This is a genomic window from Thermodesulfobacteriota bacterium (genome assembly GCA_040757775.1).
Taxonomy (GTDB): domain Bacteria; phylum Desulfobacterota; class UBA8473; order UBA8473; family UBA8473; genus UBA8473.
This window is the reverse complement of the sequence record JBFLWQ010000017.1, coordinates 1-57671: the sequence shown is the minus strand read 5'-3', so window position 1 is coordinate 57671 and position 57671 is coordinate 1. Positions and strand designations below refer to the sequence as shown.

Here is a 57671-nt window from a genome sequence, read left to right as displayed (position 1 = left end):
AGAAGCTCTGATAAGTGCCCTTGAGGGCATCAAAAACTATGATACTGGTGGACTCTGTGGTCCTATCACCTATAGTTCTACCAGCCATAAAGGTGGAAACTCATGGAAGATATACAAGGCCGACCCCATCAGCCGAAAATGGACCGCTCTGACCGGCTGGAAGGCTGTTGATTAATGGTTGTCCAGTAGAACGAGAGGATGAGGCTTAAAGATGTTAAGAAAATAACCACTTACGGGATGAATCAAGAGTACCTGGAGGTAGTAAGCTTTATTAAAACTGACCAGAGAGATGAAAAGGATAGGAGAAAGGGATGAATGCCAAGAATTTTTTTATAATCGGATTTGTTTTAAGTTTAACGGTTTTATTGTCTTCAGGCAAATTTACTTATGCTAAAGAAGCAAGAGGGGTAACAGACGACACTATTGAACTTGGGGTAATAGTTGATCTTACAGGCCCTATTGCTGTAAACACTATACCCTACCTTGAAGCGGCAAGAAATTACTTCCGGTACGTAAATGAGCAGGGTGGAATTAATGGAAGAAAAGTAAAATTAATTGTTGAAGATGACCGCTATTCTATTCCCGTAGCTATGGCAGCCTTCAAAAAACTCCTGTACAGGGATAGGGTACTGGCTCTTCTCGGGCCCGCAGGAACCCCGCAAACAGTAGCCTTATCAGCACAGATTGATAAATTGAAAGTTCCGGTTATAACCCTGAGCATATCCAGAATGTGGAAGGAGAAGAAATATATCTTCGTTATGGCGCTCCCTTATGAGGATGGGATTAGAACAACCGTCGACTACATAGCCAATGACTTAAAGGGAAAGGGATCGAGGATCGGTTTTACTACCTTTGACAATGACTACGGCAGAAATGGCCTTTCCGCAGCCAGAGAACAGGCCAAGTTGTATGACATCCAAATATATAATGAGGTACTAAACCCGGGTGCCCTCGATGCTACCTCTCAGATTCTTAAGTTAAAGAAAAATAAACTCAAGAATGTAATAGCCCATCAGGAGATCGGAACTACCGTGGTGTTGTTGAGGGAGGCAAGGAAGTATTCATTTGACCCTGCTTTTCTCGGGGGATATGCTGCTTCTTTCGAGGAAATCGTGAAATTGGCGGGTAAGGCAGCGGAGAAATTCATAGGGGTTCATTATATTAATTCCTGGTATGATGAAGGTCGTGGGATGACCACGTTAAGGGAGATTGCTGAAAAATACCAGCCGGGTAAAGGGATGCGAAATAAATTTTATACTGAGGGCTGGATTAATGCAATGATCTATACAGAGGCTATGAAAAGGGCAGGGAAAGAACTGAATTACGATACGATGGTGGAGTCTCTGGAGGGCTTCAGGGATTTTGATACAAAAGGTCTTTGTCCTCCAATCACCTTTAAGAAAGGTGACCATATAGGTGGAAAACAATGCAGATTTTTCAAATCTGATGTGGAGAAAGGGTTGCTGGTTCCTCTTACAGGATGGAGGGAGCCTAAAGAGAAAGATTAAGGCCGAAAATGGACCGCTCTGACCGGCTGGAAGACTATTGATTAATGGTTGTCCAGTAGAGCGAGAGAGTGCAGCTTTAAAGAGATTAAGATTTCCTGGAACCTGTGGGGGGATTTGAACCCCCCGACCTGCTGATTACGAATCTATATGGATTGCCGAACAAGAGATAACAGGATAAAAAGCTAAAGTCTTTGAGTAAAAGTGGGGGTTTTTCCCCATTCCTTGAAGGTGACAACAAAGAAAGGAGATTTAGTATGAAGTTGAGAAAGGATGTATTGTTGGTAGCTGGATTGTTGGTGAGTATTTTTTTGATTTACGGCACTTTGAGCCACGCAAAAGAAGTCAGGGGAGTAACGGATAAGTCGATAACAATAGGGGTGTGTTTTCCTATAACAGGTCCTGCAGCAAGTCTTGGTACTGTGGGGCTCGAGGCAATGAGGATATATATCAGGCATATTAACGATAGTGGCGGTGTCAATGGAAGACGGTTGAATTTAATTGTAGAAGACGACCGTTACTCGATCCCACCTGCTATTGCCGCTCTTAAGAAGCTGGTTTACAGAGACGAGATATTTGCCCTGCTTGGGCCAGGGTCTGCAAACCAGGTCAATGCCATGTGGAAGAATATTGAAAAGGATAAGTTACCTAATATCCCCTTTGCAATACCTGAAGTCGCCGTTAACCCTTATAAGAAGTATATATTTATCATCACTGACACCTATCCTGGCCAGGTGAATGCCATTACCGATTATATGCTCAAGGACTTCAAACTGAAGGAACAAAAGGTTGCTCTGGTTTATCCTGACAGTGAAGTTGGTAAGATAGACTCCGTGGCTGCAGCAGAGAGGTTTAAAAAATACAATATAACACCTGTAACAAAGGAGATACTAAATCCTACCGCAGTGGATGCCAGCACTCAAGTAATGAGCATCAGGAGGTACAATGCTAATTGCGTGCTTCATATTGGAACTATTACCCCAACAACAATCACATTACTCAGGGAATTAAAGAAGTTCGGATTGAATATACCAGTATTTGCCAGTTTTGGGGCAATGCTTGGAGAGGAACTAAACGCAATCGGTGAAGCAGCAAACCAATTCTACTCTGTTCATGCCACGTCTCCCTGGTATGGTAAAGGTACTGGCGTTGAAGAGATGAGAAAAATCACGCTTAAATATCACCCTGGAACAGAAAAACCATATCGTGGAACAGTACACACCCACGCATGGGTCATGACGACTGTTATGGTAGAGGGGATGAAGAGGGCCGGCAAGAATCTCGACGCAGAAACTCTAGTAGATTCCCTTGAGAGTATGAAGAATTATAATACCGGTGGGCTCTGTGCTCCTATCACTTATAGTTCACAAAGCCATAAAGGTGGGGATTCATGGAGGATATACAAGGCAGACCCTGCAGCTGGGAAGTTCATCCCTATGACAGACTGGAGAAAGCCAGAGTAATTGTTAGTTGAAACTAAACTCAGTAAATAAATCGCTTGAATTCGACTATCCCCGACTACAAGGCAGGGCATTGCGCCGAATTCATGGCTGTCGCTACCGCGATTTCCTGATATATTTTACAGGACCATTCATCCCCGTCCTGTGGACGGGGATGAATGGTTAGCTTTCGTAAAAAGATTCGATAAAAAAGATACCCGCCCAAACATATTCATACCACCAATAGTTTCTACAAGCACCTGCTTAGTTCAAGGTTTTTGCCATGTCTAAATGCCCCTTAATGTTAAAACCTATTTCGCCAGGTTCCAGAAAAGGTCCTCAATATTTACTTAAAAACCATGGGCCTAATACTGAAATTTATTGCCTCCCTAGTCCCTTAACCAACTTCAAACCAATAACATAAAAAAAATTTAAATATACTCTTCATAATGGATAGAATAGTTATTGATTTTCCTGGAGCCGGTGGGGGGAGTTGAACCCTCGACCTACTGATTACGAATCAGTTGCTCTACCACTGAGCTACACCGGCATTGGATAATAGCTATAGCAAACGAATGGACTTCTCAAACTGATATGTTTTGCCACATTCCAAATGTTCTCCATCTGCCCATTTTACATCCCCTGTCGCCTCAAGTAACTCCAGATGGCTGTGAATCTCATTCCTTGCCATCCCCATACCTGCACCCTTTAACATGGAAGGCTCGAAATGGCCCCTGGCGATCTGATCCACCGTATTGCTCCCCTCATTAATCAGAGAGAGGATATGCTTGCACCGTTCGATATGGTGGTCTATAATCTCTGTTACCCGCTCTCTGAGGTTTATCCAGTTCCAGCAGCCCATATAGTACAATCTATGAGCGGGAAGAGTTGTAACTTCATAGTCTATCCATTTACAAAGCTTCTTGATGGAACGGATATAGGCTTTAAGCCCATACAGAGCGTTTTCCCTGCTATACTGTTCGGGAAGGACATGCCTGGTGAGACAATAGGAAGCCTCTCTGCTTGGATGAGGAGTAATTTCAGGTAGGACGGTATCTCCGCAAAGGAGAACCTCACCATCAACGAGTAATGCGACAGAGTCTGGAGCATGGCCCGGGATATGGCAGAACTGCAATGCTCCTCCATCTAAAGAGGAGCCATCTTCAATGGGTATACTGACCTCCAGAGAGCTCCTTTCGCTATGATATTCCATACAATGAAGCGAGGAAAAAGAATCAGGCATAATACAGTGCCAGCATGAGGCAGGGAAGTGAGTTTTTACTCCTTCAGGAAGGTATGCCCCGGAATAATAAGATATCAGTCGTCCATAAATCCCATGAGCTGCAAGATTGGCACCAGTTCCGGCAACGATTTCTGAAAGCCCCCCATCATGATCTTCATGCCCGTGGCTGACTATGACCCTGTGCAGTTCTTTAGGATCATAACCCACCTTAGCTATCATCTCCATGAGTGCTTTTCCTTCTCCTCGTCTGCCCGTATCAAAGAGGGTCAGGTTCCCGGATACGATTAGATAATTCCAGGTCGGCCCAAGGTCCCAATCACCCCCATAAAAATTTAGGGTAGGCAGACCAAAGATTTTGGTTCCCCGGGATGTCTCGAGAGCGAAGAGTGTCCCGACTCCGTTTTCTTCTCCCTTGCGAATAACATCAAATTTGTACACTCAGTCCTCCTCATATTACCCTGTGATTAATTAGCATATCTCCGAAATCAACCATTACTCTGCATCAGGCACTTTCGAACATCGGAGTGTGATTTCTCTAGACAACTTTCTCAGGTTACATCTTCGCTAACTCTACATTGTGAAAGCAATATTTGTCAATCATAAAAAATAGGCTGCCCAAACAAAACTTCCTTTGAGCGGTCATCAAAAAACGTTTTGAACAGGCGAAAAGAGATTTGGGCAAAACTCCGTGAAGGTTTTTGTAAAATTAATATTGACTTTTTAATATTGTATATTTTAGTATCTGTGAAGTGGAGTTGAGAAAAACCCGGGACGAATTAAATCCTTTTGAAACCCTTATGCCCGCCTGAGGCGGGCACCACGAATGATGAAAACTACCCCCTCCCTCACCCTCCCCCCTTGAAGGGGAGGGGTGGGTGGGGATTTTCGTGTTAAACAATGTCAAGCACTTAAAAAGGAGCATTATTATGGCGGATGAGATGATACCAAGCGAGCGGATTTGCAGTCTCAGAGAAAAGATGAAAAGGAATATTGGCTGGACAGATGAAGAACTTAACAGGCTGACACCAAAACAATGGTCATTTATAGATAGGATGCATAAATTCAGGTCATATAAAATGATAGCAGAGGTTGTTCAAATAAATGACCGTTGTGAACTCATGCCAAAAATTGGGGATAAGTATGTTTTCTATGGAGCGTGCATGCTGAGTGCCAAAGAATCAACTTTCCCCGGTGTATGCCTCTGGGCTTTGGCTGGAATAGCTCCTCTGACTTATATGGTTATGGATCGTATCCTTTCGGACCTGGATCCCAACGAAATGTGGCGAAATCAAGCCTGTTGTATGGACAGCAGCGTGAGAAATGGCGGGCTGGGGAATGTGGTATTTAAGGTATACTGCGAAAAAGTATAAAAATAGGTTCCTCTTAAGAATCCTTTCCATACATGAAAATTGACAACTGTTGGGGGCTATTCTTTCTTAATCTTCTCACATACAATTTCTTTTACGTAAAGCGCAATACTTATTAGTATACAAGTATCAGCAAACCGCAGAAATCCACCAGGTCCTAATCCTGCCCAGCTAAAACCTTCAGGAGCAAAAACCTTCACACCTAGACCAACTAATAGACTAACAATACCGATTATTATGAGAATATTTGCGAGCCAATAAATAAATCGCATTTATATTCACCTCCTTTCTGCTATTAATAAAGAAAGGATTCAAAAGAGGAATAGTTAGCATTAATTGCTTTGTAAAAAGGTACATTGATGTTAAAAGTTTTCATTTTATCAGGAGCCCGGATTCAGAGGGAATCAGAGAAAACAAGGAATTTACTAAACTGGAGCAGATATTAAGGTCAGATTAATCGAAATATGTCATAAGATAACATAGAATAAAATGTATTTCAAGAAAAATGTTCAAATTTTCAGTCTGAGAATTTACTCTAACCCTCTACTGGCAGTCTTAATAGCACAAAACTCGCCGCACATGGTACAGACATCGCTGTCCTCTGGCTTTCTACTGTTCCTTATTCTTCTAGCTTTTTCCGGATCCAGAGCCAGGTTGATTTGACTTTCCCAGTCCAGTTTCTTCCGGCTCATAGCCATCCTGTTGTCTTCTTCTATAGCACCTTTTATCCCTTTTGCTATATCCGCAGCATGAGCAGCAATTTTTGAGGCAATTACCCCTTCTCTTACATCATCGATGGATGGTAAGCCCAGATGTTCTGAAGGGGTAACATAGCAAAGAAAATCTGCACCGGCTGACGCTGCAATTGCCCCTCCAATAGCAGAGGTTATATGGTCATACCCCGGGGCTAAATCGGTAACCAATGGCCCTAAAACATAAAAGGGTGCCCCATGACATAGCCTTTTCTCTAAAAGGACATTGGCTTCAATCTGATTCATAGGTACATGCCCAGGTCCTTCGATCATAACCTGTACGTCCACTGCCCACGCCCTTTCTGTAAGTTCCCCAAGGAGGATCAGCTCCTGAATCTGCCCTCTGTCTGTTGCATCAGCTAGGGAACCAGGCCGGAGGCCATCTCCCAGACTAAGAGCAACATCGTACTCCCTGGCTATATCCAGTAAGCTATCAAAGTATTCAAAAAGGGGGTTCTCTTTGTTATTGTATGCCATCCACTCGACTAAAAATGCCCCTCCCCGACTGACAATATCCATTAACCTGCCTTCCTTCTTGAGTCTGCCAACGGATTCGCGGGTTACACCGCAGTGGACTGTAATAAAATCAATACCGTCTTCAACGTGTTTCTCTATTACTTTAAAGATATCCTCTACCGTCATGTGTACTATGGACTCCTTTTTCTTCTGTACAGTCTCAACAGCCGCTTGATAGATAGGGACGGTCCCAACAGGGACAGAGGACTCTTTTATAACCTCTTTTCTTATCTCATCTACTTCTCCCCATGTGCTCAAGTCCATAATTGTATCAGCGCCTGCTTTTATGGCTACCCTCATCTTTTCGAGCTCTTCACTTACATCGACATGGTCTTTGGATGTCCCGATATTAGCATTTATCTTGGTTCTTAAACCCTTGCCAATAGCGAGAGGTCTTATGGATTTATGCTTAATATTACGGGCAATAATCGTATTACCCTCTGAAATACCCCTGCGCATAAATTCTTCCTCCACCCCTTCATCCAGGGCGCATCTCTTCATCTCATCAGTGATTATTCCCCTTTTAGCGTCTGATAATTTAGTCACTTTTTCCCCCTATATGGCAAGCTGGTTGCTTTGCAATCTTCAAAACCTTCCCAACAACCTCCATCGCATCTTTGCCTAGTATTCTGACCATTGGTTCTTTGCCAACATCTCCTGTATCATAGATAACATCAGGAATTCCTTTTTCCTGCTTCAGGGAATTCTCCACTACCCATTCTAGAGAAGACCCTTCCACTTCCTTAACATGGTCTGGCTCTCTTCTCCTGTCAAAATATCTAACCCTTAACCCTATATTGCTGCATTTTTCAATAATATCCACTGTGTATTTTATATTCATAGCAGATCTCATATCGCCTTGGTACCTCATCACAGCCAGGATGATTTGGGCTATATGCTGGGATGCTCCAAATTCAGGGTCTGATACAGTTTTAACAGTATCCCCGAAACGGATAATACGGCCTGGTAAAGCGGCGATATCTTCAATTTTCTCGGCATAGGGAAGAGCCATACCAAGATTTGATTGAACTTCCGGGATAAGATGTCCTATTTTGTCTTCTTTTAATAATCCGATTGCCTCTTTAACCTGAGAGATAACATGGTAACGTTGAATATCTTTTGAGAAGAGAGCATAAGGGTTGACAGGGCCATGTCCTCCACCCAAAGAGAAAGAGTTTCTAATGGCACTGGTTACAAACTCTTTAGCGTTCTTCACAGCCTGGTAAATATGTTTACCCTTTGCAATCTCAAATGCCAGGGCTGCCGAATATACACACCCGGTTCCATGGGTGTTCTCACTATCTATCCTTTCAGAATCATATTCATGGAAATTTCTCCCATCAAAGAGAATGTCTACTGGCATTCCCGGCAAATGGCCTCCCTTGATAAGGACATTCTTTGCTCCCTTTTGGTAGATATTTTTGGCAGCTTCCCTCATTTCGTCCAGATTTTCGACCGGCTTTCTACAGACAACTGATGCCTCATGAAGGTTCGGGGTAATGAGAAAAGCCAGGGGTATCAGCTTTTCAACAAGAGCATCAAGCGCATCTTTGGACAGTAAAGTCTCTCCTCCCTTGGCAATTATAACCGGGTCTACGATGAGCTTTTCTATCCTGTACTCTTCGATCTTCCTGGCAACGACATTGACTATTTGGGAATTAACCAACATCCCGGTTTTAACTGCATCCACCCCTATATCTGCAATGACGGAATCTATCTGTTTTCCTATAAATTCAGGGGGTATGGGATAGATATCCTGAACTCCCAGCGTATTTTGAGCAGTCAGGGCAGTAATTACACTCATCCCGAAACCACCCAGAAGGGCGATGGTCCTCAAATCTGCCTGAATACCTGCCCCTCCTCCGGAATCAGAACCTGCTATTGTTAATATTCTCTTCACGATGATAATTCTCTTTTCTGTCAAAAAGTTTATGCACTTTCACCTTTTTGTGTCAAGAACAATGTATACTTCTTACTACTATTTCTCTTCCAGGTCGAATAGTTTCCTCACAGCATCAACAAAGTAATTTCCCTCACGGGTATTATCCAGCATCTTTAATTTAGTTACAGGATAGTGAAGAATCTTATTAATAATTGAAATCGTCAGAGCATCCAGCACTTTTGCATCAATCTCTGAACTTCCATTCAAACTGGAGATAGCCTTTTCCACTTCCTTCTTTCTGATTTCCTCGAATCTTTCCCTGAGAGAAATAACCGTAGGAACAGCATTTAACGTCCCCAACCATTTATTGAACTGCTCTATTTCCTTTTCTATAATCCTTTCAGCCTTTTTTGCCTCTTCCTCCCGCATTTTTATATTGGTATCAACTACCCCTTTCAGGTCGTCTATATCGTAAAGGTAGACATTGCTAATATCGTTTATCCTGGGGTCAATATCCCGGGGCACGGCAATATCAATAAAGAACATAGGTTTGTACTTTCGTATCTTAAGGACTCTCACCACATCATCAGACCTTATGATATAATGGGCAGAAGCGGTAGAACTTATCACAATATCTACCTGGGACAGAAACAGGGTAAGATCTTCGAAAACAACAGGTCTGCCACCTAGCTCTTCTGCTAACTTTACTGCCCTACTATGCGTTCTGTTGGCAATCAGGATTTCCCTTACTCCATGGCTCAGTAGATGTCTGGCTGCCAGTTCAGACATCTCTCCCGCACCAATGAGCATAACGACCTTATCCTTTAAACTATCAAAAATCTTTTTGGCCAATTCAACAGCAGCATAGCTTATAGAGACCGCAGACGTAGCGATTTTGGTCTCTGTTCTTACTTTTTTGGCAACTGAAAAAGCCCTGTGAAGAAACCTATGGAGTATTACATCAGAGGTTTTATGCTTGTTAGCCAAACTATAGGCATCTTTCAACTGGCCTAATATCTGAGGTTCTCCAACAACCATAGAATCTAAGCCGGAAGCAACATGGAATATATGTTTAATAGCATCGTAAGAGTCATAAGAGTACAGGCAGGAGACTAACTGGTTCATTGATATACCATGATAGGAAGACAGGAAATTCCTGATTTCCTCTGTTCCTTCTCGAATATTTTTGGTGACTGCTACAATCTCTACCCTATTACAGGTAGATAGTATCAATGCCTCGCTGAGATGGGGGAGGCTTGCTACCCTTTTCAGAGGGTCTTCAATGTGTTCTGATGGAAAGTAGAGCTTCTCCCTCAATTCAATAGGAGCCGTCTTATGATTTAAACCTACAACGATTATGTTGTGCATTCTATATCCGTACTCAAAGATTCAAGCAAAGGGTTAAAGGCTAACAACCATACAATCACCTTTAACCTTTCACTTTTTACTTTTATCATCTATCATACGTATGTAACCCTGAAAGCAGAGTATTTACACCAAGGAAAGAAAACATAACCGCAAAAAAACCAAGAATTGCAAAAACGGCAGCCACCCTGCCTCTCCAACCTATATTTATCCTTCCATGGAGCAAGGCTGCGTAAAAGACCCATGTAAGCAATGACCAGACCTGTTTGGCATCCCAGCTCCAGAAGGCTCCCCATGCATGCCTTGCCCATATTGAACCGGTAACCATTGCCATGGTAAGCAAAAGGAACCCTATAGTCAGAGAATAATGATTTATATCATCCAGTAGCTTTAAAGAAGGCAGCCTATGGTAAAAGGAGCCGATCTTCTTTGACTTTATCTGGTGTTCCTGTATCAGATACATAACTCCAGCACAGAAAGCTAGGGCAAAAATAGCATCCCCAAGAAATGCCAGAATTACATGAATAGGCAGCCAGAAACTCCTCAATACAGGTGAGAGGGGGACGATCTCTTTGGAAAAGGCAGAAGAGACAAGGGTTAAGATAGATGCAACAGGTGAAATAAAAGAGCCAAGAGAAGTTATCCTGTATTTAAATTGAATAAACAGATAGACACCAACTATTGTCCATGCTAAGAATGATGGTGCTTCATAAAGGCTGGTGATTGGTGTATACCCAGCTTCAAAGTACCTAACGATTAGACTTATGGTATGAAAAACAAAACCACTGGTCAGGATAATAGTAGCAGCCTTAGAAATATGGGGTTTTTGCTTAAAAAGATACAATAGATAGCTAAATGTTCCGGCTAGATAAAAGACCACTACGATCTTGAAAAACAGTGTATTCATCTTCGAACCCTTTATAACCCCGAGATGCCGATCTTCAATTCGTCCAACGAGTACCCCTCACCCAGAATCTCTGCAAGGATATTATTTATCTGCTCCCTTTTCCCTTCCTTTATAAGAACAAGCATGTTTGAGTCTACCAGTCTATAAAATATTGTTCTGTTTTTTTCTGAATTATTACTAGTTTTTAACAGCCTTTCGCGCACAGCACCCATTATGGTCAGAAAGATACTATACTCCTCTCCGTAGCTGGCTTCCAGGTCTTCCCTTATTTTTTTAGCAAGGGCAGGACTTTTCCCAGAGGTAGAGACGGTTATAACCAAATCATCTCGATCTACCACAGAAGGGACGATAAAATTACATCTCTTTGGTTTGTCCACTGTATTAACCAGGATCCCTTTTCCCAGAGCCTCCTGGCTGGCTTCGGCATTTACCCTGGAATCATTAGTGGCAACAAAAACCAGGAAGGCATCCTCAAAATCTCCCCGCTTGTATTCTCTGCATATGTGCTGAATTTTGCTATGGGATAGGAGCTCTTTTAACCGGGGAGTCAAATCAGGACTTATTACGGTGACTCTCCCCATGCATCTTAAAAGTGATTCTACCTTCCTTTCAGCAACCCCTCCACCACCGAGTACAACGCATCTCTTGTCGGTTATGTCTACATTTATAGGGTAGTATTTCAAGCTCTTCTCCTATTTATCCCGTTCAGAAACAAATCTCTAACGGGATTTAGTTGCAAAAAAGGATTCAAGTGGTCAAGGGTTCAAGTTTTCAGAGCATACTTTAATGACACGAACTGCAGTTGTGTGATGAACATGTTCCACAACTGCTGTTCCCGGCAGAGCTTGAAAAATTACCGCCGCTTTTGAAGCTACAGGCAGACATCAACTTCGTAACCTTTGCCTTTTTACATTTTGGACAATTCACCTCTGGAGAACTTCCAAAAACCAGTTCCTCAAATTCTTCCCCGCAAAGGTCACATCTATATTCATATATCGGCATCCTTCAACCTCCTATCTTTAAAAAACTTGCCTGTTTTATATCCACCTGCCTGTGCGTGTACGCACCTGTCTGCCGTGCCTGTTTCCATCTCAACGGAAAAGTTCATTCCGTCCAGTCTATCCGACACGGCAAGTTCGTTTCTTTCTTGAATCACTTTTACATTTTCAAGGATCTGTTCCTCGCCGAGCGTCAGGCGGTTTCCTATGCCGCCTTCCTGTAAAAAGTAACTCTCATAGGCGATGGAAAAATCAAAATCGCCACGGTTTAACGGCTGTCCTTCAAAGATTCCGACTATGGAATCTATTGCGTCAAGCTGGAATTGCTGGTGCGGGTCAAAGTGGAGTTTCATAATACCCCTTCAAGAATCATTATCTTGTATCGTGAATATTTGATTTCCTTCATTCCTCTTCATGTTTGCCGGTCAATCCCTTTGCGTCTTTTCCTTCCAGTTCCAGTTTAGGAGCGGCGCTTTTTACACGCTTTTCGACCTGTTTGATATGCTCTGCAGGGGAAAGCTGTTCAGGTGGTGTCCCGCCGATTCGTTTAATTGCTTCTCTAACTTCTTTACCGACATTTTCGTGTGTTCTTATTGCTGTCTGTTGATCCTTTATCCGTTCCCTAGTTAGTTTGTCCCGCGTCTGGGTCATACGAAACTGGTTTGCCGCCAATTCTGTTGTATCCATGCGGTCTATGAGATTTTCTTTTTCAGGTATCCTCTTCCGTTTCTTTATCGCATCCCTGCCAAGCCCTCAATACATGCCTTTATATCCGGCATCATGGAAGACTCCGAACATCCTGTCATGCACTCCTGCATCACGTGCTGCGCCTGACAATGCCTTAAATTCTTCAGATGTCTGCTTGCGAAGTTCCAACCGCTCAATATCAGCAACAATTACGTCCGTGATTTCCTGCCTGCGGGTTTGAATTGCAAAATACTTCTGAGCATTGGCGATTTCGGGTTTTCTGGGATCGCTATTTTGCGCGATTAAATAACAAGCAAAACGGGATAAATGATAGTCATTAACCAATTGTACCGCGCCTTTTCCGCCTTCTATCGGTTTGCCGGCGCCGGCAAAGTGATATGAGGGTTCATTACTTGAATTTTTACAAGAGGTTATCGCTCTTTTAATGGCGTCTTCAAATCTCCTCCATTGTGTATATCCCAAAAGAGGCTGAATTTCCCTTGCGCTCCAATACTCTGCTCCATAATCATTTATTTTCTTCAGGTCTTCAAAAGAATTGCTTCCTAGTGATACTAAATTTTTATCCGGCATGCCCTCTCCTGAAATAAAACGATAATATTAGACGCTCACTGGTCACACCGCCTTAAACTCTATCCCAGAATCTTTCATCTGCAATGCGGTATTGGTTTTTAACTGGTCGTTGTTTTTAAAAAGCCTATCGAGGGTAATGACTTTCCCCGGATTTTCCGCAATAACCTTTTTGATAATGCCTTCATTCACTTTTCCCAGCATCAAAGCTATTTCTTTATCATTTACTAGTACATAGCCGTTCTTTTTTTCAATCCTTGCCGTAAGCGGAACGCCGGATTTCAGAAACAGTTCATAAAGCACATCTTCTGTCTTTGCGCGCGCATCGAGAGGCTCAAGGTGTTGCTGTAGCTGCTCGACCAGCTCTTCTTCAGTCTCTATTCCCGAACGCCAGATTTTGAAGTTAGACTCCCGAAGCTTGAAAACCTTAAATCCCAGGTCTTGTTTTTCCGCGTTGCCGTACAGGTCGAGGTTACCTTCCTGCTCTCCTTTGATTTTATTGATTACCCTGCGGATGCGCTCTTTTCCGATTTCCGCGATGGTTTTATAACCGGCTTTATAAGCCTCCGAGTTTTCATCGCATTTTTCGGGAAGCTGAACCATGATGAATTTGCGGTTGTCGTTATCTTCTTTGTTAAGGGCTAAGAAAGCGTGGGCGTTAGTGGCTGGACTGGAGAAGAAATCGAGGATGATATCGTTATCATTAAACCCACCACCTTGTTCTATAAGTATTTTGATTACATCAGAAGGTTTCGGAAATTTTAATGTTTCTGTATTCCTGCCAAGTTTTTCTTCGGTTATATCCAAAGATTTTCCATCCATTTGAAGTTATGGCCGCCTACTTTATACTATTTAAAGGTTTTGTGCCATAACTGATAGCAACAATTTCGATAAGTTCGTCTTTGATACGATAGATAATCCTGTAGTTTCCGTAAATCTTTTCTCTTATGTTCTCATCTCCATATTCCGGAACTATCCTGCCTGATTTGGGAAATTGAGGGATAGCTTTAACTATTTTGATTACTTTTTTGGCAAAAAGGATGGCGTAATATCCAGAATCTTTAGCGATATAACTGCAGATTTCTTCCAGGTTAGAAACTGCCCTTGGAGACCATTTTATCTTGAGAGCCATTTTGACATCCGGTTTTCAACTTCTTCATGCGGGATCCCCTTCCCCTCATCAAGTTCCTTTAATCCGGCATCAACCTGCAATTTAAAATACAATTCCGCCATTATGTCATCAACAGTGACTTCATCTGGAAGAGATTTGACCAATTTTATGACTTCCTGTTTTACCCCAAACATGTTTTTTACCTCCATCAATGTTAAGGAAACTATATCATAATATTAAAAGTTTTAAAAGCAGTCATAATTAAATATTTCAATTCTTAGAAGAAGATAGAACCTCTTTGACCGCCTCATTATAAACTCTCTTCAATGGGACTTTCTTTTCCTTTGCTATCTTCTTACAGTCTTCATATTCAGGTGATACATTAATTACCGCATCATTATCCTGATAAATTTTTACCTTGACCTTCCCAAACCTTGTTTCAACCTCTTTCAATCTGCGGGGTACCTTCACCCTATCCACTTCATAATAACGAACCCCAAAAGATGTTGATTCCTTAAGAATGGTATCAATCACGCGGGATTTATCCCCTCCATGACAAATTACCCTTAACATTACCGAAGGTCTGTTCTTCTTCATCTGAAGGGGCGATAGAGAGACATCAAGGGCGCCTTCCTCAAAGAGCCTTTCCATTAAAAAGTCATAGACCTCAGGATTCATGTCGTCAATGTTAGTTTCAACGACAGTTACCCTGTCAGTCTCTCTTTCTCTTTCATCGTCTCCAAGAACAACTCTGAGTAAATTGGGAACCTCTTGAAACTCTTTGTCCCCCACACCATAGCCTATATCACTTATTATCATCGAAGGCATTCTGCCAAACTTATCCGTTAATGTGGTAATTATGGCTGCCCCGGTAGGGGTAACCAGTTCTCCCATTATACCCGATTCATAGACCGGTTTCCCCTTCAGAAGTTCCATGGTTGCCGGTGCCGGTAGGGGTAGTGCCCCGTGCTGACAGGTTACGAATCCTGAACCTAAAGGAATCCTGGAAGCGTATATCTCCTGAATTCCAAAATGTTTTATTCCAACTGCTGCCCCAACAACATCAACGATAGAATCAACAGCACCTACTTCATGGAAATGTATATCGTCAATATCCTTTTTGTGGATTTTAGCTTCTGCTTCCGCTAAACGCTGGAACACCCTGATACTAAGCTCTTTTGTGTCTTTATCCAATGAACTTCCGTTAATAAGGTTTTTAATATCAGAAAAGCTTCGGTGATGAGAGTCTGTCTCTTTCAGGATTACTTTAACTCTTGAGCCGTTAATCTCCATCCTGGCTTCGGTTGAACAGGTTATTTCATACCCGCTTAAGGACAGCTTATCAAGCTCCTCTTCTAATTTGGTCTTGGGCAGTCCCAAATCCATCATAGCACCCAGAATCATATTTCCACTAATACCGGAAAAGCAGTCAAGATAGGCTATTTTCATACCCTTACACCCTATTTATCAAGCCCGCAATATATCCTGCCCCGAAGCCATTGTCTATATTGACCACAGCAACCCCGGGGGCACAGGAATTCAGCATCCCAAGTAAGGCAGTTACTCCTCCAAAATTTGCTCCATAGCCAATGCTAGTGGGAACTGCAATGATTGGTTTCGATACGAGTCCACCGACTACACTTGGCAGCGCTCCTTCCATTCCTGCCACAACCACCAGAACACTGGCTTGCAGAAGCCTTTCCCGCTGACTCACCAACCGATGTATACCAGCAACTCCAACATCATAAAGGCGATCTACCCGGTTGCCCATCATCTCAGCAACGAGTACAGCCTCGTCAGCAACCGGGATGTCTGATGTACCAGCACTTATGACCAGGATAGTGCCCTTCCCCTCTTCTTTTATTTGTTGATTTATTATTGTAATTGCCCGTGGTTTTGGATAGTATTTTGCCTCTGGGAAAGCCTTTTTTATTTTAAGGGCTTTCTTTTTCTCTATCCTGGTTATTAAGATGTTCTCTCCCTTCTCAACCATCCTTTGGGCTATAGCCATGATATCCCCATCCGACTTTCCCTCACCGAATATTACCTCCGGGAACCCAAGCCTCAAATGGCGGTGGTGATCGATGGTTGCATTACCAATATCTTCAAAGGGTAAAGTCTTCAAGGACTCCAATGCTTCATCAATCCCAACATCCCCTTTTTTAACCCCTTCTAACAGGCATTTTAGCTGTCCTAACTCCATCTGCCCTTCTCCTGCTTCTTTCTTAAACCCTTTATTATGGACAGGTTCCTGATATCGTCTTTGTCGGATTTTTTAGGAGTCTCCAGTATCATGGGGATATCTCGCAATGAAGGGTGGTTTATTAGAAGCCCGAACCCCTTAATGCCTATTTTACCTTTGCCGATATGTTCGTGTCGGTCTATTCCTGCCCCTATCCCCTCCTTTGAATCATTCAGGTGAATTAGCCCCAGCCTATCCAATCCTAAAATTCTACCAATCTCCTCTATTAAGCTGTCTAATGACCTGGTATCTCTAAAATCATAACCTGAAGCGAAACCATGACAGGTATCGAAACATAATCCAAGTGAATCTCTGTCCTTCACAGCATCGATGATCTCCCTTATTTGATACAGATTATAACCGATTGTTGAACCGGAACCGGCAGTATTCTCCAACAAAATCTTTATATTTCTATGCCCGCCGTTTTTTAGCACCAGATTTAACGCATCACGTACTCTCTTTATCCCGTATTGCGCATCTTTATCCCTGGAACTCCCAAGATGGGTTACCAGGAAGGTTGCATCCAGCCTTTTCGCCCTATCTAAATCGACTTTGAAAGAGTCGATGGATCTTTCATATAAATCGTCATCAGGTGAAGCAAGATTAATGAGATAGGATGTGTGGACTGCCAAGGGATGTAGCCCACTTTTTTTTAATCTTTTTCTAAATATCCTAACGTCATCATCAATAAGCGGGGGCACCTTCCAGCCCCGGGGGTTATGGGAGAATATCTGTATAGCGGAGCACCCCAGAGCCTTTGCTCTATCAATAGAGTTAAATATCTTTCCTGAGATAGAGACATGAACCCCTATTCGCAATAGAGATAACCCCCTTTTTCTTACCTGCCTATAGCTATCCTTGCCGCCAGACGTTCCGGTAATCCAGCCTTCATAATCTTTTTTTGGGCAGTCCCAATGTCATAAGAGGACCTCTTAAGTGTGAACTCGCATTCTTTCGCATCATAGATGCCAAAGGCAGCATCAGGAATACCATCTCGGGGTTGTCCCACACTTCCCACGTTAATAATATACCTGTCTTCCTCTTCCAGCCTAACTATTAAGGCTTTTGAAGAGGAAACCTTTCCTTTATCGTCTCTTATGAATACAGCAGGAACATGAGAATGTCCTATAAAACAGATTCGGGTTTGAAATGAATTAAAATTCATAGTTACCTCATCACGGTAAAAGAGGTAGTCCCAATTTTGTGGATTGTATGGTGTAGAGTGAACAAATGTAATATCGTCCCTAATGGAAATTAAGTGAACCCCTGACAGGAAGTTGCGATTTATGGTTGATAACTCCTTTGCCGTCCATTCAATGGCAGCCCTTGCTGCAGAGTTGAAACCGGAGGTATCAGTTAATCCAACGGCTCCGTAATCGTGGTTACCTGCTACCAGTATATCCGCAATATCCTTAAGGAGATCAATACATTCATTGGGATTTGCCCCATACCCAACAATGTCTCCCAAAAATGCTACTCTGTCAATGTCCTCTTTATAGAGACAATCCAAAACGGCATTAAATGCCTCCAAATTTCCGTGAATATCCGATAGGACTGCCCATTTCAACTCTTTATTCCTTTTTCAATCTCTCGTTAGTTCAATCAATACCGGGTATAGGGTTCTTTTTCCTATAAACAATTCCCTGGCATGAGGCAATAAGCTTGTTGTCCTCAGTCGATACATCTATCCTGTATAAGGCTGTCCTTGATGTTAAACTTACCTCTTTCGCCTCTGCTGTCAGAAGTGAACCCTCCGGAGTAGCAGAAATATAAGTAATACTCATATTTAAGGCGACAGCCAGTGTACCGTGAGAATTTGATGCTGCTGCGAAAGCGTGATCTGCCAGGCTGAAGATGGCGCCGCCATGAGCAATGCCCACAAAATTGTTCATACAGCCTTTTAGCTGCATCCTCAGTTTTGAATAACCCTTATTGATCTCTATCAATTCAATGCCTAAAAACCGTGCATAGGGGTCATTTTGGATTTTGCTGGACAAAACCTCCAGGACTTTTTTATCCATCTTTTCTCTCCATCAGCTTATAATATCGGGCGACAAATACACTCTCCCTTTATTCAGAGAGTAAATCAAAAAGACATAAAAGTCAAGGAATTGTCGTATTCCTTGTAATATCCTTCCTGCTGCGTTTACATATGGTCTCAGCTTCTTCAGAATTGGATAGTACTTGCATTTCCAAACAGTATATGCTAATAAATAATCTTTGGAATTTTTACTTGAAAATCCCCATTTGACAGGCGGGACGCCTGTCCTACTGGTTATAAGATCACCACCTATAGTAGCCCGCCAGAGGCGGATCGGCTGTCCTTGCTGCAATTCCTGAATCTGTCAGGAACAGGTTTTCATCATTCTTTGTGAGCCAATGGGTCATGAATGTTTCATTAAGCAGTTCCCTTTATATATTTAGGGCGACTCTCTTGTATCTATAAAGAGGTATTATTATTTTACTACCCTATTCCCCTTTTGCAAGGAGAACAGGGGCTTTCAGACCTTGAGGAGGACTAACATGAAACACATATTCATAATAGGTCCTTTGTTTTTCTTTTTTCTTTATTTTCAGGGTGGTTGTGCTTCTACAGGTATTGCGGAAAGGAGGCTTATAGAGGCTGAAGCAGCTATAAAAGCAGCCAAATCAATGGGAGCTCAATCTATAGCTCCAACGGAAATTAACAGCGCCGAGCTCTACTATGAGCAGGCCAAGCTTTCTCTTCAGGAAGAACCCAGTGCAACAGGTATGGTTGCTTTTTTTCGCGAATCTGATGCTCTAAAAAGGATGTCTATTAAAGATGCATTGCTTGCTAAAGAGGCAGCAGAAAATGCTATTAAAAAGGTCCAGAACCAAAGAGATCAGTCAAAAAAAGAGAGTATATTGCTTGGCAGCAACACAAGCAGTCTAAAGTCTACTCAGGAGGCGCTTCAAAAAGAGAGGGAACAGCCCGGGCAAAAATTAGTCATAGAGGAATCAAAAGCCCCTGAACCAAAGACCATTAAACCAAAACCCCCTGAATTAAAGATTACTGAACCAAAGGCTACTGAACTAAAAACTCCTGAATCAAAGACCATTAAACCCAGGTCCCCTGAATTAAAGGCTACTGAACTAAAAACCCCTGAATCAAAGACCATTGAACTAAAGACTACTAAACCAAAGGCTCCTGAACCAAAGACCATTGAGCCAGAGACACTATATAAGGAGGCATTCTATTTATACAAACAACAAGACTATAAAACGTCGCTAATAACATTTCAACGATTCTTGGAAATGTTTCCTGACCACAGTCTAAGTGACAACGTTCAATACTGGATAGGAGAGTGTTTATACTCACAAAGAAAATACAAGGATGCCATTAAAGCCTTTCAAGCGGTTTTGATTAATTTCAAGGAAGGCAATAAACTTGCCGATGCCCTATTGAAGGTGGGTCTAAGTTATTTTAATCTTCACAATCATCAGAAATCAAAACAGATTTTGCAATCAGTGATAAAACGTTATCCCAAGACCCACGCTGCTATCCTTGCGCGCAAATTTCTTAATGAGCACAAAAATAAGCAATGAGCTAGCCATAGCCTATTCATCCTTGTTGCTAACACTCTATGATCATATCCTTCCTGCGGCTGCTATATAGGCTTTTAGATTTTCCATCAGAGCAGTAAATTTATGGGGTTTCAGGGACTGAATACCGTCGCTTTCAGCATCTTCTGGATTGGGATGTACCTCTATCATCAGGCCATCGGCTCCTGCTGCAATTGCTGCATACGACATCGGAGCTACATATGACCAAAACCCTGTAGCATGACTTGGGTCTACAATTATAGGCAGATGGGTCCTTTCTTTTAAAACCGGAATACAACTCAAGTCCAGGGTATTTCTTGTAGCGGTTTCAAATGTCCTTATGCCTCTCTCACACAAAATCACGTCTTTGTTTCCTTCTGAGAGTATGTATTCTGCTGACATCAAGAATTCCTCTATAGTAGTAGACATGCCTCGTTTTAATAATATGGGTTTATTGTACCTTCCAAGTTTTTTCAGAAGGGCAAAGTTTTGGACATTCCGTGCCCCGACCTGCATAATATCTGAATATTCTGCAACCAGGTCCACGTCTTTAGGGTTCATTATCTCCGTTACAACAGGGAGCCCAACCTTTTCTTTGGCTTTAGCTAGTAAAATCAGCCCCTTTTTTTCTAAGCCTTGAAAACTGTACGGAGAAGTCCGGGGTTTGAAGGCACCGCCACGCAGAATATCTGCACCAGCTTCTTTTACAATATAAGCTGATTTTATAATCTGGTCTTCACTCTCAACAGAACAAGGCCCTGCGATAACTACTATCTTATTACCGCCAATTTCTACTTTGTCATCGATACTGACAATAGTCCCTTCTGGTTTTATGTCACGACTAGCGAGTTTATAAGGCTTAAGGATAGGAACGACCTTATCAACCCCAGAAAGGACTTCCAGGGATTGAAGTTTTGCCTTTCCCCTTTCATCACCGACGGCCCCAATAACATTCCTTTCTACCCCTTGGATAACATGGGGTTTATATCCCAATTTTTCTATCTTTCTCACAACCTCCTCCAGGTCATCTTTTGTTGCCTTTGCTTTCATTACAATTATCATCCCCCTACCTCCTAAATAGCCTTTAAAATAAATAAAAAAGCCATGAGTTTTTACCCATGGCTTAATATAGACTAAATACAGTTTATAAAATAAAAACCATGGGCTTTGCTTTCAGTCTGCCCATGGCCTTGAAATATGTTCTGTTTTATCTTACAAATGTAGTTCAAGGATGCCGGGCAGACTTTATAAAGATAAAATAAAATCGCCAGCAAAATGTCTCGAATATAAAATTTGTAAAATAAAACAACATAACCAACTCCTTTCTTGCTTTTTTATATACTGCTGATTGATTTGTCAAGAAAAAAATATAAATCAGAAAATGCTGTTGACACTCAAAGGAATTTTCTTGTACAAAAGCCTTTTAAAGTCCGAACTCCTTATAAACTTCCCTCTGTATGAGATATTTCAAAATCTCGTTTGTCCCCCCCGCTATTGACAAAGCCCTGGCATCTCTGAAAAACTTTTCTATGGGATACTCTTTTGTCAAACCGATACCCCCCATAATCTGCAATGCATCGTTTACAACACTAAAAGTTCCTTCCGCTGCAAACAACTTAGAAATAGCTGATTCTTTAGAGGCCGTAACCCCTTCTTCTATCATCCTCGCTACCTTAAGGTTCAGGAGCGACATAGCCTCCAAACCTATAGCCATGTCAGCAACCTTGAAATTAACTCCCTCAAATGTCCTAATAGGAACATCAAACTGCTTTCTCTCAGAGGAATATTTGACTGCTATCTCAAAAGCAGCCCTTGCCATTCCGATACCCGCTGCGGCAGCTGCTACCCTCTCTGCATCAAGCTCATAACCGGCAACTATAAAGCCATGATTGAGTTTGCCCAGAATGTTATCTCTGGGAACTTTGAGATTGTTGTATCTTAGATGGGAAACACCAACGCCCACCCAGCCCAAAAGATCAAAGACTTTCACCAGTTCAAAACCCGGATCTGAAGTCTCCGCAATAAACGCAGTCATTCCTTTATGCGCATGCACAGATGGGTCTGTAATTGCGAAGGTAAGAAGGAAATCCGCTTCGCTGCCACAGCCAATAAAGCGTTTTTCCCCCTTTAGTATATAAAAGTCTCCCTCTAAAACAGCTTCAGTCTTTGTCCCTGCCACATCAGACCCGGCCGTAGGTTCTGTCATACCCATGCCTGAAACCCTTTGTCCTGTTGTAATCGGGACTAAGTATTTCTTTTTTTGCTCCTCAGTGCCAAAACGAACGAGAGGATACCCGAGAAAGAGGGATGATGCAATGTGGACAGCGGCTACCCCATAATTTATGGCGCCCAGCTCTTCACACAGGATCATCTCAAATACTACACTCTTACCCTGACCGCCATACTCTTTTGGCATGGATACACCCATGTAACCTTTTTCTCCCAGCTTTTTAACAATCTCCCTGATTTTTATAGTGCCTTCATCAAAATCGTTTGACAGAGGTAGAATCTCAGCAGCCGCATATTCCTTCACCTCAGCCCTGAACTTAATCTCTTCTCCTGAATAAAAGATATCATTGCCTCTCATGCTCGTTACCTCCCTCTCTTGATTCACGACCTCTTAGTGAGTTTGAAACTATGTTAACGCCAGCACAAAACCCCTCCCAAAGTGCCCTGATCACATCACTCTGATCTGTGGAACTCATGGGGGTTTGGTCCATACCTATTAAGATGCTTCTAAATTCGAAACCATAAAAAATTGAATACCAAGTTAGTCGGTTTTTATCCATCCAGTTACAGGGATGAACTTCCCGCTTGCCGGGTCAGCCTTAGAGATTTGCCCTGAACTCATTCCTTTATGATTGGTAGAATTAAAATTTATAGGACCACAGAGCCCCTTCATATCAAAATCTTTCAGTGTCTCAAGAGCCGTTACCAACCGCTCTCCATCTATATCTCTGCCTGCCCTTAAAAGCCCCTCTTTCAAGACTGTTGCCCATATCCAGGCGCCTGTGTGGATTTTTCCCCGATATGGTTTTTCTGTACCAGGCGCATATTTGAGTGTTACCTTCCTCATAAGGGCTATACCCTCACCCTCATCATACCACGATGCCCAGATAGATATTACATAGTATTTTTCTGCTCCCACGGCAGCCATATGTATGACCTCCTCAGATGCTGCTGCCACATTCGCAAAGACAGGCACGTTCATGCCGAACTTTTTCAATTCCCGGAGCAATAAACCGGCAGGTTGGGGGATAAAGCCACACAATATAATATTGTTTACTTTTTCTCTTTTTATACTCATTACCTGGGATGTGGCATCAAGAGAACCAGGGTTTAATATCTCTTTTGTTACGGGAGTCAGTTTATGGAATTTCAGTCTCTCAATTGCAGGATCGAGGTCCAGTTTCCCTGTCTCATTATCAGGATAGACTAAAGCTATCCTGGGGGCTGTAGTGTCAAGGTTTTTTACCATGTAATCGACGAGCGTCCTCATCGTGTTTTGATAGATTTCATAGACACCAAAGACGTATCTTTTTAGAGGCAAGACGCATCGCTCCTGAGGCGGTATCGGCATAGTGGGGAGCTTCTCTTTTTCCATATGTCGAAGGAGACTCAAGGTTGCTGTCGATGAACTTGGACCAATTAATGCTAATATATTATCCCTGTAAAGCAGTTTTTTGAAGGCAGCTATTGCCATGGGGACTGCATACCTGTCGTCTTCAACTATAACCTTTACCTTCCTGCCATGAATTCCACCCTGTTCATCGGCATATCTGAAAACCCTTTTTATAGCGTCTGTCATGGGCACGGTGACATTTGCAGCGGGGCCGGTTTGATCCAAAATTACCCCGATCTTTAATGTATCATCGGTTACACCTCTTGTTTCCCCAGCATATCCCTCTGTTCTGGTCAATGCCAATAAACATATAATTGCTACACAGATGCTGGAAAGCAATTTGAAAATTACCTTCATCATATTACCTCCCCCCTGTTTAACAGAGACTGTGTTTATGGGAAAATACATTCAGAAAGACCGTCATCAATAAGAAGCCCTCTTTATCGCCTGTGTCATCTTCAGGTATGTGGCGTAGTCAATATACTCCTTCTTTTCTACGTACTGTTCTATGGGAAAGGCTTTATCCCTCTTCCTCTCTATTTCACCATCAACGAGAATACTAATGGCACTGCTGATACCAGAACCGTAAGAGACCAGCAGTATGCGCTCTCGTGCCTTCGCTTTTCCCAGTACTGCAGCCAGACCAGCAAAGATTGAGCATGAACCTAAATCGCCAAAGAATGGATAAATCATGCCTAAGGCTGTCTGTTCCTTTGTTGCCCCCAATTTTTTCGCCACTGATGCCGGTAATTTCGGGTCGGGTTGCTGGAAAATCATATAACTGTAGTCACCGCTCTTCTTGCCCAACTTCTTAAGAAGTCCGCTAGCTGCCTCCAGTGTATGTTTTTCGTATCCCTGTTCCCTGCCAAACCTGTTATCAAAATAATCCGACACATGTGAATCAGATACAGCGCGCCATCTGTCTGTAATCACCGTGAAGTAACTATTTACGTCTTCAATGCAGCATATAGCTCCATCTTTGCCGACCACGAGCGCCACTGCACCCGCACCAAAACTCACTTCCCCTTCTGAACCCGGGGCTGCTGCCCTATTTTCCGCTCCAATTACCAGCCCGTAACCGATTCTCTTTGCATTTATTGCGTCCATACAACCCAGCAACGCTGCTGCACCCGCATTGAGAGAACCGGAATAGTCAACCATCGACGCCTTGGTGTCCAATTCGAATATTTCCGCAATGATTGTGGAGAGGTACTTCTCTATATACGGAGAAGAACTGGTTCCTATGTGTATGGAACCTATCTCTGACGGCTGGATTCCGCTATGTTTGATGGCCTTATCTGCCGCCTCGACGGCCATAGTTACAACGTCTTCATCCGTTCCGCATACTGATTTTTCCCCTTTCTCTCCTCCACCCCATACCTTGACCGGTTCCTCCTTTTTGAGCCTATATCTGGGAATATACACACCATATCCTAAAATACCAACCATCGGTTGACCTCCTTCTCAATATTTACGGTGTTCGTGACAGGATATTGATGCAAGAAACACCAAATCCCGTACCGCCGACGTTATGTTGCAGACCAATACCGTTTCTCAATTTTACCTGCCTCTCTCCAACTTCCTCCCGGAGCTGCCAGTAACACTCACATACCTGTGAAATGCCCGTTGCCCCTACCGGATGCCCGTGTGCCTTCAATCCACCGGCAGTCTGAACGGGAAGTTCCCCATTCAGATCAAAATATCCCTCCATCATTAATTTTCCAGCCTCACCCTTCCTGCAAAAACCTATGTCTTCAATATTCATAAGCTCTGTATTGGTAAAACAATCGTGAACCTCTGCGAAGTCCACATCCCCAGGTTTTATCCCTGCCATTTCAAATGCCCCCCTGGCAGCTCTCACCGTAGCCAACATCTCTGTGAAATTGTGTTTGTCCCAGTAAAAGGAATGATCCATACCCACATGTGTACCGAGGATATAGACCGGTTTATCGGTATATCTTGTAGCAATATCAGAACGGCAGAGAACAACCGCAGCCGCACCATCCGTCTGGGGACAACAGTCCAGAAGATGCAGGGGCCAGCAAACCATGGGACTCTTCAATACGTCCTCTATGGTAACCTCATATCTGTAATGAGCAAGGGGATCTAACGACCCATTGTGGTGGTTCTTCACGGCAACCCGTGCAAACTGCTCCATAGTACACCCAAACTCGTGCATCTGCCTCACAGCATAGACAGCCTGCATCGCCGGAGCGGTTGATCCCCATGTCCATGCAGGGCTTCCCCCAAAGCCGGCGGACCCGATTGCAATGAGTGACTCTGAACCAGGTTTCTCCCTCATCTTCTCTGTCCCAAGTACCAGGACAACATCGTAAAGACCCGAAGCAACCCCGATTGCTCCGTGCCTCACCGCATCGGAACCTGTCGGACAACCATTTTCAACCCTGGTAATCGGTATCTCTGCATTACCTATCTGAGAAGAGAGCCATGAACCGCTAAAAGCAGTAGCCCCAAATTGCGATATACCAGAATTTGCCAGCCAGGCTGCTTTAATCTCTTTTGGATCGATTCCCTTATCTACACTCTTTATACAATCAATAAATGCCTCCTGAGCCATGGTTTCCAGGCTCTTATCATACCACTCCCCGAACGGGATCATCCCGGCACCTACGATAGCAACCTTTCCCCTGATGCTCATCTTAACCCTCCTCCATTAATCTAAATTTATATCCATACAGATCCACTCCCCTGTCACTTAGTATCTTCCTGAAAACCAGTTCAACCTTCGCTCCTATTTTGACATCTTCCGGACTTTTCACATCGGTAATCAAACCCTGATACCTTCCACCACCGTCGAGATCGACTATGGCAAGGGCTGCCGGTGGTTCAATCTGGGGAGGCAAGACATAGTTTATGCAGTATGTGTGCACAGTCCCCCTTCTATTCAGTTTATGCTCATTGTTGTTAAAGCTCCCACAGATCGGACAGATCTTTCTCCGTGGATAGGTAATGTGACCACAGTCAGCACATTTCGAACCTATCAGACGATAGGTTTCCGGCTGTAATCTCCAATGAAACGGCGACGGCGGCGCTGGTAAGTTTTCTGCCATAAGAATACCCCTCCTTTCAGATGAATTATTTCTTTTTGTTATTCAAGCTTGATGATTGTGAAAATCTTGTACAAAAGTATAAAGATGTCTATGAATGTAAATAGTTTTAGAATATTTTGACCAATACCAGCAGAGACTATGAACTTCTCAGAGGGGAGGTTGAACTTGATGAGAATTACTTCGGAGGTAGACGCAAAAGGAAAAGGGATAAAGCTACACTCAACAAGATCCCTGTCTTTGGTATCTTTGAAAGAAATGGGTTAAATGTCTGTTTTTTTCTTATGGTTCCATTTAGCAAAGTTTGATGAGAAAAGTCAAGAGAAAATATCTGAAAAAAACAGACAAAAATCAGAAAATGCTTGACAATCGGAATCTATTATGTTACTGAAATATACACTTTATTTAGGGGGCTTTAATAGTATGAGCAATAAAGAGTTTTCCTGTAGTTACGATAGCAATTGGTGGTGGTGGAACAATTACATACTAGGGATTTGTCCGCCTCCATCCCCCTGATGATATTAACATTTAAACCCGACAAAAGGGCCGTGGGCAAATCCTGAAGCCCACGGCTTTTCTTTTTTATTTTAAAGCCATGGGCATCCTCTGTTGCTCATGGCTTTTTTTATAAGGAGATCTTTCAACAAAAGATTAATTTAGCCAATAGCTATTTATTTAGAAAGGAGGTGAATAACATAGCATTTCCAGAAATGATTTTAGGGATAACTGGAAGGATATTCCTCCAGCAAATTCTTTTGGATAAAAGGAGAAGATGATGAAAGAAACTAAGATATTGTTGAGTGAAAAAGAGTTGCCTCAGAAGTGGTATAACGTCCAGGCGGATCTGCCCAAACCGCTTATGCCGCCATTAAATCCAGGAACAGGTCAACCAGTAGGTCCTCAGGACCTGGCTCCAATATTTCCTATGGGGCTTATTGAACAAGAGGTAAGCCAGGAACGCTGGATAGAGATACCGGATGAAATCCTGGATATTTACAAATTGTGGAGGCCAACTCCTTTGCATAGAGCAAAGAGACTGGAAAAGGCATTAGGAACCCCTGCCAGAATATACTATAAGAACGAGAGTGTTAGCCCTCCGGGAAGCCATAAGCCAAATACTGCTGTTGCCCAGGCATATTACAACAAGAAAGAAGGAGTGAGAAGGATTGCTACGGAGACAGGGGCAGGACAGTGGGGAAGCGCTCTGGCTTTTGCCTGTAAGCTCTTTGATATAGAATGCACCGTCTATATGGTAAAGGTGAGCTATGAGCAAAAACCTTACCGAAGGTCTTTGATGCACGCATGGGGGGCAACAGTACATCCATCTCCGACTAAACTGACCAATGCCGGGAGGACCATTCTAGAAAAAGACCCAAATACGTTAGGAAGTCTTGGGATAGCCATTTCAGAAGCAATAGAGGATGCAGCTACCCACGATGATACCAAATATTCTCTGGGGAGCGTGTTAAATCATGTTTTATTACATCAAACCATTATTGGTTTAGAGGTAAAAGAACAGCTGAAATTAGCAGGGGAATCCCCGGATATTCTGATCGGTTGTGTTGGCGGAGGGAGCAACTTTGCAGGGTTCTGTTTCCCATTTGTCAAAGATAAGCTGGACGGTAAAGATATGAGGATAATTGCGGTAGAACCTACCTCATGTCCTACATTGACCAAGGGACCTTACCGCTATGATTTTGGTGACACTGCCCAGATGACACCACTATTAATGATGTACACCTTAGGACATACCTTTGTTCCGCCAGGCATCCATGCCGGAGGATTGAGGTATCACGGTGATGCTCCTCTTCTCTGTCTTTTGGTAAATCAAGGGGTTATTGAAGCAAGGGCATATCATCAAAATCCCGTCTTTGAAGCAGCGATGCGATTTGCCCAAACCGAAGGAATTATTCCTGCTCCTGAAACAGCCCATGCAATAAAGGGCGCTGTTGACGAAGCTTTGAGATGTAAAGAGACAGGAGAGGAAAAGTGTATTGTTATTGCCTTCAGTGGCCATGGACACTTTGACCTGGCAGCTTACGATGCCTACATTGCAGGTAAACTCGAAGATTTTGAGTATCCTGAGGAGATGATAAAAGAGGCATTGAAGAATCTGCCGAATATTTAAACAACAACGGGCTTAAGCCCGCTGTGTGTAAACTGACAAGAATGGGGGCAGCCCGTAAGGGCTGTTCCCCTGTCTGAAAGGAACGAAATTACAAATGTACTTCCCCTCTTTTGAAGAGTTTTCCAGAAAAGCAAAAGAAGGTAACCTTATACCTGTATACAGAGATATCCTGGCAGATATGGAGACCCCGGTCTCTGCATTTCAAAAGATAAACGGCGGCAAATATTCATTCCTGCTGGAAAGCGTGGAGGGGGGTGAAAAATGGGCCAGATACAGTTTCCTTGGCTTCAACCCCTCTATAATCTTTAGAAGCAAAGGGAACACGGTAGAAATTATCAGTGGCAAAAATACAGAAGAGTGGAAAAATGTGAAATCCCCCCTCGATAAATTAAGGGATTTAATGAGGGAATATAAACCTGTAACGATGGACGGACTCCCCAGGTTTTTTGGCGGAGCGGTGGGCTATTTGAGTTATGACATGGTGAGATTCTTTGAAGAATTACCCGACAATACCACCGATGACCTTAACATATACGACAGCTTCTTTGTGATTACAGACACCATCCTGATATTTGACAGCCTGAAACAAACCATGAAAGTTGTGTCCAATGTTTACTTAAACGATGGGTGTGACCTGGAGAGCGTATACAGAGAGGCTGCAAGAAAGATAGATTCCATAGTCTCAAAGTTAAAAGAACCTCTGAGCAGAGAATCAATACCGATTACCCGTCAACCAAGCCTCAATATCACATCGAATCTTTCAAAAGAGGAGTTTGAAAATATAGTAGCAAAAGCAAAAGAGCATATCGTGGCAGGGGATATTATACAGGTAGTCCTTTCACAGCGATTCCAGACACAGGCTGATATAGACCCCATGAACATCTATCGGAGTTTAAGGATTATAAATCCCTCACCCTATATGTTCTACTTAAAGTTCGATGACTTGATGGTAGTAGGATCATCCCCGGAGGTTATGGTTAGGGTTGAAAACAATCGCATTGCCCTTAGACCTATTGCTGGCACGCGCCCAAGGGGTAAAACCCCTGAAGATGACCAGGCACTGGAGAAGGATTTGCTTCAGGACCCTAAGGAGATTGCAGAACATATAATGCTGGTAGACCTTGGGCGAAATGATGTGGGTAGAGTAGCAAAAACAGCAACAGTCAACGTCAACGAACTTATGGTAATAGAAAGATACTCCCATGTAATGCATATAGTCTCAAATGTCCAGGGAGTTCTTGCTGACGATAAGGATTGTTTTGATGTTCTTAAGGCATGTTTCCCCGCAGGAACGGTTTCCGGTGCTCCTAAAGTGAGGGCGATGGAGATAATCGAAGATTTGGAACCTGCCAGGAGAGGCCCTTATGCCGGTGCCGTAGGGTACTTTAGCTTTTCCGCCAATATGGATTTTTGTATTACAATTAGGACAGTGATAATAAAGGATCGCACTATATATATTCAGGTAGGCGCCGGTATCGTTGCTGATTCAGAACCAGATAAAGAGTGGTCGGAAACAGTAAATAAGGCTAAGGCTATGATGAAAGCCCTTGAGATGGCTAAAGATGGATTGGGTTAAAAGATGCTTTTGATGATTGATAATTATGATTCTTTTACTTATAACCTGGTCCAGTACCTTGAAGAACTGGGTGAGGAAGTCAGGGTGTTTAGAAACGATAAGATAAGTATGGAAGATATTGACAGTCTGAAACCCCGGGGACTGACTATTTCACCTGGGCCTGGCAGACCCAAAGAAGCTGGCATCTCATTGGCTGCAATCAGACACTTCGCCGGCAAGATACCAATCCTTGGTGTATGCTTAGGGCATCAGTCGATTGGAGAGGCATTCGGCGGAAGGGTCATTAAAGCTAAAAACATAATGCATGGTAAGACCTCCCTTATACATCATGACAATGAAGGGGTCTATAAAGACCTGCCAAATCCCTTCGAGGCTACAAGATACCACTCATTGGTCATCGATAAAGCCACTCTTCCTGCCTGTCTCAAGGTAAGTGCAGAGAGTGAAGATGGCGAAATAATGGGAGTCAGGCACAAAGAATACCCCATAGAGGGGATTCAATTCCACCCGGAGTCTATCCTGACCAGGGTGGGAAAAGGCCTTTTGAAGAATTTTCTGAAGAGTATCAGTGATTTAGACAGTAGACCATAGACTAAAGTCCAATTTCTGAATTGCAATTGCTACTATTGAATATCAAGAGGAGACAGCTATCATGATTACAGAGGCAATAGGAAAGGTGATCGAGGGGAATAACCTGTCCGAATCAGAGATGGTAGGAGTAATGAACCAGATAATGAGCGGAGAGGCAACCCCTGCCCAGATAGCCTCGTTCATTACTGCCCTGCGAATGAAGGGAGAAACCATAGAGGAGATTACCGGTGCAGCCAGGGTTATGCGTGAAAAGGCTATCAAGATAAACACAAACTCTCCCACGGTTATAGATACATGCGGAACCGGTGGAGATGGGGCCAATACCTTTAACATATCTACCACTTCAGCATTTGTAGCAGCAGGGGCTGGTATAACTGTAGCAAAACACGGGAACAGATCTGTATCAAGCAACTGTGGAAGCGCAGATGTCTTAAAGGCTTTGGGAGTAAACATCGAAGCAGGTGCAAGCATAGTAGAAAGATGCCTCAATGAAAATGGTATCGGCTTCCTCTTTGCTCCTCTGCTTCACGGAGCAATGAAATATGCAATCGGACCCCGGCGGGAGATTGGTATAAGAACTGTCTTCAATATATTGGGGCCATTGACCAACCCTGCAGGGGCTTCTGCCCAGGTGATAGGTATATATTCCAAAGAGCTGACAGAAAAATTGGCTGCTGTTTTGGGTAATCTGGGGAGCCAACATGCCTTTGTAGTCCATGGTGAGGATGGGCTGGACGAGATCAGTCTAAGTTCTAAGACAAAAGTCTCTGAGCTAAAGAACGGAAAGGTGGATACCTATTGGATAAAACCAGAGGATTTCAGTATTGAGCGATGCCGGGCTGAAGACCTGCTTGGAGGAAGCCCTGAAGAAAACGCCAGTATTACTCTGGGGGTTCTCAGGGGTGAAAAAGGACCGAAAAGGGATATAATTCTCCTCAATGCCGCCGCCGCTATTGTAGCCGGTGGAAAGGCAGAAACTTTTATCGAAGGTGTCAGGGTTGCAGAAGAGTCCATAGACAGCGGTTCTGCCATGAAGAAACTGGAAGGGCTTGTGAAAATTAGCAATAAATAGTGAACGGGAAAAGGTAAAAGGTGAAAGGTGAAAGGTATTTTTTTAGATGAGATTATCAACCATAAAAAGAAAGAACTTTTTGAGACAAAAAAGAAGTGTTCGATCGATGAGCTCAAAAGCCGGATAAGCAAGCCACCTCCTGTAAGAGACATCAAGTTTGCTCTGACATCGCCGTCAACCCCAATAAAGATTATTGCCGAGGTAAAGAAGGCATCGCCATCCAAAGGGATAATCAGGGAAGATTTTGATCCGGTTGAGATTGCAAAGATATATGAGGCCAATGGGGCATCGGCCATATCCGTACTTACCGAAGAGAACTTCTTTTATGGAAGCCTCGATTACCTCAAAAAAATAAGAGAGATGACTGCTATTCCTCTTCTGGGTAAGGATTTTATCTTTGATGAGTATCAGGTTTATCAGGCACGTACTTACGGTGCCGATGCCTTCTTATTGATTGCAGCGATATTGAACGATAGTGAGTTGAAGGATCTTTTAAAAACCGGAAGAGAGCTGGGCATGCAGGCTCTTGTGGAAGTCCACAACCTTGAAGAATTGAAGAGGGTTCTTCAAACAGAGGCTGAAATTATCGGCATAAACAACCGGGATCTGAAAACCTTCAAAACCGACATAGCAACAACAGAACGTCTCATCAAAGAAATCTCGCAGGATAAGATTGTGGTGAGTGAAAGCGGCATCAATACAGCCGAAGATATTTCAAGGTTAAGGGAGTGCGGGGCACATGCCTTTCTCATAGGCGAGAGTCTTATGAGGGAGAGGGATATAGCCAAAAAGCTCACCGAACTCCTGTCTATACAATAATAGAGAACTCATACACTTACCCTTTATTTACGATACCATTTTAACATTAATTACTCTTAATAACTTAATCAAGGCAATATCCTCTTTCAAAACTTCAGGCAAAGATAAGAGTAGAAATTACAACGTATTTATAGTAAACTATATCTTAAGAAGATGATAAAAAACCCGGAACTACTTAAAAAATTCGAAAATAGCCTTGTTAGGGATGAAGGAAAGCTACCCTTTCAACAGTCCATTAAGCTCTTTACATCTATGTGGAACGAGGGGGTAACACTTGGTGTGCTTCCTCCTAAAGAACCTTTGGAAGGAATAGATGTAGATATAAAGATTGCGAAAGTGCTTAATTCATGTTTGAAAAACTCCTGTGCCAAATAGGTGCAAGCCTAGACAGATACAGTCTTCCCTATATGATTATCGGGGGACAGGCTGTATTGCTTCACGGAGAACCCCGCCTCACCAGAGATATAGATATTACTCTAGGTGTGAATACCGATTGTCTCGGTGAACTTCTTTCTGTTCTACAAGAACTCCAACTCAAACCTATCCCCAACGATATAGAATCATTTGTTACACAAACCATGGTTCTGCCCGCCTTAGATGAAGCTACCGGCATAAGGGTTGACTTTATCTTCTCATTTACTCCTTATGAAACAGAAGCAATAAAAAGAGCAGAAAAGGTAACGATACTGGACCAGAAAGTCAATTTTGCCTCTGCCGAAGATCTGATAATCCACAAAATCTTCTCAGGCAGACCTAGGGACATAGAGGATGTTAAGACAATTATTCTGAAAAACCCGAAGATCGATATTCAACACATACGAGTCTGGCTTAAGGAATTCGATGCATCTTCTGGCGAAAAGGAGTTTTTGAGGACATTTGAGGAGGTATTTAAAGAGTTAGAGGGTTGAGGGAGTTGAGTGTTCCAGTACAAAACAGAGCATTTCAATTGCATTGCAAATTTACCTTGCAATTTTGCAATGCAAATGGTAGTATCTCGATATGGAATTTATAAAGCGAAACATTACCGATGTTTTTTTGTCGAAAATAAAGCAAGAGCGGACAGTTGTACTTACCGGAGCCAGGCAGACGGGTAAAACGACTCTTTGTGAAGGTATTCTTCCTCAATGCATAAATCAACCCCATACCTATATATCCTTTGATGACCCTGATGAGAGGCTTCGATTTCAAAACTCGGCAATATCTATCCTTGAGTTGCTTGACACTCCTTTAGTAATACTCGATGAAGTTCAGAAGATACCAGCATTGTTTGATTCATTAAAATATGTCATAGACAGGCAGAAAAGAAACCTGGCTTCTCAAAAAAAGGTTTTCATTCTGACAGGATCATCACAACTGCTTTTACTTAAGGATGTCAAGGAAACCCTTGCAGGAAGAGTTGCTTTATTGAATCTATTTCCATTTTCACTTTCTGAGGTCTCGGAAGGTCCCCCGACTCCACTGCTCACAAGAATCTGGAAACAGGGTAAGTTAGAAAAAGAAGATGTTGAAGTGCCAAACATTTTTCCCCCCGAAAAAATTCGCAGCGTGACGGCTGTGACCAGAGAACATCAAAAATGGGGAGGCTATCCTCCCGTATGGCAGATGAAGGATGCCTCAGATAAAATTAATTGGCTGAAGGACTATCGAAAAACATACCTGGAGAGGGACATTTCGGATGTTGGGCAGGTAACAAATATAGATACCTTTGCTTTAGCTCAGAAGTTTCTATGCGCCCGCACGGGACAACTCCTTTCAATCAGTGAGGTTGCCCGGGATTTATCCGTGGCAGTAAATACAGTAAAAAGATACATAAATCTGCTGGTAATGTCTTTTCAATGCTATTTAGTACCTCCATATTACGAAAATATAGGCAAGCGTTTCGTTAAAAGCCCTAAAATATATTTTCCTGATCTTGGTCTGAATAGAGTGATACTGGGAGAGATGGCAATAAACTCAGGGGCTACTTATGAAACTTGGGTCTTCTCGGAGCTTCTCAAATGGAAACACTTGCAGCTTGTAGAGCCTGACATATATTTTTATCGGACCGCAGGAGGTATGGAAATAGATTTCCTGATAACAGGAGAAGAAATACTGTTGCCCATTGAGGTGAAATATTCATCTCAAATTGCTCACGCTGATGGTAGAAGTATGGAATCTTTTATGATTGATTACAGAAAACATGCGCCGATAGGACTTATCGTTTATTCGGGCAGAGAGGTCGTTGAAATAAGAAAGAATATCTGGGCAGTTCCTGACTGGCTCTTACTTGGTGGTATTTAAAGAGCTAAAAAGTTGAGGGACACATGCCTTTCTAATCGGTTAGAGTTTGATGAGGAAGAAAGATATAGCAAAAAAGCTTACCGAACTTCTGTCGTTAGAATAGAGAAAATCCCATCTTTTTGCGTATCAAATTAAATGGTCTCTTTCCCCATTTAATGGGTCTTGACTAGAACATAGTGTTCAAATGTGGTATAAACCTAGTCATGACAATGAAAAACAAGTATGTAAAACGTTCAAGAATTTCTGAGGCAAAATTTAGGGAACTTGTAAGGCATTTTTATCTAGATATTCCCTCTCAGAATATTGCTTTTTTAATAAGGGTCTTGATAGTTTCTGCCCAGTGGAAACTGAACGTGGTCGTTATATATATTCTGTCCCATAATTTGCCGTAGACGCACTGATCCAATTCCTTAACAAATTGGACCTCGTGGCCGCGCTGTCAGTGAAATGCTAGATATAATTTCAGATTATTACAGCAGGAATTAAGATAAAGGGCATATGTCTATGCCGAGCAGAACAATCGGCATATCAAATAGTTGGTGCAGATATTTGAACTCCTTGAAGGCTTTGTCAAAATGCATCATTCCGGAATAAGTCTTACAGCCCCTCTGTAATGCTTTCTGTTTCCCAATCTCACATAGAACATTCGCAAAACCCAGCGTCGGTGTGACAAGGATTCCTAAATGAATCTGCTTTGAGAAATATGAAAGCATGAATTTAATATAGTCCTGATAATAGGCTCTTGCGTTACCAAATTCAACTTCAACCTGAATGCTATCTTTTCTGAAATCACATTTTAGATCAAGCTCCGGAATAGCTTTGATTTCCCTCAACCATTCATGCTCTGAAAATCCCCGTTCGATTTCGCGATTGTAGAACGATTGGCCTTCATCCACTTTGAAGCTAATCCCGTTTATTATTTTTTCTACTTCCTCAAAGGTAGCATCTCCCTTTAAGGAGGCTTGATTCGTCTTGTGATACATGGAATCTGCAACATAGAGCTTCGTATTATGTGACATACCAATGGTGATCGGTAATAACTTGAAAATATCGGGTGCTAACTTCCGAAACTCGAGGAATTCGCCAATTGAACCATTCTTTGTTTCGACAAAAACTTCGTTCAGCCAATCCACAAAAGACGCATGCGTTTTGTTAGTATATTTAATCTGGACATGTTTTCTAACGTTATCCAATCTTCTGAGTATGGCAGTTACTGATTGGTTATTACTATATAAGAGCGTAATTTCCTTTTTTTGACCCGAATCAGGGCTGTCAAAAAAACTCTCAAAGTTTTTATGTATAGTGATTCCTTCTTTGAGAGTCGATTTTCCGATAAGATGCTTGAATATCACCGTCATTTCATGATCCACCTTCAGTAAGTTATGCAATACCATTTTCTTGCATTATTACGGTAGGGTTGGGTCTGCTACAAAAAAAGTAGATCCAGCTCCCCTAAAGGACGGCTCTCCAAACCATCAATCACATCCTCAATTTTTTCGGAAAGCTTTGACTTAAGTGCATGTCAGTTCTGGGGACACAATACTCAACTCAGCCATGTTTCTTTTTCGACCCCTGCTTTTGCGGTCGAAGCATCCGTCCCCTTGCTATTCTAAAAATTGTAAACTAATTCACAAATGGACGTTCCTACTTATTATTTTATTTACTCTCCATTTCCACATTGTATTCTTTAACGTAATACGACTAGTCTTAAACAATAAAAGCGCCCTTCTTCTTTGCTCTCTGTAATCTCAGGAACTAAAGAAAGACGCCTTCATAATTACCCCGCTGTGATTAAGGGTTACAAAATTATCACTGTTAATCAACCATCTACTTACCTATACCTCAATTATCGGGTAAAATCCAGTCTTTTTTGTATTTTGTCATAGAGGGTTATGTATAACTAGGTGTATTTTTTGCCCTTTTCTCTTAGAATCACCGTTAATATCATCCATGTTTCCCGCACACGTGGGGATGAACCGCTTCTTGCTCATTGCTCATCACTCGTTGCTCAATGTTCCCCACACACGGCTACAAATCGTCGCTGCAGATTAAACGGTCGGACATAAGCCCCCCAATTCAACCCTCACCTTTTTTACCTTGACATCCTTTCCCACTTCTAATACTCTTTTTATAAACAATTCTGTCCTTTAAATGCTCTCTAACAAGCTAAAATTACAATCATTTTAGTAGCCACTACTTTAAATTTCAATATTATTAGCCTGTTCTGAAAAATGAAAAATTTAGCTCCCCTTTCCCTATTTTTGGTCATATGGATTCTCGTCTGGTGTTATGGGTATTCCTTCTCTCAAGACATAATATTAGGGGATCAAAAGATCGATAAAGGACCTATAAAGATAAAAGCAGATAAGTTAGAGTTTGATAGCAAAAAGAATACATATACAACCGAGGGAAATGTGGAAATTGTCCAGGACAACAGGGTATTAAAGGCAGATATGATAAAGTTAAATCAGGAGACTAAAGAGGCGGAAGCAACTGGCAATATTACCTTGACCACTGAAGAGGATACGTTGAAGACTAACAGGATGGAGATTAACCTGGACACCCAGAGGGGCACTATCTATGATGGGAGGCTATTTTTTAAGAGAGAGAATTTGCACCTGACTGGGAAAAAGATTGAGAAATGGGATAAAGACAGGTATCGTATAATTGATGGGGCGTTTACCACATGCGATAGTCCCTCTCCTCCATGGAAATTTACCGCTAAAGAAGTAAATGTAACCATAGAGGGTTATGCCACTGTTAAACATGCCGCCTTCTATATAAAAGATATACCTGTTCTCTATCTGCCCTACATAATTTACCCTGCGAAGATCAAAAGGCAGACAGGTCTTTTGATCCCCTCTATTGGATATTCCAATGAAGGGGGGGAAGAGATAACCCTTCCTTTCTTTTGGGCAATCTCAGAGAACATGGATGCCACTTTTTCCCTGGATTACCGAAGCAAAAGAGGGGTAGGAGAGGCACTGGAGTACCGTTATATATTCAGCAGGAATAGTTTTGGGAACTTTTATCTCTATAATATGAGAGAGACAGACAGTTACAGAGATTGGAAGGAAGAAAGGAAGGGAGAAGAGCTCATTAGTGGCAATGATAGGACGATGCTCAGGTACCGGCATGAACAGTATTTCGATCCTTCCTTCTATGCGAAGGCTGATGTTACCCATGTAAGTGATAGGGACTTTTTCAAAGATTTTGGCAAAGTTGTTGATGACAGATCCAAAGAAAAACTGGAATCGACTGTTTTTGCAACTAAACTCTGGCAGAAATTTAGCCTAAATTCCGCGTTTATGTATACCGAAGACCTGGAAAAAGAGGATAAAGCTACCCTCCAGAGTCTCCCAAGGGTGGAGTTTAACGCTTCAAAACAGAGTATTCTGGGGTCCCCTCTGTTTTATAGTCTTACATCTGCTTTAGATAATTTTTGGCGGGAAGAAGGAGAAAGAGGACAGAGGGTAGATATTTATCCAAAGTTGCTGTATACTTTTCATACGGACTATTTTGAATTAAAGCCGGAGATCGGGGGTAGAGAGACAATATACAGGCTCAGTGAAGGAGAGGATAAGATTTATACCAGAGGAATCTATGATCTTAATCTTGGATTAACTACTGGATTTCAAAGGATATTTGATGTTGATGGAGAAAGACTTAAAAAATTAAAACACTCCATTAAACCAGAGTTAAAGTATATGTTTATCCCGGATGTGGACCAGGGAAGCCTTCCAAACTTTGATTCTGTTGATAGAATTGATAAAAAAAACTCCCTTACCTATTCCCTTATCAGCAATCTCACAGGGAAAATATATGAAGGAACAGATGACCCGTATTACCACAATCTTGTCAGGGTAAAACTCAGCCAGAGCTACAATTTCTCTGAAGCAGGAACATCTACCGATGAGTCTCACCGTGTCTTCTCTCCAGTGTCGGGCGAACTGGACATATATCCAACTAAAAACACCTCCTTAAGGCTGGATGGGGAGTATAATACTTACGATAGCGAATTTACAGCATATAATGTCTTGATAGGCTTAAAGGATGAACGGGGAGATTCCCTTGATCTCGAATACAGGGATACAAAGGGGCAATTTGAGAATATTAATACAAAGCTAAAAGTTAAGCTTTCGGATTCCGTGGACTTGAATATAGAAAATAGATACTCAACGCTGGAAAAATTATCTTTAGAGACGATTTTTGGCATTAACTATAAAGCCCAATGCTGGGGGGTAAGGGGAGACTATTCAGATAGGGTAGTTGAGAATGAAGACAGAAGGGAACAGAGATTCATGATTTTCTTTTCCCTTACCGGTCTTAGTGAGGCTGGAAAATAGGGGACTTCTTCAAATCTCTTGGCAGGTTGTGCAAGGGGCTCGAATAATTAACCAAAATTATAGGAGGGATTATTTATGGCTAGCCAGGTATTTTACTCGGACTTACGGGTTACTCCCAAAGAAAATATCTTCGTTAAATTGGCTTCTCTCTTGGATCGTATAGGTTTAAATTCTAAAATCAAGAAAGGAAGTTTAGTTGCTATAAAGGTGCATTTTGGTGAACGGGGTAATACGAGTTATATAAGTCCTGTTTTGATAAGGCAGATAGTTAACACTGTGAAGGAACATGGAGGAAAGCCGTTTCTCACTGACTGCAGCACCCTTTACCACCTGGGCAGGGGTGATGCCGTCTCTCATATAATAACGGCTATTGAGAACGGTTTTGACTATTCTGTAGTCGGTGCACCTTTGATAATCGGTGACGGGCTCAATGGGGGCAGTTCTGTTAAGGTCAAGATCAACAAAGGAATGCTTAAAGAGGTAAGTATCGGACATGATATATTTCATAGTGACAGCATAATCAGCGTCGCACATTTTAAGGCACATGAGCTTGCTGGCTTTGGAGGAACCATAAAGAACGTTGGGATGGGCTGTGCCTCCCGGGTAGGGAAGCTCCAACAGCATTCAAATGTCAATCCAGTGGTTAACACAAAAATCTGTGTTGGCTGCGGTGAGTGCCTCAGCTGGTGTGCTCAGGGGGCTATGTCAATCGTGGATAAAAAGTCAAGGATTGATCCTGAAAGATGCGTAGGTTGTGGAGAATGTTTTTTGATCTGTAAAGAAGGGGCTATTCAGGTCAAATGGAATGAGACGGGCAGCGTTTTCCAGAAGAAGATGGTAGAATATACCCTTGGTGTGCTTAAGGGCAAAGAAAAGAAGTCAATATTTATAAATTTCATTACCCATGTTAGCCCTGCATGTGACTGTTATCCATGTTCTGATGTACCTATTGTCCCTGACGTGGGTATCGTTATTTCCACTGATCCTGTGGCTATTGACCAGGCATCCGTAGACCTGGTTAATCAGCAGACGGGCAATCGAAATTCGGCATTGAAGGGCAACTTCGATCCTGGAGAGGATAAGTTCAAAGGCGTATATCCGCACCTGGATTGGAGAACCCAATTGGAGTATGGAGAGGAGATCGGGCTGGGGACAAGAAAGTATAAGCTGGTGAAGTTATGAATTTGTTCTCAGAGATATTTTTTTCTCATATCCACTTCTTTTCAGGGGCGAGGGAGAGCATTTTACCAACTGTGTGCTGCACTGCTAGAGAGAGGCTAATTGGATTATATTTGGGGTTTTTTAGGAGAAGACCGATCCCTTCACCGGCCTTTTGGGGACTATTATTTATCTCACTAAGATGGAATAAAATGACATGCCTGAGACCTGCATGATATACCTCTTTGATGAGGATTTCTGCCTGATGATTAGAGAGATGTCCGAGGCGGCTTTTAATCCTCTGTTTTACTTCCCATGGATACGGTCCCAACTTTAGCATCTCTTCATCGTGATTAGACTCCAGGATAAGGAGGTTACATTTTTTTAACCTCTCTGTTACAAGCCTCGTTGGAAACCCCAGATCCGTAGCGATACCTATCTTTAATTCTTTGTATTCTATTGTAAACCCAACGGGATCAGCAGCATCATGGGGAACTGAAAATGACTGGAAGAGCAGGTCTTGAAGTAAGAACACTTCTCCTGTATTAAATTCCCTTACTTCTCCTTTGATTCCCGGTCCTTTCATATTGGAAAGAGTAGAATAGTTTATGTATACAGGCAGGTTCAGCTGGCTGGATAACACGTTGAGCCCCTTAATATGGTCGGTATGCTCATGAGAAACGATGATAGCATCCAGGTCTTCTGCATGAACATTTATACTCTGGAGCCTCCTGCGGGTTTCCCTCCCGCTTAAACCAGCATCGATAAGAACCTTTGTTTTGCCGGCTTCAACATAGATTGCATTTCCTTTACTTCCACTGGCGAGGGTACAGAGTTTTAAATTGATTTTGGTGTCCCCCCTGATTTTAATGTGTTTTTGGTAACAGCGAGTTAGTTACTGCTATATTGTGTAATTGCTAATCTACACTACAACATATAGTATGTCAAGAAGAATCCTGCGGTGCTGGGTTTGGTTTGTTACGAAGATGTTTCTCTGGGCATGGTCCGAATAGGTAAGACAACCATCTGTAAACCCTGATACTGTAACCTTCGTTGTGTGGCGAAGGCAGCCTGATTATGTAAGAATCGGTTTAACCAGTTTTCTTGCTGGAAGATCAATTTGCCTGCAAAAAAGACGGCACGAGGGAATTCCTTGACTACATCCTGGCATAATGCCTCGAGTTCATCCAGCCGGTCAGTCCCGAAGCGGCATCGAAATTCGGCATGGAATCCGAAGCGGGTAGCCAGGTTTACATATTGGAGCAGCATCGTCTCCACGGATTTTTGCAGCTGAGCCAACTCTTCTACCCCTTTAAAGCGGCTGGAATCTACTACACCGGCTGATATAAAGATAAAATTCTTATAATAATTCGGGAATAGTTTTTGAATAGAGAGAAAGGAATGAACCCCCAACCCGCTGTAAGCTGAAACAAGTAAGACTGCTGTGGGTGACTGAGGGTTACGGCATGGTCTTTCAGCAGGCATTTCCGGGGTGGGCAGACTCAATAAAATGTCATCCAGACTTCTTAAACAGCATTCCACCCCATTATAATGTTTACGGGTCATCAGACAGCCTATGACAAAAGAGCCGGTAATCAGGACGGTCAGCCAGCCTCCTTCAAAGAATTTTATGGAAAGGGTTACTATCAGGATAGATACAGTTACTATGAGGCCTATTAAGGTAATACCTATCTTTTTTGACCAGCGCTGGTCCTGCTGGCGGACTTGCCACCAGTGGATACACATACCCAACTGAGCCAGCGAAAAAGTAATAAAGACGTTAATGCTGTAAAGGACGATCAGAAAACTTACCTTACCCCTGGCAACCAGAAGAATAGCGATAGAAGAAAACCCCATGATATAAATACCATTTTTAATGACCAGCCTTTCAGAAAGATGAGAAAACTGTCTGGGCACCCAGTTGTCCACAGCCATATTTGCCAAAACACGCGGTCCAGCAACAAACCCACTCTGGGCAGCCACAAAAAGCAATGCCCCTTCAGAAAGCAGGACTATAAGCCAGAAAACATATCCAAAGTGGTTAGAACCCAGGTTCCATGAATTGATCAGGCCCTGCACCAGAGTGGCATTGAGGGTCTGTCCGGCTTTAGGGTAGGTTTGATTTAAAAGATAGGAGAGGATAATCCCACCGGCCATGAAAGCCAGGGAGATGGACATGTAAAGCATTGTTCGACGCCCTGTATGAACACGAGGTTCTTTCAATGCCTGCATCCCGTTACTTACTGCTTCTATTCCGGTAAAGGTGCCGCCACCAAGAGAAAATGCCCTCATGAAGATGTAGAGGACAGGGAAAAACCCCAGGGTTTGGACATCGGTGAGGGTTCTATCCTTTGTTGTTACTATCAAGCTTGGCAAGTCTCCTACATGCCGAAATATCCCGTAAAAGACCACCACCATGTGGGTCAGGAGAAAGACCATAAAGATGGGGAGTAAAAACTGGATTGATTCTTTGACCCCTTTCAGATTAAGAAGGATTAAGAGTAAAGTAAGAAATATGGTGACCATTAATTTATAAGGTTGAAAGTCGAGGGGAAGGAAACTGAAGATGGCATCTGTCCCGCTGGCCATAGAAACAGCGATGGTCAGAACGTAGTCCACTACAAGGGCGGTACCTGAAACCAGACCGATTTTACTTCCCAGCAGCTTGGAGGCTACTAAATACCCCCCGCCTCCGGAAGGGAAGAGTTCGATTAACTGGGAATAGCTGGCAGAGATAACAAAGATGGTTATTGCTGTGGCTGCGCTTAGATATAGTGCCAGGTAACGGTGGGTGCCCAGGGCATGGAAAGCCTCTTCAGGTCCATAGCAGGAGGATGACAGCCCATCGGCACCAAGCCCAACCCATGCAAGGAAGGCAGTCAAAGCCAGGGTATGAAATATATTGGGGTCTAAGGGGTTACGGGTCTCTCCCAGAAGGGCATTTTTAATACGTGCGTAAAGGGAGTTTGAAGGCATAGAGAACTTAACTCTGCTTTGCTTAACTGATTTTTTGATTTCTTTTTATAGATAAGCGACAACTATCAACTGAGATTATTTAATATCCTATCAGAAGGTAAGGAATAATTCAACGGAAAATCTTTCCAATCTGCAATTCATACACTGGACGTAAGACTTTAGACACCAGACTTTTCTATATACGATAATTAACCCTTGGCATTCCATCTCGTAGAGAGTATTCTCAAGGCTTCTTGAGCTTTTGCCCATAATTCTTCGCCAGTCTTCAGTCTAAGGTCTGATGCCTGAATCACAGAGCTTCTCTGTAATTTCTTGACAATGATCAAAGAAAAAATTAAGATGCTTTCCCAACAGTCTTGTATAAAGGGACTGTGCTCAAAGGAATTTCCTTTTGGGTAACAACCCTTAAATAGGGGAATATTTTGAGGTATTTTTTGTCTGTTTTGGGTCTGGTATTAATAATTGAGGGGTTGCCGTATTTTGCCTTTCCTGATAAGTTTAAGAAGATGGTAAGTAAGCTTCCAGAGGTTTCAGACAATGTGCTAAGGTTGTTTGGGTTTATCGCCATGGGTGCAGGCATTCTCTTCATCTATATTTCAAGGGGAGGGGAATAATCGTAAGCCGTGAATCGTGAATTGTAAGTCGAATAAAGATGAAAACGGTTTACCAGTTGAGGTCATGATGAGGCTTGAGGAATTCGATTACATGCTTCCAGAAGGATTGATTTCTCAGTATCCTATAGAAAAGAGGGATACCTCTCGTCTTCTGCTCGTAAATAGAGAGGACGACAGAATCGAACACTGGGCATTCAGTGATGTACTCTGTTTTATGGAACCAGGGGATGTACTGGTGATGAACGACACTAAGGTAATCCCTGCCAGACTTTTTGGGAAAAAGGAAACAGGAGGAAGGGTTGAAATATTGATTCTTAGGCAATTGAAACCGGCAGAACCAGATAGAAATGGAAATTTAAATGTATGGGAATGCCTGATCAAATCCTCAAAAACGCCCAAAGAGGGTTCCATGATATTCTTCGATGAATGCTTAGAAGGAGAGGTGATAGAAAAAGGCTCAAATGGAAAGTTTATTATTCAGTTTCGTTCCAGCGGAGATTTTCAGGAAATCCTGGATAAGGTTGGGAGGATGCCACTGCCTCCTTATATCAAGAGGGATGGAAAACTGAAAGGTGGGCAAGTAGATGTGGAACGATACCAGACAGTCTTTGCCCGGAATAAGGGGGCCATTGCAGCTCCAACAGCAGGATTACACTTTACCGAAGGGTTGCTTTCAAAGATCCAAAAAAAAGGGGTGAAGATCGTTTATATAACAGTTCATATAGGTCTGGGTACTTTTATGCCTGTAAGGGTGGAAAAGGTTGAAGATCATGTGTTAGAAGCTGAGTATTTTGAAATCAAGCAGGATGCATCAGATTTAATAAATGACGTGGCGGCTAATGGTAAAAGAATTATTGCAGTAGGGACGAGTGTTACACGTGCCCTTGAGTCCGCTGTGGTTGAAAACAGGGTAATAAAACCAGCAGCGAGATACACTTCTCTGTTCATCTATCCCGGTTATCAGTTTAAGATTGTGGATGCCTTAATCACTAACTTTCATTTACCTAAATCTACTCCATTATTACTGGTATCTGCTTTTGCAGAAAGGGCAATTATCTCAGATGCTTACCAAATAGCCATTGAAGCAGGATACCGTTTTCTTAGTTATGGGGATGGGATGATGATACTGTAATTGATATGAACTTTAAGTTTGACCTGCTAAAAAAGGATTCGGGTTCCAATGCCAGATTAGGTAGGGTAAGAACCAAACATGGAGAATTTATAACCCCTGCTTTTATGGCGGTAGGCACCCAGGGAGCGATAAAATCCCTATCCCCACAAGACTTGAAGGAGGTTGGAGCAGAGGTTATATGCAGCAATACCTACCACTTATATCTGCGCCCTGGCCATGAAGTCATTAGAAAATTAGGTGGATTACATAAATTTATGGGCTGGGATTTTCCTATTCTTACTGATAGCGGGGGATTTCAGGTTTTCAGTCTTGCGGCACTTAGAAAGATTACCGAAGAGGGAGTGTATTTTCAGTCACATATTGACGGTTCCAGACATTTTATATCGCCTGAAAAATCCATAGAGATCCAGGAGACCCTTGGGTCTGACATAATGATGTGTTTCGACGAGTGCGTCTCGTACCCTTCATCGTATGCCTATACCTTGAATTCGGTTGAGATGACCGGCAAATGGGCTGAAAGGTGCAAGAGTACGAAGAGGTCAGCAGATTCAGCCCTTTTCGGCATTATCCAGGGTGGTATGTTCGGAGACCTCAGAGAGAAAAGTGCAGAGTCCATTCTGGAGGTTGGCTTCGATGGTTATGCTATAGGTGGTCTGAGTGTCGGTGAAACCAGGCCGATGATGTATGAGATGATAATGAAAACTTTACCCTTCCTGCCGGAGAATAGCCCCAGGTACCTTATGGGTGTTGGTACTCCCGAAGATTTAGTTGAGAGTATAGGGCTGGGGTTTGATATGTTTGATTGTGTAATGCCAACACGCAATGCCCGAAACGGGATGCTTTTTACTTCTAAAGGAAAGGTATTGATAAAGAATGCCAGGTATATTGATGATGATTCTCCTTTAGATGATAATTGCCATTGTTATACCTGCGAAAATTTTTCCAGAGGATACCTTAGACACCTGTTAATTGCCAACGAGATACTATCCCCCAGACTTAATACTATCCACAACTTAACTTACTATTTTAAGCTTATAAATGAGATCAGGAGTGCTATAGAGGAGGACAGGTTCACGGAGTTTAGAACAGAATTTTCAAGTGAAAATAATTTCAATAAGTTGTAGAAATTCTGAGACATAATATTTGACTATAGCTGAGGATTAGGATATAAGGGTTCAATTAAATTGATATGAATTGTTCGTAAGTCGTAAGTCAGGTAAAGATAAAAACTTGAAAATAAACCATTAACGAGGAGGTGATTTTTTTGGTTGGTATTGCTTATGCCATGGGCGGTGATGCTGCTGTCGGTGGTGCAAAGGGGCTAGGGGGGATAGGTGCTTTTATTCCATTGATTTTGATGTTTGTGATTTTTTACTTCTTATTGATAAGGCCACAGCAAAAAAGGGCAAAAGAACACAGAGAGGTTCTAAAAAATCTCAGAAAGGGTGACACGGTTGTAACCGCTGGTGGTATTCATGGAAGGATTACAGGGTTGACCGATACAATAGTTACCCTGGAGATAGCAGATAAGGTTCGTATAAGGGTTTCCAGAGGCCAGATTGCAGGCTTGGGTAAGGTAAATGATAAGGAATAAACAGGTAAAGGGGGTGGTCAAGATAAACTCGAATTACATTGGAAAAGTGTACTCTTTGTATTCTCCAGTTTATGACTTAATATTCGGCAAGATTATGGAACAAGGGAGGAAGAAGGCAATTAGCATGCTGAATGCAAATGGAGGCTTAAAGATTCTGGAGATTGGTGTGGGGACAGGTTTAACTATTGGTTTATACCCACCGGATTGCAGCATAGTTGGAATTGACATATCTGAAAAGATGCTTACAAAGGCAATGAAGAGGGCTTCTAAGGTTAGGAATTACAACAACATTACCTTTAAGATTATGGATGCACTTAATCTGGAGTTTGAGGATGACACCTTTGATGCGGTTGTTGCTTCCTATGTAGTTACAACAGTAAGTGACCCCTTGAGAGTATGTCACGAAATGAAGAGGGTATGTAAAGAAGGGGGACAGATAATCGTTGTGAATCACTCAAGGAGTGGAAATGGGTTTCTGGGCAAACTTGAAGATATAATTTCTCCTTTATGCTGGAAGGTAGGGTTTGCTACTGATCTAAATGTGTTGGAACCATTAGAGTCAAGCGGTATTAATGTTGATCAGGTAGTCCCTGTAAGGCCTTTTAAATTGTACAAAGTGATTCAAGGAACTAAGGTAGGAAACTCAAGGATTGGGGAACAATAAGACCATAAAGACAATTGGAGAGTGGGTATGCCCGGTAATCTAAGATGGAAAGCCTTGCTGATTGTGATAGTTACCATAGTTGCTTTGGTTTATTTAGCTGCTTCAATTTCTGATCAATTGCCTGGATGGTGGCCAAAGAAAAAGATAAAATTGGGTTTAGATCTTCAAGGGGGTACTCATCTGCTTTTAGAGGTAGAAACTTCTAAGGCAGTAGAAAATGCGGTTGAGAGAGTTTCAGGGGATTTAAAAGATAGCCTTTTGAAGAAAGGAATCAGATATAGTAAGCTGGAAAGGGTCAGTGGTAATGAGATACTGGTTGAGTTTCAAAACTCCGCTTATGTGGATAAATTTAAAGAAGTTCTTGATTCTGAATTCTTCAATCTAAAGGAACTGACTACAAAAGATTATGATGGAAGATTCTCAGTTAGATTAGGGTTTTCTAATAAGGAGGTCGAACATATAGAGAAGCTTGCAGTTGACCAGAGTCTGGAGACCATCAGAAACAGGATTGACCAATTCGGTGTCAGCGAGCCGATTATTCAGAGACAGGGTGAAAAAAATATTCTTGTGCAGCTTCCTGGCATTAAAGATATAAATAGAGCCAAAGACCTTATAGGAAAGACTGCCCTCCTGGAATTCAAGTTAGTCGACGATGAGCATAGTATTGAGGATGCATTGGGGGGAAACATCCCTTCAGGAGACGAGGTTCTATACCAGAAGGTTGTGAATAGAGAGACTGAGAGAGTTGTAAAAAAGCCTTATCTGTTAAAAGAGAAGACCTTGATGACCGGTGATGTTATAACCGATGCAAAAGTGCGGATTGACAGCCAGTATCAAACACCGTATGTGACTATGGAGTTTGATAACAGAGGGAAACGATTGTTTGACAGGATTACCGCTGCAAATGTAAATAAGAGACTTGCCATAGTCCTGGACAAAAATATCTATTCTGCACCGGTTATCCAGGAGAGGATATCAGGCGGTAGTGCTCAGATTACAGGGTCGTTTACTACTGAGGAGGCACATGATCTTGCCATTGTTCTTCGGGCAGGCTCTCTTCCAGCCCCTGTGAGGTATATTGAAGAGAGGACTGTTGGCCCATCTCTGGGCAGAGATTCTATCCATAGCGGCATTGTATCTGTAATTATTGGTGGGATAGTTGTTATCTTCTTTATGACCTTCTACTATAAGCTCTCTGGTGTTATTGCGAATATAGCCCTTGTCCTTAATATCATACTGATAATGGCAGCAATGGCAGCCTTTCAGGCAACTCTCACTCTGCCTGGAATAGCAGGGATCGTTTTGACTATAGGTATGGCCGTAGATGCTAACATTCTGATACTCGAGCGCACAAGAGAGGAACTTTTGCTTGGTAAAACACCCAGATCCGCCATTGATGCTGGATACGATAGGGCATTCCTGACGATACTCGATTCCAATCTTACTACATTGATTACGGCTGCCCTCTTATTTCAATTTGGCACAGGGCCTGTTAAAGGATTTGCAGTTACCTTAACCATTGGTATTCTAGTAAGTTTCTTTACTGCAATCTTTGTAACCAGGTTTATATACGATCTGCTCATGACAAAGAGGAGAGTGAGGGCACTGAGCATATGATAAGGATTATTAAGCCTGAAATAAACATAGATTTTGTCGGGAAAAGATGGATCGCCTTTTTGCTCTCTTCCATATTGATTGTAGTCAGTATTTTGTCGATAATACTTAAAGGTGGCCTGAATTTTGGTATAGACTTTGCTGGAGGGACATTAGTTCAGATAAAATTCAAAGAGAAGACCAGCTCAAGTGAAATAAGGAGGGGTTTAAGAGATATAGGGTTGGGGGACAGCATTATTCAGCAATACAGCGAAAAGGAAGGCGATGAGTATATAATCAGGGTTAAAAATACATCCTCTGTCAATGAAGGATTGTCAGACAGGATTCAGGAAACGTTTCAAAAAAGGTATGGGCAGTATGGATTCGAGATAAGGCGGGTAGAGATGGTTGGCCCTCAGGTAGAAAAGGAACTGCGTTATAAAGCGCTTATGGCTCTTATCTATGGGATGATCGGTATTCTGGCATATATCACATTTAGATTTGAATTCAGGTTTGCCCTGGGGGGCGTGCTGGCACTGGTTCATGATACAATTATTACTATAGGTGCATTTTCTATAACAGATAGAGAGTTTACCCTGCCGGTTTTGGCTGCCGTCCTGACCATTGTGGGCTTCTCAATAAACGATACTATAGTCATATACGATAGGATCAGAGAGAACCTTAGAAAGATGGCCGGGAAAAAACTGGAAGTAATTATAAATTCCAGTATTAACGAGACACTTAGCAGGACTATTCTTACATCCGGTACAGTCCTTTTTGTAGTTGTTGCATTATTCATCCTGGGTGGCAGTGTGATACATGACTTTGCCTTTGCCTTAATAGTCGGGGTCATTGCCGGTACCTATTCAACTGTTTTTGTAGCTAGCCCCATAGTAATCTTATGGGAGAAATTTTTCCCAGGCAAGAAAGGGAAAGGTAAAAGGCGTTAACCTTTCTTTCGATCCAGAGTTGCTTCCTATAACCGGTTGTTCCCATTTCTTAAGAAAACGTTGAAAATCTATACAAACTGTCACTTATAAGATTTCTCCTTCCAGTCGAAATGACAAAGTGCGTATTTTTCAAAGGTCTCAAACCATCCGTCCAGGGGGAAACAATTATTAGCGAAGGATTTTAATGGACAAGATAACGGTAAATCTTGGTAACAGAAGCTATCCCATATGCTTTGGTTATAATAACCTTACCGAATTAGGTAAGGTCATAAGGGAATTTGATTTCAGTGATAGAATCAGCATTGTCACAAATCCTGAAGTGGCAGGGTTTTTTTTAAATACTGTAGAGAGGAGCTTGCGAGATGCAGGCTTCAATGTCTTTCCGATTGAAATCCCGGATGGAGAAGAATACAAATCACTGGAATGGACAAGCATACTTTATGACAAACTTGTCTCTCTCAAGATGGATCGTAAGTCTGCCCTGGTTGCTTTGGGTGGGGGGGTTATTGGAGATATTACCGGTTTTGTTGCAGCGACCTTCCTTCGGGGGATCCCTTATGTTCAAGTCCCTACAACCCTCCTTGCCCAGGTGGATAGCAGTGTCGGTGGAAAAACAGGAGTAAACCATCCAAAGGGTAAAAACCTGATCGGTGCCTTTTATCAGCCAAGTCTTGTTTTTATAGATGTGGATACACTTAAGACCCTCCCTAAATTAGAGTTTATTTCTGGTTTAGCTGAGGTAATAAAGTATGGAATTATATGGGACTCCGTTCTGTTCAAGGACTTAGAGGATAATCTGGGAAGAATCCTCGGGTTGGACCAAAAATACGTCTTGAGGATAGTAAAAAGGTGTTGCTCTGTTAAGGCAAAGGTTGTTGAGGAGGACGAAAAAGAGAGTGGAGTAAGATCGATCTTGAATTTTGGGCATACAATAGGTCACGCGATAGAGGCATTGACGGATTATAAGAGTTATAAACACGGTGAAGCAGTGGCTATAGGTATGGTAACTGCAACCCATTTATCAGTTGAAATGGGTATCTGTAATAAAAATGTTTTTCACAGGATTAAGGCGTTGATTCAAAGAGCCGGTCTGCCAACCGATCTGCCTGAATTCTCCAGAGATGAATACGTCAGTGTTATAGAACTGGATAAAAAGATGAGAAGCAATAAGGTAAAGTTTGTTTTGGCAGAGGATATTGGCCGTGTTAAATTTGCTGATTTAGGGGCAGAAGATATCTCTAAGTATCTAAATTAAAGGATGGTATGCTAGACAGGGTCATTCAGATATGCCTCGACAGGCTAAAGGTCAATCCAGGAGATTGGAATGCCAGATTGAGTTTGGGCAGATTGTACTTTGAAAAGGGAATGCTGAAAGATGCTCAGAGAGAGCTGGAAAAGGTTGCCAACGTTATTTCTAATAATGTAATTATTTATAAGATGTTAGGAGAGATTTATGAAAAAGAAGGGAACATAGAAGAAGCTGAAAGGTTTTATCATATTTTCTCTGCATATGGTTCAGAGTGTTCAGAGATTGATGTTATATTGAATTCAGAAAAAACCTTATTAAAAGAAATTGAAGAAAAAACCAATGGTAAGATAAAAATTTCTACAAATACAATTGCGGAGATTTACATAAAACAGGGGCACCTTAAGAGAGCATTGGAAATTTACCGGGTTATGCTGGCCGCGGATCCGGAGAATACTGCAATCCGAGAGAAAATAGAGGGTTTAATGGAAAAGATAAAGGGATCTGATTCAACAGAGGTGGACATCCCCCTTGACTCTTCTAAAACTGGAAGGATCATAACTACCCTTAATAAATGGCTAGGCAACATTGAAAGGTTAAAGGAACAAACAATGTAATTCAGGTAAGGATGGTGATCTATAATCAGTAGGACAGGCGTCTTCCGCCAGAGGCGGATCAAAGGGGTATTTTCAAATGAAAAGAATTCTTGTATTGCATGGCCCCAACCTAAATTTATTGGGGAAAAGAGAACCTCAAATATATGGTAAGCTCGGTTTAGATGAAATCAACAAAGAAATAGAGGAACTTGCTAAGAAAGAAAAGGTATCTGTTGAAACCTTTCAATCAAATTCTGAAGGGGATCTGGTTACCAGGGTACAAGAGGCAATGGGAAAATTTCATGCCATAGTTATAAATCCCGGTGGTTATACTCATACTAGTGTGGCTATCAGAGATGCTATTGTTGCCGTAGGTATACCCACTGTAGAGGTTCATCTGTCTAATATATATCAGAGGGAGGAGTTTCGTAAGAAATCAATATTGGCAGATGTTGTTGTGGGGCAGATTGCTGGTTTTGGGTTGGACAGCTATCTTCTGGGGTTAAGAGCAGCAATCGGTATTGTGAAAAAGGGAGGGAGATGTTGAGGGAGACTGCCCTTAAGAAGATAAGAGAAAGGTTTCAAAAGCATAGTTTAGATGCTGTTATTGTTTCAAATCTGGACAATGTAAGATACCTGAGTGGCTTTACCGGAAGTGAGGGTGCCATATTAATCTCTCAAAATGGGAACTACTTTTTGACAGGTACCAGGTACACAACCCAGGCATCAGAACAGGCTGATGGTTTTATCATCAGGGAGTATGACAACAGGGAAGAAGAAATAGGGAAACTAGTCCTTAAACTTAATATTAAGAACCTGGGATTCGAACCACAATACGTTACTTTTGAGGTTTACAACAAGCTGTTGGAAAGGCTGCAGGATACCAAATTGATTCCCATTGCTGAGGGATTGGACAGCTTGAGGGATAAAAAAGAAAGTTCTGAACTTAAACTCATAAAAGATGCTGTAAGGATTGCATCAGAGAGCTACCTTGATGTTGCAGGCAGGATCAGGGTTGGCATAGAAGAGAGAGAAGTTGCCCTGGAAATAGAATATCTCATGAGAAAAAAGGGGGCAGAAAAAGTGTCCTTTGATACTATAGTTGCCTCTGGCAGAAGATCAGCCTTGCCACACGGTATTGCTACCAGCAAAAGGATAGAAAAGGGGGGATTTATTGTAATAGACTTTGGAGCCAGATACCATGGTTATTACTCTGATGAGACCCAGACTTTGGTTGTTGGTAGACCTACAACCAAACAAAAGAAGATTTATCAAATAGTAAAAGAGGCTCAGGAAAAAGCTTTTGAAGCTATTAAACCTGGAGTAAGTGTTATAAAAGTTGATTCTGCAGCAAGGGATTATATTGGCAAAGCCGGTTTTGGAAAGTATTTCGGGCATGGAACAGGTCATGGAGTAGGATTGGCGGTTCATGAAATGCCCTATATTTCTCCTTTAGGCAAGGGGTTAATAGAGGAAGGAATGGTATTTACTATAGAGCCTGGCATCTATATACCAAAATGGGGAGGGGTCAGGATAGAGGATATGGTAAGGGTTACCTCCCGGGGATATGAAAGATTGACATTTTTACCAAAGGAGCTGCAGGTGATTGACTAGAGAGGAATTATGTATTCAACACCAGATTTTCGTAAAGGCTTAAAGATCGAACTGGATGGAAGACCTCACGAGATAGTGGATTTTCTACATGTAAAACCTGGAAAGGGTGGTGCATTTGTCAGGACTAAATTAAAGAACCTTATTGGCGGTAACGTTATAGAGAGGACATTTAGGTCTGGGGAGAAGGTTGGCAAACCCGATCTTCAGGAAAGAAAAATGCAGTATCTGTATAATGCCGAAAAGAGATTTTACTTTATGGATCAGGAGACATATGAACAGATTTACCTTACACCAGAGCAATTGGGAGATGGTAAGGATTTTCTGCAGGAGAATATCGTTATTGATATCCTTTTCTACAATAATCAGCCTATTGGTATTGAGCTTCCGTTCTTTGTTGAACTGACCGTTTCCAAAACCGGCCCTGGGTTAAGGGGTGATACAGCATCCGGAGGGAGCAAACCTGCTACGCTGGAAACCGGGGCTGTTATTCAGGTACCTTTGTTTATAGAAGAAGGCGATGTACTAAAGATTGATACCCGAACACGGGGTTACATTGAAAGGATTAACAAAAGACAAACATAGCATAACTAATAGGACATACTAGATGGAATATAAAAATATAGACTCCTGATTTCTGAACCATAAAGAAAGGTTGACGCTGGTCCGTATCTGTGGTATGTGTCGGGGACCTGCACTGGGTTAAATCCTAAGTCCCCCGTTTTTATAGCTTAAACCCATTTCTTACAACTTATGCCCTGGCAGCAGATGGAACTCTCGTTCACTCTTTTACTGGGTTAAATCTCAGAGTTACACATGAGTATAAGATAATTTTTAAAAAGGAGAGTTGATTATGAAGATGAGAGAAGTGTTTTTAGCCATGATTATTCTAGTATCAGTTTCATTCTTTTTTGCAACCACAGTGGGATACGCGAAGGAGGTCAGAGGTATAAGCAAGGATACTATAAATTATGGAATCATATGTGACCTGTCTGGACCAGCTGCGAGGCCATCAACAGACCATATGTGGGGGTTTAAAAACTATCTGCTTCACATGAATGACCAGGGTGGGGTTCACGGAAGAAAGTTTAATGTGATTGTAGAAGACGACCATTATTCAGTACCTTCATCTATAGCGGCTTTCAAAAAGCTTGTTTTCAGGGATGGGGTATTGGGCATATGGGCAAGCGTTGCTACTGCGTCAGCCAGTGCTCTTTTCCGGCAGATTGAAAAGCAAAAGGTCATATACACACCAGGCAGTCTATCCGATATAATAACCGAGCCATACAAAAGGTATGTCTTTGGCAGTGCAGCGTCATATGAGGATAATGTGAAGCTGATCTATGATTATATAATGAAGGACCTGAAGGCAAAAGATCCGAAGATTGTCTACGTAGGTCCAGACAGTGAAATGGGTCACGTTGGATTGAAGGCTGCCAGGGAGTCAGCTAAATTTCACGGCATCAAACCCCCAGGTGTCGAAATTTGTCCCCTTACTGTTTTGGATACGACTCCTCAAGTTCTAAACCTAAAGAGGGTGGAACCTGACTTTGTTATAATCCATGGCATAGCAGACAATGCAGCGGCACTGCTTCGGGATGCTAGAAAATTCAACTTTAAGACCAATTTTTTTGGGACTCGTTTTACCTGTTCAAAAGACTTGATAGAAATAGCCAAAAAGGCCTCTGAAAATTTTATCAGCGTCGATTGCTTTAGTTCATGGGATGATAAAAGTCCGGGTATGGGCAAATTGAGAGAAGTAACATTAAGGTATCAGCCTGAAAAAAAAGGTAGATCATCAGAATATGTCCATGGTTGGGTAACTGCCGTAACGCATGTAGAGGCTATGAAAAGGGCAGGCAATGACCTGAATGTTGAGAGTTTTGTGAATGCTCTTGAGAGTATAAAGAACTTTGACACAAATGGTCTTACTGGGTTTATAACATATACTTCCAAAAGTCATAAACCAATGGATTTATGTAAGCTTTTTAAAGTTGATTTGAAAAATGTACAGTTTGTGCCAATTACTGATTGGAGAAAACCCAGTTTTTAAGGTAAGATACTTTAATCCTTTTTTTTGAGGTTTTTGATAATTAGAGAATCTTGAATTAACAGGAGGGCAACAAATGAGCTTTAAGGTAGTTAATGTAACTTCATTTCCGATGTTTCCTTTTACAGAAGGAGAAGAGATTATCAGACGGGCAGGAGGGGAATATATACCCACGGTGTGTCAGACCGAGGAGGAGATCCTGGCTGCTGCTGCCGATGGTGATGTCGTTATTGGTGTATTTACTGATGGAATTCTGACCCTCTCGAAAGAGACTATAAACAAACTAGGGAAATGCAGGATGGTTGCTATTCCAGGCATGGGCTATGAGGGAGTGGATCTGAAGGCGGCAACGGAAAATGGTATAATTGTTATTAACAATCCTGACTACGGTGCCGAGGAGGTGGCAAATCATACCATGCTTCTGCTGCTTGCAGCAACAAGAAAACTTATCCCCACCATAGAAGCGGTGAAGGAGGGAAAATGGGATAGGGTTGGCTTTCATACTATACGTAGTAAGGTATTGCCCCCGGTATTTCGTCTGAGCAAACAGACTTTGGGGCTTATCGGCTTTGGCCATATCCCTCGTAGCGTTGTTCCTCGCGCCAAGCCCTTCTTCTCCAGGATCATAGCCTATGACCCCTATGTAGCCGGAAATGTGATTGAAGAGTTTGGAGTAGAGCCTGCTGATTTGGGCACCCTCCTCAAGGATTCTGACTGTGTCTCGCTTCACGCTGCCCTCACTGAGGAAACCCGCCACATGATTACCTTAGAGCATTTCAAGATGATGAAGCCTACAGCCTTTTTAGTGAATACCGCCCGTGGTGGCCTGGTAGATGCGCAAGCTTTATATGCTGCTCTTTCCCAGGGGATTATCGCTGGAGCAGCTGTTGATGTATGGGATCCGGAGCCTCCTCAACTAGACGACCCTATGCTCAAACTTCCCAATATCATCGTTACGCCTCACACTGCTCAGTATTCTGTAGAAGCGGATGCTCAAATACGAACGAACCCAAGTCAAGATATAGTAAGCGTAATGAAAGGCGGCTGGCCCAGGGAAATAGCCTTCCGGAACCCGCAGGTGAGGGAGAAATTTCTGGGAAAATGGAGGTAAGATAAAGGAGAAAAGAGATGTTTGATAAAAAAACTATAGAAGAAACAGACAGGTTTAAAAAAGAGTGGGATAAAGAGTGCGAAAGGTATTACAAAGGCAGAAAACTCTCATTATTTACAGATTCCGGCATTGAGATAAAACCTGTATATATACCCGGAGATGTTGAGGAAACTCATGCCGAGCAGATCACGATGCCCGGTATTTATCCTTATACCCGGGGGACTTATCCTCTGATGTATCAGTTTTCTATGTGGACAACACAGCAGGGTTTGGGATACGGTACCCCAGAAAAAACCCGCAAACGATACGATTTATTAAGGAAAGAGGGTTTGGATGCCCATGAGGGCATGGTTCCCCAATATTTTATTGTCCCTGATGCGGTTGTTCAGGAGGGCTATGACCCTGACAATCCTGCTGCCAAAGGGCAGGTTGGTCTTGTAGGAAGCAATTGGAGCAACACAAGGGACATGGAAGTCCTCTTTCATGATCTTCCCCTGGATAAGACCGGGGTTGTGTACGCAACGTATGATACATCTCTTCCAACACTGGCAATGTATCAGGTTACTGCTGAAAATATGGGATTTCCTGCCCACAAGCTGCGTGGACATACTGTTGCCAACTTTTACAGACAAACCTGTTGGGACCTGCGTTCATTCTTGCCTGAGAATTCATTGAAGGTAGCCTCGGAGTATATAAAGTACTGCACTC

Annotated in this window: 57 protein-coding genes, 1 tRNA gene and 2 pseudogenes (1 of these 60 running past the window's edge); 31 read left to right on the top strand and 29 right to left on the bottom strand. The window is 42.4% G+C overall.

Annotated elements, in window-relative coordinates; translation table 11 throughout:
* The 3 genes from AB1401_10985 to AB1401_10975 form a co-directional block, all read left to right on the top strand.
* Positions 1-175 carry the end of an ABC transporter substrate-binding protein gene (locus AB1401_10985; GenBank protein MEW6615973.1) on the top strand. It extends 1025 nt beyond the left edge of the window, so only the last 175 of its 1200 coding nucleotides appear in the window; its start codon lies beyond the left edge, outside the window; the stop codon is at positions 173-175.
* A gap of 136 nt (positions 176-311) precedes the next feature.
* Entirely contained in the window at positions 312-1508 is a 1197-nt protein-coding gene (locus AB1401_10980; protein ID MEW6615972.1) for an ABC transporter substrate-binding protein, read from the top strand.
* A gap of 254 nt (positions 1509-1762) precedes the next feature.
* On the top strand, positions 1763-2968 hold the full coding sequence (locus AB1401_10975; GenBank protein ID MEW6615971.1) for an ABC transporter substrate-binding protein: 1206 nt from the start codon (positions 1763-1765) through the stop codon (positions 2966-2968).
* 451 nt (positions 2969-3419) lie between these two features.
* Here the strand turns inward: AB1401_10975 and AB1401_10970 are convergent.
* Positions 3420-3494: transfer RNA gene (locus AB1401_10970), tRNA-Thr, on the bottom strand.
* A 12-nt stretch (positions 3495-3506) separates the two neighbouring features.
* A complete protein-coding gene (locus AB1401_10965) occupies positions 3507-4625 on the bottom strand; it encodes an MBL fold metallo-hydrolase (GenBank protein ID MEW6615970.1) in 1119 nt (372 codons plus the stop codon).
* A 488-nt stretch (positions 4626-5113) separates the two neighbouring features.
* Between AB1401_10965 and AB1401_10960 the strand changes: the two genes are divergently transcribed.
* A complete protein-coding gene (locus AB1401_10960; GenBank protein ID MEW6615969.1) occupies positions 5114-5557 on the top strand; it encodes a hypothetical protein in 444 nt (147 codons plus the stop codon).
* 56 nt (positions 5558-5613) lie between these two features.
* On the opposite strand, the gene AB1401_10955 is transcribed toward AB1401_10960, so the two are convergent.
* The 18 genes from AB1401_10955 to AB1401_10870 all read right to left on the bottom strand — a co-directional run bounded on the left by AB1401_10955 (position 5614) and on the right by AB1401_10870 (position 18623).
* Complete coding sequence (locus tag AB1401_10955) at positions 5614-5826, bottom strand: hypothetical protein (GenBank protein MEW6615968.1); 213 nt, start codon at positions 5824-5826, stop codon at positions 5614-5616.
* Between the two features lie 258 nt (positions 5827-6084).
* Positions 6085-7323: a phosphomethylpyrimidine synthase ThiC gene (thiC, locus tag AB1401_10950; GenBank protein MEW6615967.1), complete on the bottom strand. Its 1239-nt coding sequence runs from the start codon at positions 7321-7323 to the stop codon at positions 6085-6087.
* 37 nt (positions 7324-7360) lie between these two features.
* Positions 7361-8722, bottom strand: a complete 1362-nt coding sequence (gene thiD, locus AB1401_10945; protein ID MEW6615966.1) for a bifunctional hydroxymethylpyrimidine kinase/phosphomethylpyrimidine kinase — start codon at positions 8720-8722, stop codon at positions 7361-7363.
* Positions 8723-8800: 78 nt separating this feature from the next.
* Positions 8801-10072: a glutamyl-tRNA reductase gene (gene hemA / locus AB1401_10940; GenBank protein ID MEW6615965.1), complete on the bottom strand. Its 1272-nt coding sequence runs from the start codon at positions 10070-10072 to the stop codon at positions 8801-8803.
* 85 nt (positions 10073-10157) lie between these two features.
* A complete protein-coding gene (ccsB, locus tag AB1401_10935) occupies positions 10158-10976 on the bottom strand; it encodes a c-type cytochrome biogenesis protein CcsB (GenBank protein MEW6615964.1) in 819 nt (272 codons plus the stop codon).
* 11 nt (positions 10977-10987) lie between these two features.
* On the bottom strand, positions 10988-11659 hold the full coding sequence (locus AB1401_10930) for a bifunctional precorrin-2 dehydrogenase/sirohydrochlorin ferrochelatase (GenBank protein ID MEW6615963.1): 672 nt from the start codon (positions 11657-11659) through the stop codon (positions 10988-10990).
* Between the two features lie 100 nt (positions 11660-11759).
* Positions 11760-11978: a zinc ribbon domain-containing protein gene (locus AB1401_10925; protein MEW6615962.1), complete on the bottom strand. Its 219-nt coding sequence runs from the start codon at positions 11976-11978 to the stop codon at positions 11760-11762.
* The gene (locus AB1401_10920; GenBank protein MEW6615961.1) at positions 11965-12327 is read right to left on the bottom strand and encodes a hypothetical protein; all 363 of its coding nucleotides are present in this window, start codon (positions 12325-12327) and stop codon (positions 11965-11967) included. The genes AB1401_10925 and AB1401_10920 overlap by 14 nt, the downstream gene beginning before the upstream one ends.
* A 49-nt stretch (positions 12328-12376) precedes the next feature.
* Positions 12377-12661, bottom strand: a complete 285-nt coding sequence (locus AB1401_10915; GenBank protein ID MEW6615960.1) for a hypothetical protein — start codon at positions 12659-12661, stop codon at positions 12377-12379.
* Between the two features lie 66 nt (positions 12662-12727).
* Positions 12728-13252 carry a BRO family protein gene (locus tag AB1401_10910; protein MEW6615959.1) on the bottom strand — a complete coding sequence of 175 codons (525 nt, stop codon included), beginning with the start codon at positions 13250-13252 and terminating at the stop codon, positions 12728-12730.
* Between the two features lie 42 nt (positions 13253-13294).
* Positions 13295-14056, bottom strand: a complete 762-nt coding sequence (locus AB1401_10905; protein MEW6615958.1) for a hypothetical protein — start codon at positions 14054-14056, stop codon at positions 13295-13297.
* Between the two features lie 31 nt (positions 14057-14087).
* Positions 14088-14381, bottom strand: coding sequence for a type II toxin-antitoxin system RelE/ParE family toxin (locus AB1401_10900; GenBank protein MEW6615957.1), 294 nt, complete (start codon positions 14379-14381; stop codon positions 14088-14090).
* Positions 14366-14554, bottom strand: a complete 189-nt coding sequence (locus tag AB1401_10895; protein ID MEW6615956.1) for a hypothetical protein — start codon at positions 14552-14554, stop codon at positions 14366-14368. Before AB1401_10895 ends, AB1401_10900 begins: the two co-directional genes overlap by 16 nt.
* Positions 14555-14630: 76 nt before the next feature.
* Positions 14631-15809: a nickel pincer cofactor biosynthesis protein LarC gene (gene larC, locus AB1401_10890; protein ID MEW6615955.1), complete on the bottom strand. Its 1179-nt coding sequence runs from the start codon at positions 15807-15809 to the stop codon at positions 14631-14633.
* 4 nt (positions 15810-15813) lie between these two features.
* Positions 15814-16563 carry a nickel pincer cofactor biosynthesis protein LarB gene (larB, locus tag AB1401_10885; GenBank protein MEW6615954.1) on the bottom strand — a complete coding sequence of 250 codons (750 nt, stop codon included), beginning with the start codon at positions 16561-16563 and terminating at the stop codon, positions 15814-15816.
* A complete protein-coding gene (locus AB1401_10880) occupies positions 16554-17420 on the bottom strand; it encodes a deoxyribonuclease IV (GenBank protein ID MEW6615953.1) in 867 nt (288 codons plus the stop codon). The genes larB and AB1401_10880 overlap by 10 nt, the downstream gene beginning before the upstream one ends.
* A gap of 20 nt (positions 17421-17440) precedes the next feature.
* The gene (locus tag AB1401_10875; GenBank protein ID MEW6615952.1) at positions 17441-18169 is read right to left on the bottom strand and encodes a metallophosphoesterase family protein; all 729 of its coding nucleotides are present in this window, start codon (positions 18167-18169) and stop codon (positions 17441-17443) included.
* Between the two features lie 31 nt (positions 18170-18200).
* Positions 18201-18623 carry a hotdog fold thioesterase gene (locus AB1401_10870; protein MEW6615951.1) on the bottom strand — a complete coding sequence of 141 codons (423 nt, stop codon included), beginning with the start codon at positions 18621-18623 and terminating at the stop codon, positions 18201-18203.
* 502 nt (positions 18624-19125) lie between these two features.
* Between AB1401_10870 and ybgF the strand changes: the two genes are divergently transcribed.
* Positions 19126-20169 carry a tol-pal system protein YbgF gene (gene ybgF / locus AB1401_10865; protein MEW6615950.1) on the top strand — a complete coding sequence of 348 codons (1044 nt, stop codon included), beginning with the start codon at positions 19126-19128 and terminating at the stop codon, positions 20167-20169.
* Between the two features lie 42 nt (positions 20170-20211).
* Here ybgF and aroF read toward each other — a convergent pair whose 3' ends face one another.
* The 6 genes from aroF to AB1401_10835 form a co-directional block, all read right to left on the bottom strand.
* Positions 20212-21228: a 3-deoxy-7-phosphoheptulonate synthase gene (gene aroF, locus AB1401_10860; GenBank protein MEW6615949.1), complete on the bottom strand. Its 1017-nt coding sequence runs from the start codon at positions 21226-21228 to the stop codon at positions 20212-20214.
* A 361-nt stretch (positions 21229-21589) separates the two neighbouring features.
* Complete coding sequence (locus AB1401_10855) at positions 21590-22753, bottom strand: acyl-CoA dehydrogenase family protein (protein ID MEW6615948.1); 1164 nt, start codon at positions 22751-22753, stop codon at positions 21590-21592.
* A gap of 183 nt (positions 22754-22936) precedes the next feature.
* Complete coding sequence (locus tag AB1401_10850; protein ID MEW6615947.1) at positions 22937-24148, bottom strand: ABC transporter substrate-binding protein; 1212 nt, start codon at positions 24146-24148, stop codon at positions 22937-22939.
* Between the two features lie 63 nt (positions 24149-24211).
* Positions 24212-25237, bottom strand: a complete 1026-nt coding sequence (locus tag AB1401_10845; protein ID MEW6615946.1) for a hydroxymethylglutaryl-CoA synthase — start codon at positions 25235-25237, stop codon at positions 24212-24214.
* A gap of 22 nt (positions 25238-25259) precedes the next feature.
* On the bottom strand, positions 25260-26447 hold the full coding sequence (locus tag AB1401_10840) for a thiolase family protein (GenBank protein MEW6615945.1): 1188 nt from the start codon (positions 26445-26447) through the stop codon (positions 25260-25262).
* A 1-nt stretch (position 26448) separates the two neighbouring features.
* The gene (locus AB1401_10835) at positions 26449-26859 is read right to left on the bottom strand and encodes a Zn-ribbon domain-containing OB-fold protein (GenBank protein MEW6615944.1); all 411 of its coding nucleotides are present in this window, start codon (positions 26857-26859) and stop codon (positions 26449-26451) included.
* 140 nt (positions 26860-26999) lie between these two features.
* On the opposite strand from AB1401_10835, the pseudogene AB1401_10830 reads away from it, so the two are divergent.
* The 9 genes and pseudogenes from AB1401_10830 to AB1401_10790 all read left to right on the top strand — a co-directional run bounded on the left by AB1401_10830 (position 27000) and on the right by AB1401_10790 (position 35636).
* A pseudogene (locus AB1401_10830) lies at positions 27000-27164 on the top strand (transposase).
* 467 nt (positions 27165-27631) lie between these two features.
* Complete coding sequence (locus AB1401_10825; protein ID MEW6615943.1) at positions 27632-28984, top strand: TrpB-like pyridoxal phosphate-dependent enzyme; 1353 nt, start codon at positions 27632-27634, stop codon at positions 28982-28984.
* A gap of 94 nt (positions 28985-29078) precedes the next feature.
* Positions 29079-30560 carry an anthranilate synthase component I gene (gene trpE, locus AB1401_10820; GenBank protein ID MEW6615942.1) on the top strand — a complete coding sequence of 494 codons (1482 nt, stop codon included), beginning with the start codon at positions 29079-29081 and terminating at the stop codon, positions 30558-30560.
* Between the two features lie 3 nt (positions 30561-30563).
* Positions 30564-31151 carry an aminodeoxychorismate/anthranilate synthase component II gene (locus AB1401_10815; GenBank protein MEW6615941.1) on the top strand — a complete coding sequence of 196 codons (588 nt, stop codon included), beginning with the start codon at positions 30564-30566 and terminating at the stop codon, positions 31149-31151.
* Between the two features lie 61 nt (positions 31152-31212).
* The gene (trpD, locus tag AB1401_10810) at positions 31213-32223 is read left to right on the top strand and encodes an anthranilate phosphoribosyltransferase (protein ID MEW6615940.1); all 1011 of its coding nucleotides are present in this window, start codon (positions 31213-31215) and stop codon (positions 32221-32223) included.
* A 27-nt stretch (positions 32224-32250) separates the two neighbouring features.
* A complete protein-coding gene (trpC, locus tag AB1401_10805; protein ID MEW6615939.1) occupies positions 32251-33042 on the top strand; it encodes an indole-3-glycerol phosphate synthase TrpC in 792 nt (263 codons plus the stop codon).
* A 347-nt stretch (positions 33043-33389) separates the two neighbouring features.
* The gene (locus AB1401_10800) at positions 33390-33950 is read left to right on the top strand and encodes a nucleotidyl transferase AbiEii/AbiGii toxin family protein (protein MEW6615938.1); all 561 of its coding nucleotides are present in this window, start codon (positions 33390-33392) and stop codon (positions 33948-33950) included.
* A 91-nt stretch (positions 33951-34041) separates the two neighbouring features.
* Positions 34042-35322 carry an ATP-binding protein gene (locus AB1401_10795; GenBank protein MEW6615937.1) on the top strand — a complete coding sequence of 427 codons (1281 nt, stop codon included), beginning with the start codon at positions 34042-34044 and terminating at the stop codon, positions 35320-35322.
* Positions 35323-35531: 209 nt separating this feature from the next.
* Positions 35532-35636: pseudogene (locus AB1401_10790) on the top strand (IS1595 family transposase).
* 168 nt (positions 35637-35804) lie between these two features.
* Here AB1401_10790 and AB1401_10785 read toward each other — a convergent pair.
* Positions 35805-36680, bottom strand: coding sequence for a BglII/BstYI family type II restriction endonuclease (locus tag AB1401_10785; protein MEW6615936.1), 876 nt, complete (start codon positions 36678-36680; stop codon positions 35805-35807).
* Positions 36681-37553: 873 nt separating this feature from the next.
* Between AB1401_10785 and lptD the strand changes: the two genes are divergently transcribed.
* The gene (lptD, locus tag AB1401_10780; protein ID MEW6615935.1) at positions 37554-39668 is read left to right on the top strand and encodes an LPS assembly protein LptD; all 2115 of its coding nucleotides are present in this window, start codon (positions 37554-37556) and stop codon (positions 39666-39668) included.
* Positions 39669-39743: 75 nt separating this feature from the next.
* Positions 39744-40850, top strand: a complete 1107-nt coding sequence (locus AB1401_10775) for a DUF362 domain-containing protein (protein MEW6615934.1) — start codon at positions 39744-39746, stop codon at positions 40848-40850.
* Positions 40851-40875: 25 nt separating this feature from the next.
* On the opposite strand, the gene AB1401_10770 is transcribed toward AB1401_10775, so the two are convergent.
* Both AB1401_10770 and AB1401_10765 read right to left on the bottom strand, forming a co-directional pair.
* Entirely contained in the window at positions 40876-41625 is a 750-nt protein-coding gene (locus AB1401_10770; GenBank protein MEW6615933.1) for an MBL fold metallo-hydrolase, read from the bottom strand.
* A 179-nt stretch (positions 41626-41804) separates the two neighbouring features.
* Positions 41805-43802: an APC family permease gene (locus AB1401_10765; protein ID MEW6615932.1), complete on the bottom strand. Its 1998-nt coding sequence runs from the start codon at positions 43800-43802 to the stop codon at positions 41805-41807.
* 422 nt (positions 43803-44224) lie between these two features.
* On the opposite strand from AB1401_10765, the gene AB1401_10760 reads away from it, so the two are divergent.
* The 15 genes from AB1401_10760 to AB1401_10690 all read left to right on the top strand — a co-directional run.
* Entirely contained in the window at positions 44225-44416 is a 192-nt protein-coding gene (locus AB1401_10760) for a DUF2065 domain-containing protein (GenBank protein MEW6615931.1), read from the top strand.
* Positions 44417-44483: 67 nt separating this feature from the next.
* Positions 44484-45548, top strand: coding sequence for a tRNA preQ1(34) S-adenosylmethionine ribosyltransferase-isomerase QueA (gene queA / locus AB1401_10755; GenBank protein MEW6615930.1), 1065 nt, complete (start codon positions 44484-44486; stop codon positions 45546-45548).
* 5 nt (positions 45549-45553) lie between these two features.
* The gene (tgt, locus tag AB1401_10750) at positions 45554-46672 is read left to right on the top strand and encodes a tRNA guanosine(34) transglycosylase Tgt (GenBank protein ID MEW6615929.1); all 1119 of its coding nucleotides are present in this window, start codon (positions 45554-45556) and stop codon (positions 46670-46672) included.
* A 140-nt stretch (positions 46673-46812) separates the two neighbouring features.
* Positions 46813-47142 carry a preprotein translocase subunit YajC gene (gene yajC / locus AB1401_10745; protein ID MEW6615928.1) on the top strand — a complete coding sequence of 110 codons (330 nt, stop codon included), beginning with the start codon at positions 46813-46815 and terminating at the stop codon, positions 47140-47142.
* Complete coding sequence (locus AB1401_10740; GenBank protein MEW6615927.1) at positions 47129-47806, top strand: methyltransferase domain-containing protein; 678 nt, start codon at positions 47129-47131, stop codon at positions 47804-47806. Before yajC ends, AB1401_10740 begins: the two co-directional genes overlap by 14 nt.
* A gap of 27 nt (positions 47807-47833) precedes the next feature.
* Positions 47834-49423 carry a protein translocase subunit SecD gene (gene secD, locus AB1401_10735; protein ID MEW6615926.1) on the top strand — a complete coding sequence of 530 codons (1590 nt, stop codon included), beginning with the start codon at positions 47834-47836 and terminating at the stop codon, positions 49421-49423.
* Positions 49420-50349: a protein translocase subunit SecF gene (secF, locus tag AB1401_10730; protein MEW6615925.1), complete on the top strand. Its 930-nt coding sequence runs from the start codon at positions 49420-49422 to the stop codon at positions 50347-50349. Before secD ends, secF begins: the two co-directional genes overlap by 4 nt.
* Before the next feature lie 184 nt (positions 50350-50533).
* Positions 50534-51604 (top strand): 3-dehydroquinate synthase, encoded by a 1071-nt coding sequence (gene aroB, locus AB1401_10725; protein ID MEW6615924.1) that lies wholly within the window; start codon positions 50534-50536, stop codon positions 51602-51604.
* Between the two features lie 8 nt (positions 51605-51612).
* The gene (locus AB1401_10720; protein ID MEW6615923.1) at positions 51613-52212 is read left to right on the top strand and encodes a hypothetical protein; all 600 of its coding nucleotides are present in this window, start codon (positions 51613-51615) and stop codon (positions 52210-52212) included.
* Between the two features lie 76 nt (positions 52213-52288).
* Positions 52289-52738 carry a type II 3-dehydroquinate dehydratase gene (aroQ, locus tag AB1401_10715; protein ID MEW6615922.1) on the top strand — a complete coding sequence of 150 codons (450 nt, stop codon included), beginning with the start codon at positions 52289-52291 and terminating at the stop codon, positions 52736-52738.
* Complete coding sequence (locus tag AB1401_10710; GenBank protein MEW6615921.1) at positions 52732-53805, top strand: aminopeptidase P family protein; 1074 nt, start codon at positions 52732-52734, stop codon at positions 53803-53805. Before aroQ ends, AB1401_10710 begins: the two co-directional genes overlap by 7 nt.
* A gap of 9 nt (positions 53806-53814) precedes the next feature.
* Positions 53815-54387, top strand: a complete 573-nt coding sequence (gene efp / locus AB1401_10705; protein MEW6615920.1) for an elongation factor P — start codon at positions 53815-53817, stop codon at positions 54385-54387.
* Positions 54388-54655: 268 nt separating this feature from the next.
* Entirely contained in the window at positions 54656-55855 is a 1200-nt protein-coding gene (locus AB1401_10700) for an ABC transporter substrate-binding protein (GenBank protein MEW6615919.1), read from the top strand.
* Positions 55856-55928: 73 nt separating this feature from the next.
* Positions 55929-56963 (top strand): C-terminal binding protein, encoded by a 1035-nt coding sequence (locus tag AB1401_10695; protein MEW6615918.1) that lies wholly within the window; start codon positions 55929-55931, stop codon positions 56961-56963.
* 17 nt (positions 56964-56980) lie between these two features.
* Positions 56981-57671: methylmalonyl-CoA mutase family protein (locus AB1401_10690; protein MEW6615917.1), on the top strand; the 691-nt coding region annotated here is incomplete at its 3' end.

What these genes read in the sequence shown, in the direction of transcription:
- AB1401_10980 (MEW6615972.1), top strand. Translation starts at nt 312, where the DNA reads ATGAATGCCAAGAATTTTTTTATAATCGGATTTGTTTTAAGTTTAACG.
- AB1401_10975 (MEW6615971.1), top strand. Translation starts at nt 1,763, where the DNA reads ATGAAGTTGAGAAAGGATGTATTGTTGGTAGCTGGATTGTTGGTGAGT.
- AB1401_10960 (MEW6615969.1), top strand. Translation starts at nt 5,114, where the DNA reads ATGGCGGATGAGATGATACCAAGCGAGCGGATTTGCAGTCTCAGAGAA.
- AB1401_10955 (MEW6615968.1), bottom strand. Translation starts at nt 5,826, where the DNA reads ATGCGATTTATTTATTGGCTCGCAAATATTCTCATAATAATCGGTATT.
- thiC (MEW6615967.1), bottom strand. Translation starts at nt 7,323, where the DNA reads ATGAAGAGATGCGCCCTGGATGAAGGGGTGGAGGAAGAATTTATGCGC.
- hemA (MEW6615965.1), bottom strand. Translation starts at nt 10,072, where the DNA reads ATGCACAACATAATCGTTGTAGGTTTAAATCATAAGACGGCTCCTATT.
- ccsB (MEW6615964.1), bottom strand. Translation starts at nt 10,976, where the DNA reads ATGAATACACTGTTTTTCAAGATCGTAGTGGTCTTTTATCTAGCCGGA.
- AB1401_10925 (MEW6615962.1), bottom strand. Translation starts at nt 11,978, where the DNA reads ATGCCGATATATGAATATAGATGTGACCTTTGCGGGGAAGAATTTGAG.
- AB1401_10920 (MEW6615961.1), bottom strand. Translation starts at nt 12,327, where the DNA reads ATGAAACTCCACTTTGACCCGCACCAGCAATTCCAGCTTGACGCAATA.
- AB1401_10915 (MEW6615960.1), bottom strand. Translation starts at nt 12,661, where the DNA reads ATGGATACAACAGAATTGGCGGCAAACCAGTTTCGTATGACCCAGACG.
- AB1401_10910 (MEW6615959.1), bottom strand. Translation starts at nt 13,252, where the DNA reads ATGCCGGATAAAAATTTAGTATCACTAGGAAGCAATTCTTTTGAAGAC.
- AB1401_10900 (MEW6615957.1), bottom strand. Translation starts at nt 14,381, where the DNA reads ATGGCTCTCAAGATAAAATGGTCTCCAAGGGCAGTTTCTAACCTGGAA.
- AB1401_10895 (MEW6615956.1), bottom strand. Translation starts at nt 14,554, where the DNA reads ATGTTTGGGGTAAAACAGGAAGTCATAAAATTGGTCAAATCTCTTCCA.
- larC (MEW6615955.1), bottom strand. Translation starts at nt 15,809, where the DNA reads ATGAAAATAGCCTATCTTGACTGCTTTTCCGGTATTAGTGGAAATATG.
- larB (MEW6615954.1), bottom strand. Translation starts at nt 16,563, where the DNA reads ATGGAGTTAGGACAGCTAAAATGCCTGTTAGAAGGGGTTAAAAAAGGG.
- AB1401_10870 (MEW6615951.1), bottom strand. Translation starts at nt 18,623, where the DNA reads ATGGATAAAAAAGTCCTGGAGGTTTTGTCCAGCAAAATCCAAAATGAC.
- ybgF (MEW6615950.1), top strand. Translation starts at nt 19,126, where the DNA reads ATGAAACACATATTCATAATAGGTCCTTTGTTTTTCTTTTTTCTTTAT.
- aroF (MEW6615949.1), bottom strand. Translation starts at nt 21,228, where the DNA reads ATGATAATTGTAATGAAAGCAAAGGCAACAAAAGATGACCTGGAGGAG.
- AB1401_10855 (MEW6615948.1), bottom strand. Translation starts at nt 22,753, where the DNA reads ATGAGAGGCAATGATATCTTTTATTCAGGAGAAGAGATTAAGTTCAGG.
- AB1401_10850 (MEW6615947.1), bottom strand. Translation starts at nt 24,148, where the DNA reads ATGATGAAGGTAATTTTCAAATTGCTTTCCAGCATCTGTGTAGCAATT.
- AB1401_10845 (MEW6615946.1), bottom strand. Translation starts at nt 25,237, where the DNA reads ATGGTTGGTATTTTAGGATATGGTGTGTATATTCCCAGATATAGGCTC.
- AB1401_10840 (MEW6615945.1), bottom strand. Translation starts at nt 26,447, where the DNA reads ATGAGCATCAGGGGAAAGGTTGCTATCGTAGGTGCCGGGATGATCCCG.
- AB1401_10835 (MEW6615944.1), bottom strand. Translation starts at nt 26,859, where the DNA reads ATGGCAGAAAACTTACCAGCGCCGCCGTCGCCGTTTCATTGGAGATTA.
- AB1401_10825 (MEW6615943.1), top strand. Translation starts at nt 27,632, where the DNA reads ATGAAAGAAACTAAGATATTGTTGAGTGAAAAAGAGTTGCCTCAGAAG.
- trpE (MEW6615942.1), top strand. Translation starts at nt 29,079, where the DNA reads ATGTACTTCCCCTCTTTTGAAGAGTTTTCCAGAAAAGCAAAAGAAGGT.
- AB1401_10815 (MEW6615941.1), top strand. Translation starts at nt 30,564, where the DNA reads ATGCTTTTGATGATTGATAATTATGATTCTTTTACTTATAACCTGGTC.
- trpD (MEW6615940.1), top strand. Translation starts at nt 31,213, where the DNA reads ATGATTACAGAGGCAATAGGAAAGGTGATCGAGGGGAATAACCTGTCC.
- AB1401_10800 (MEW6615938.1), top strand. Translation starts at nt 33,390, where the DNA reads ATGTTTGAAAAACTCCTGTGCCAAATAGGTGCAAGCCTAGACAGATAC.
- AB1401_10795 (MEW6615937.1), top strand. Translation starts at nt 34,042, where the DNA reads ATGGAATTTATAAAGCGAAACATTACCGATGTTTTTTTGTCGAAAATA.
- AB1401_10785 (MEW6615936.1), bottom strand. Translation starts at nt 36,680, where the DNA reads ATGACGGTGATATTCAAGCATCTTATCGGAAAATCGACTCTCAAAGAA.
- lptD (MEW6615935.1), top strand. Translation starts at nt 37,554, where the DNA reads ATGAAAAATTTAGCTCCCCTTTCCCTATTTTTGGTCATATGGATTCTC.
- AB1401_10775 (MEW6615934.1), top strand. Translation starts at nt 39,744, where the DNA reads ATGGCTAGCCAGGTATTTTACTCGGACTTACGGGTTACTCCCAAAGAA.
- AB1401_10765 (MEW6615932.1), bottom strand. Translation starts at nt 43,802, where the DNA reads ATGCCTTCAAACTCCCTTTACGCACGTATTAAAAATGCCCTTCTGGGA.
- queA (MEW6615930.1), top strand. Translation starts at nt 44,484, where the DNA reads ATGAGGCTTGAGGAATTCGATTACATGCTTCCAGAAGGATTGATTTCT.
- tgt (MEW6615929.1), top strand. Translation starts at nt 45,554, where the DNA reads ATGAACTTTAAGTTTGACCTGCTAAAAAAGGATTCGGGTTCCAATGCC.
- AB1401_10740 (MEW6615927.1), top strand. Translation starts at nt 47,129, where the DNA reads ATGATAAGGAATAAACAGGTAAAGGGGGTGGTCAAGATAAACTCGAAT.
- secD (MEW6615926.1), top strand. Translation starts at nt 47,834, where the DNA reads ATGCCCGGTAATCTAAGATGGAAAGCCTTGCTGATTGTGATAGTTACC.
- secF (MEW6615925.1), top strand. Translation starts at nt 49,420, where the DNA reads ATGATAAGGATTATTAAGCCTGAAATAAACATAGATTTTGTCGGGAAA.
- aroB (MEW6615924.1), top strand. Translation starts at nt 50,534, where the DNA reads ATGGACAAGATAACGGTAAATCTTGGTAACAGAAGCTATCCCATATGC.
- AB1401_10720 (MEW6615923.1), top strand. Translation starts at nt 51,613, where the DNA reads ATGCTAGACAGGGTCATTCAGATATGCCTCGACAGGCTAAAGGTCAAT.
- aroQ (MEW6615922.1), top strand. Translation starts at nt 52,289, where the DNA reads ATGAAAAGAATTCTTGTATTGCATGGCCCCAACCTAAATTTATTGGGG.
- AB1401_10710 (MEW6615921.1), top strand. Translation starts at nt 52,732, where the DNA reads ATGTTGAGGGAGACTGCCCTTAAGAAGATAAGAGAAAGGTTTCAAAAG.
- efp (MEW6615920.1), top strand. Translation starts at nt 53,815, where the DNA reads ATGTATTCAACACCAGATTTTCGTAAAGGCTTAAAGATCGAACTGGAT.
- AB1401_10700 (MEW6615919.1), top strand. Translation starts at nt 54,656, where the DNA reads ATGAAGATGAGAGAAGTGTTTTTAGCCATGATTATTCTAGTATCAGTT.
- AB1401_10695 (MEW6615918.1), top strand. Translation starts at nt 55,929, where the DNA reads ATGAGCTTTAAGGTAGTTAATGTAACTTCATTTCCGATGTTTCCTTTT.